Source organism: Jatrophihabitans sp. YIM 134969, assembly GCF_054456675.1.
The window spans coordinates 114,713-172,383 of sequence record NZ_JBTJEQ010000002.1 but is presented as its reverse complement, the minus strand read 5'-3'; the positions used below and the strand labels follow the sequence as shown (position 1 = coordinate 172,383).

Genomic DNA, 57,671 nt, shown 5'->3' with positions numbered 1-57,671 from the left:
CTGGCCCGCGACTACAACGAGGGCACCGCCGTCGGCACCGCCACGGGCGTGGTCAACACCGCGGGCTTCCTCGCCACGGTCGTCATCGCCCTCGGCGTCGGCATCGTGCTGAGCCTGCTCGGCGGCCAGAGCCCCGAGCACTTCCGGGTCGCGATGCTGGTGCTGGTCGCGGTGCAGGCGGTCGGCATCGTCCAGCTGCTGCTGTGGTGGCGGCGCGCCCGGGCGTATCTGCTGGTGCGGCAGGCGCGCGGCGACGTCCTGCCGTTCCCGCTGCACCGCCGACGGTGGTTCGACCACCCGCTCGCGTGAGCTGCGCGTCGGCGGGCGTGAGGACGGCGGTGGGGCACACTGGGGGACGTGAGCGGCCCCGTGCATGACGCCTCCCCGGCGCGGTCCGGGTGGCTGCGGGTCGTCGAGCGGTTCGGGTGGCGGGCCTACGCCGTCCCGGTGCTGCTGCTGGTCACGATCGCCGTCCTCGTGCGTCCGGGCGGGAGTGGCGCCGAGCCGCCGGCCGCCGCCGGCACACCCGCGAGCACACCGGTCGCCTCGTCCGAGGAACTCTCGGCGCCGGTCACGCTGGCCGCGGCGCGCAACCCGCAGGACGCCACGATCTGCGCCGGCAACAGCCGCCCGCAGTGGTTCGTGGTCAGCATCCGCACCCAGCACGCCTGGGCGTGCGACACGAACCGGCTCCGGCTCTCCACGCCGGTCACCACCGGCGTCCCGATCCCGTCGCGGGAGACCCGGGTCGGCACGTGGACGATCCAGTACAAGCAGACCGACCGTGACCTCGTCGGCCCCGGCTACTCCGAGCACGTCGAGTACTGGATGCCCTACGACGGCGACTTCGGCCTGCACGACGCGCAGTGGCAGACCTTCACCTTCGGCACCGCCGGCTGGCGGACCGACGGCTCCCACGGCTGCGTCCACCTGCCGACCGACGCCATGGGCTGGGTCTACCGCTGGGCCCAGGTCGGCACCGTCGTCACCATCGACGCCTGACCCCGCCCCTCCACGTGGGTGGAGCGCCGTCACCCCAGGTCCGATGAGTGGGCACATCTCCCGTCGAGTGAGCATGAATTCCCGCCCACTCACGGGGGAAAGTGCCCACTCGCCGAGGTCCGTTGGCGCGATCAGGCGCGCCCGGCGCGGGCCGAGGCGACGGCGTTGACGACGTTGGCCGCGACGATGAGCCCGATCGCGAGCCACGACGACCAGGCGAGGCCCTGACCGAGCACGACCCAGCCGGCGGCCGCGGCGAAGACCGGGTTGACGCTCATGAACACCCCGAAGAACCGGGCCGGCACGCGGCGCAGGGCGGCGAGGTCGGCGAGGAACGGCAGGGCCGAGCACAGCACCCCGGCGATGGCGGCCGCGCCGACCGCGCCCCACGTCGGATGGCCGTGCACCAGCGCGAGGACGCCGAGCGGCACGTAGACCAGGGCCGAGACCCCCTGCGCCACCGCGGGTCCCGACGGCCCCGGCACCCGGGCGCCGAGCGTGCGGTTCACGAGGATGTAGACGGCCCAGCACGCGCCGGCGAGGAAGGCCAGGCCGATGCCGACGTAGTCGGTGGACGGCTGCGGGCGGGTCAGCACCACGACCCCGGCGGCCGCGGCGAGCGCGCACAGCACGTCGAGGCGGCGCCGGGACCCGAGCAGGCCGACCGTCAGCGGGCCGAGGAACTCCAGCGTGACCGCGAGGCCCAGGCCGATGCGGTCGACGGCCGTGTACAGCGAGACGTTGATGCCGGCGAACACCAGCGCGAGGGCGAGCACCGGCCGCCACTCGTGGGCCGTCCACGCCCGCACCCGCGGCCGGGCGACGGCGAGCATCGCCACGGCCGCGACCCACTGCCGGATGGCGACGACCCCGACCGGTCCGAGCGCCGGGAACCCCAGCGCGGCGACCGCCGCACCCGTCTGGTTCGACGCGCCGCTACCGAGCATGAGCGCGAAGCCGACCCGGTCGACCGGTCCCTCGGCGCGATCACGGTGTCCGGCCGCCGGCGCGACGGTGGGTGCGTCGGTGGTGGTGGTCACGCTCCCCACCCTGCCGCGCGTCCGTCCATACGAGAAATGCACAACCCGACCTACTCATACGATGAGCGCATGAGTGTCGAGCTGCGGCAACTGCGGTGCCTGCTGGCGGTCGTCGACTGCGGGACGTTCACCGACGCCGCCATCGACCTCGGCGTCTCGCAGGCGGCGGTGTCGCGCACGCTGGCCTCACTCGAGGCCGACCTCGGCGTCCGTCTCCTGCGCCGCACCACCCGCTCGCTGACGCCGACCCCCGCCGGCACTCGGGTCATCGCCCGGGCGCGGCGGCTGCTGGCCGAGGCCGACGACCTCGTCCGCGACGCCACCACCGGCCACACCGACCTGCGCCTCGGTCACGCCTGGTCGGCGCTCGGGCGTCACACCACGGCGTTCCAGCGACGCTGGGCCACGGCACACCCGCAGGTGTCGCTGCACCTGGTGCGGACCAACTCCGCCACCGCCGGGCTCGCCGAGGGCGCCTGCGACATCGCGGTCACCCGCACCCGCCCCGACCCGGCCCGCTTCGCCGCCGCGATCGTCGGGTTGGAACGCCGGTTCGTCGCCCTGGCCGCCGACGACCCGTGGGCGCGTCGGCGGTCCCTCACCATGGCCGAGATCGGCACCCGCACGCTGCTGGTCGACCGTCGGGCGGGCACCACCACGGTCGAACTCTGGCCCGCCGGCTCCCGCCCCGTCACCGAGGACGTCCGCGACGTCGACGACTGGTTGGCCGCCATCGGCGCCGGTCGGGTCGTGGGCATCACCGCCGAGGCCACCGCCGCGCAGTACCGCCGACCGGAGATCGTCTACCGCCCGATCCGCGACGTCGCCCCGCTCCCGGTCCACCTGGTCTGGTGGCGCGACGACCCGCACCCGTCCGTCACCGACGCCGTCGCCCTCGCGACCGAGCTCTACCGCCGCTCCTGACCCACGCCGGCGGAGGCGGGTGACAGCTCCCACCTCCGCGGATCGCACCCGGACTGTCAGACCGACGCGCCCACCACCGGCACCGGGCGCCGGTGCCAGGTCGTCGCCGCGGCGACGACCACCAGCACGGGCAGCACCAGCAGGCCGGCGCGCAGATCGGCGAGCTGCGCACCGATCCCGGCCGCGAGCGGGCCGACGACCTGACCGACGCCCGCGACGGTGAGGATCTGACCCAGGGTCTGGTCGGCGCTGCGTGGGCTCGCGGCGACGTGCAGCGACGCCGCGAGCGGGAACATGCCGCCGATGCCGCAACCCGCCACCCCGAGCCCGACCAGTGCCACGGCCGGCGACCCGGCGGCGAGCAGCACCGGGCACCCGGCGAGCGCGACGACCAGGGCGGCGCGCAGCAGGACGGCCGGGGTCACCCGCCGCGCCAGCCGGCTGGCCAGCACCCGACCGAGCAGTTGCGCCGCGTAGAGCACGCTCACCGACGTCGCCGCGGTGTCCCGGTCGAGGCCGATGACGTCGTGCAGGTAGCTCGCCGCCCAGAAGCTCAGGGTCATCTCCAGTGAGACCACCGCGAGGATCGTGACCAGCGTCGGCGGCAACCGGCGTCGACGAGGGAGCGTCGTCACCCATCCCGGAGGCGGCGGAGGCGCCGGCGCGAGCGCCTCCGGGATCGGAGCCCGGCGCACGGCCAGCACGGCGACCACGACGATCGCCGCCGTCACGACCATCGAGAACCGCCAGCCGAGCGCGGACGCCGCGCACGCCCCGATCACCAACGGGGTCACGACCCCGGCGAGACTGACCGACACCTCACCCTCGGTCATCGCCACCGCGCGCCGTTCCCGGTGGTGGTCGGCGAGCACCGCCCACACCCGGATCAACGCCGCGGTCGCCGCGGCGCTCATGACGAGCACCGCGGGCAGCGTGACGGCCAGGACGTGGCCGTACCCGAGCGCGACCCCCGCCGCGGCGGCGACCAGCAGGCCCCCGACGATCACCGGGCGGCGGGGCGCGTGCGACCGACTGGCCTGCACCCCCGCCGCGACGTACCCGACCGCGAACGCCACCTGGTGCAACGATCCGACCAGGTATGACGTGTGTTGCGTCGCGCGCAGGTACGGCAACACCGGCCCGAGGACGGCGTTCAGCACGCCGAACGCGAACAGCGCCGCGAACGCCACCCAGGTCAGCGCGTCGCGCCGGTACCCGCGGACCGCGGCGACGGGACCTGCCACGCCGACCGACTGTAGGGCGAGCGCCCGCCGTCAGCCGCCTACTTCAGCAGCTGACGCGCCATCACCATGCGGTTGATCTGGTTGGTGCCCTCGTAGATCTGGGTGATCTTGGCGTCGCGCATCATGCGCTCGACCGGGAAGTCGCGGGTGTAGCCGTAGCCGCCGAAGACCTGGACGGCGTCGGTGGTCACCTGCATCGCGACGTCCGAGGCGTACGCCTTCGCGCCGGCCGAGAGGTACGTGAGGTTGGCGTCCTGCCGCTCCGAGGCGCCGGCCGCGACGTAGATGAGCGAGCGGGCGCTCTCGACCTTCATGGCCATGTCGGCGAGCAGGAACTGCAGGCCCTGGTTGGCGGCGATCGGCTGGCCGAACTGCTGCCGGTCCTTGGCGTAGGCGATCGAGGCGTCGAGGGCGCCCTGCGCGATCCCGAGCGCCTGGGCGCCGATGGTCAACCGGGTGTGGTCGAGCGTGCGCAGGGCGGTCTTGAAGCCCGTCCCCTCCTCGCCGATCAGCCGGTCGGCGGGGATGCGGCAGTCGTCGAAGTAGATCTCGCAGGTCGGCGAGCCGTGGATGCCGAGCTTGCGCTCCTTCGCGCCGACCGAGAAGCCCGGGTCGTCCTTGTGCACGACGAACGCCGAGATGCCCTTCGGCCCCTTCGAGGCGTCGGTGACGGCCATGACCGTGTAGTACGTCGACACGCCCGCGTTGGAGATCCACATCTTCGACCCGTTGAGCACGTACGAGTCGCCGTCGCGGACCGCGCGGGTCTTCATGGCCGCGGCGTCGGACCCCGCCTCCCGCTCGGACAGCGCGTAGGAGAACATCGCCTCGCCCGAGGCCACCGGCCCCAGCACCCGCTTCTTGAGGTCCTCGTCGCCCGCCAGCATCACCGGCATCGTCCCGAGCTTGTTGACGGCCGGGATCAGCGAGCTCGACGCGCAGACCCGTGCGACCTCCTCGATGACCAGCACGGTCGCGAGGGCGTCGGCGCCGACCCCGCCGTACTCCTCGGGGATGTGCACGGCGTGGAACTCGTTGCGGCGCAGCGCTTCGTAGACGTCGTGCGGGAACTCGCCGGTCTCGTCGATCTCCGCGGCCCGCGGGGCGATCTTGTCCTCGGCGAGCTCACGGACGGCCTGGCGCAGCAGATGCTGCTCCTCGGTGAGGGCGAACATGGTCTCGGCTGACGACGCGGTCATACCCCCACTCTGACATCTGGTCGGACGTCCTACCAACGTCCTCGGACCCAACTCACTCCAGGCCGGTTCACCGGTAGGATCCGCACGGGTCCGTGACTGGCGCCGTGAGGTGGGTTCGACCACCGGGGAGCGGACCTGCCGACCCCGTCGCGCGCCTGGGCGAACTGCCACCGGAACCCGTCCGGAGAAGGAGTCCACCACCGTGCCCAGCTACCTGCACCCCGCCGCGAACGCGACCACGAGCGCGTACCGGGCGATGATCGACGTCATCGCCGCGGTCGAGCCGACCATCGCCGCAGCGACCACCAAGGAACTGTCCGACCAGCGCGACTCGCTCAAGCTGATCGCCAGCGAGAACTACGCCTCACCCGCGACGCTGCTGACGATGGGCACCTGGTTCTCCGACAAGTACGCCGAGGGGACGGTCGGCCACCGCTTCTACGCGGCCTGCCAGAACGTCGACACCGTCGAGCGGGTCGCGTCCGAGCACGCCAAGGCCCTGTTCGGGTCCCCCCACGCCTACGTCCAGCCGCACTCCGGCATCGACGCCAACCTCGTCGCCTTCTGGTCGATCCTCGCCACCCGCCTCGAGGCCCCCGCGCTCGCCGACGCCGGCGTCAAGAACGTCAACGACCTGTCCGAGGCCGACTGGGCCGCGCTGCGCCGCCGCTTCGGCGACCAGCGCATGCTCGGTATGAGCCTCGACGCCGGCGGCCACCTCACCCACGGCTTCCGCCCGAACATCAGCGGCAAGATGTTCGACCAGCGCTCGTACGGCACCGACGCCGAGACCGGACTGGTCGACTACGCGCAGGTCCGCGAGATGGCCCGTGAGTTCAAGCCGCTGATCCTGGTCGCGGGCTATTCCGCCTACCCGCGCCGCATCAACTTCGCCACGATGCGCGAGATCGCCGACGAGGTCGGCGCCACCCTGCTGGTCGACATGGCCCACTTCGCCGGGCTGGTCGCGGGCAAGGTCTTCACCGGCGACGAGAACCCCGTGCCGTTCGCGCACATCACCACGACCACCACGCACAAGTCGCTGCGTGGCCCGCGCGGCGGCATGGTGCTGTGTCAGCCGGAGTTCGCCGACGCCGTCGACCGCGGCTGCCCGATGGTGCTCGGCGGTCCGCTCCCCCACGTCATGGCCGCCAAGGCCGTCGCGTTCGCCGAGGCCCGCCAGCCCGAGTTCGAGACCTACGCCCACGCCGTGGTCGACAACGCCCGCGCGCTGGCCGAGGGCCTCGTCCGCCGCGGCGGCAGCGTGGTCACCGGTGGCACCGACAACCACCTCGTGCTGCTCGACGTCTCCTCGTTCGGCGTCACCGGCCGGCAGGCGGAGTCGGCGCTGGTCGACTCGGGGATCGTCACCAACCGCAACTCGGTCCCCCGCGACCCGAACGGTGCCTGGTACACCTCCGGCGTCCGGCTCGGCACCCCCGCGCTGACCACCCGTGGGTTCACCCCCGACGACATGGACACGGTGGCGCAGTTGATCGTCGACGTCCTCACCGACACCGAGCCGACCTCGACCAGCGACGGCTCGCCGTCGAAGGCGAAGTACGAGCTGTCCGAGGCCGTCCGCGACAAGACCCAGGCGGGCGCCAGCGACATGCTCCGCGCGCACCCGCTCTACCCGGAATTGGACCTCAAGGCGTGACCTCGGGCCCCCGCTCGTCGCGAGCGGCGTCGCGGTGCGGTGGATGCAAGGCGGAGGAGGAGTCGGATACCGCGGTTGTATCCGCGACGAGGACAACGCAGCAGACGCCGTGCCCCGGCGTCGCGCAGCAGAGCATGGGGTCCGGGGTCACGCCTCTGGCGTGATGCTGACGGGTCGCCGCCGCCCCCCCCCACCAGGGCGGCGGCGCCGACCCCGGCGGTGACCAGCCCGCCCGCGACCATGGCCACGACCACCGCGGCGCGGGCGGCGAACGGCTCGACGCCGGCCACGGTGTCGACGAGGACGACGGCCGTGGTGAGCGCGTACCCGGCGATCGCAGCCCAGAGCAACCGTCTCTGGGTGCGCCGTTCCCACCCTGACCGCAGCAGCAGCCAGGCGATCACGGGCAGCACCAGGATCGCGTGCATCGTCGTGGCGTGCACCGGCTTGAAGGCGCCGGCGCCGTCGTAGGCCGCGGTCGCGCCCGCACTGTCCCCCAGCGTCACCCCGCGGACGACCATCGCGATTCCCGCGCCGAGAGCCAGCAGGAACCCCGCGAAGCCGGCGCGGATCGCCAGCCGCATCAAGGCCGGGACGGTCGCCGGCATCCGCACCACGGCTCGGGCCAGCACCAGCGCGCACACGACGATGACCCCTCCACCGGCGGCCAGCACGGTCGAGACCACCGAGTCGACGGTGGTGTCGCGGTTGAAGTGGGACGGCACGCCGCGCCACGCCTGCTCGCTCACCAACAGCACCTCGAGCCCGCACGCGGCCGTGAAGACCCCGACCAGACGACGCCGCGTCCGTTCCGGCGTCCCGAGCTGGGTCGACAACCAGGTCACCGTCGCCACGGTGACGCCGAACGCCAACCCGAACGTGAGGGCCTTGCGCAGCGACACCGGGCCGTCCCAGGGCCCACCGACGATCAGCCAACCGAGCGCGGCGAGGAGGCCCGAGACCACCAGCACGGCGGCGGCGACGTAGCAGGCACGGTCGAACCGCACGTCGTCCGCAGATCGTTCCACACTGAAACGATATCGCGAGAGAACGACTTGTCAACCGGCCGCGAGACCGAGGGCCGCGGCGGCGCCGCCGACCGCCACGGTCAGCACGATGTTGCTGACTGCAACGATCCGCGCCGAATCCCGCCACGCCGTCAGCGTTTCCCACATCCACGTCGAGAACGTCGTGAAGCCGGCACACAGACCCGGACCCAGCAGGTCGAACGGCGCGTCCCCGAGGCGCCCGTGCGCCGCGAGCGCCGTGACCAGCCCGAGAACGAACGCCCCCAGCACGTTGATGACGAACGTGCCGAGCGGGAACCGTCCGCGGCGGCGCGCGGTGATCGCGGTGTCGAGCAGGAAGCGGAGCACGGCACCCACCCCGGTCGCGGCCGCGACCAGCACGATCACGCCGCCACCCGCCGGCCGAACGCGCCGCCGGCCACCGCCGCGGCCAGACCGAGCGCGAGGCTCAGCGTGAGGTAGACGGCGGCTGCCCCCGCCCGGCCGTCGCGGGTGAGGGTGTCCAGCGCGACCGCGAGCGAGGAGAACGTCGTGAACCCGCCGCAGAACCCGGTACCCAGGAACGGGCGGGTGACCCGCAGGGCGAGCGTCGGATGGCGGCGGGCCGACCGCGCGGCGACGACCTCGACCACCACACCGAGCAGGAACGCCCCCACCACGTTGATGACCAGCACCGCCCAGGGGATCGTCCCGCCGGGCCAGAGATCGACGATGCCTTCCCGGGCGAGTCCGCCCAGCACCCCACCGGCGAACACCGCGGCGGCCGCGGGCGCCAGCGGCGGCCGGGGCGGGGCGACACCGGGGTCGCCGCCCGCACGGTCGGTTCCCGGAGGCGGCACGCGGCGATCGTAGGCGGCCCCCGGCTGGCTGATGCGGACCGAAGCGGTCTACCGTGGACCGAGTCGGTCCGTCCCCGACCGTTGCGATCCAGCGAGGTGTCCGTGTCACGCCCCACCGCGACCCAGATCGACGACGCCATCCTCGACGCCGCCGCGGGCCTGTTCGCCTCGCACGGCGTGGCGGGCACGTCGGTCGCGCAGATCGCCGGCGCGGTCGGCTACTCCAAGACCGGCCTGCTGCACCGGTTCGCCAGCAAGCAGGCCCTCGTCGACGCCGTGCTCGTCGACACCCGCGCCCGGCTCGACGCCGTCACCGCGACGCTCGCCGACGAGCCCGCGGGCCCCGCGCGCGACGTCGCCGCCGTGCGGGCGATCGCCGACGTCGCCCTCGAGCGACCGGGGCAGGTGGCCCTGGTGCTGGCCGCGTTCACGTCCGGCCCGGCGGCGGTCACCGCCGAGGTCACCGACCCGTTGCTGGCCGACGTCGAGAGTTCCATCTCCGCCCTGTTCGGCGACGCCGTGGCCCCCGACCCCACGGACGCCGCAGCCGTCGAACGGGCCAGCCGTGTCGCCACCGCCCTCGCCGGCATCGCCGTCACCACGCCGCTGCTGGCGCAGTTCGCCCACGCCCACGGCTCGACCACCGCGCGGCGGCTCATCACGACCGTGGCGCTCGACGCGCTCGGCACGCCCCGCTCCTCCCGCTGAGCCCCAGCGACCTCGCACGAACGATCTGGAGAACCCCATGGCCACCCTGCTCCACCGCCTCGCCCGCGCCTGCTTCGACCGGCGCGGGTTGGTGCTCGTCGTCTGGCTGATCGTGCTGGCCGGGGTCGGCGCCGCCGCCGCCACGTTGTCCGGCCCGACCACCCGTCAGTTCGACATCCCCGGCCAGGAGTCGACCGCCGCGATCGCGCAGCTGCCGCAGCTGTTCCCGGGTTCCGGCGCGGGACTCGCCACCGCGCGGCTCGTCTTCGAGGCGCCGGCCGGCCGCGAGGTCACCGAGTACGCGTCGGCGATCAGGACCGCGGTCGACGAGCTCGGCACCGCTCCCCAGGTGGCCGCGGCCTCCGACCCGCTCGACCCGGCCACGCCCGCGGTCTCCCCCGACCGCCGGGCCGCCTACAGCTCGGTGAGCTACACCGTGCCGGTCCAGGACGTGTCCGACGACGCCCGCGCCGCGCTGAACCGCGTGGCGACCGAGGCCCGTGCGTCCGGCCTCACCGTCGAGCTGGGCGGCGCCGCGTCGGTGGCACCGTTCGAACTCGGCATCACCGGCGAGGTCGTCGGTGTGGTGGTCGCGATCGTCGTCCTGCTCATCACCTACGGCGCGCTCGCCGCCGCCGGCATGAACATGCTCACCGCGCTCATCGGCGTGGGCACGGGCGCGGCGGGCATCACCGCGCTCACCGGCTTCGTCACGCTGCAGAACACCACGCCGATCCTGGCCGTCATGCTCGGCCTGGCCGTCGGCATCGACTACGCCCTGTTCATCGTCAGCCGGGCCCGTTCGGAGCTGCGGGCCGGACGCGACGTCCGCGACGCCGTGTCCGTCGCGGTCGGCACCGCCGGCAGCGCCGTGGTCACCGCCGGTGTCACCGTGGTCATCGCCCTGGCCGGGCTGTCGATCGTCGGCATCCCGTTCCTGACCCAGATGGGCCTCGCCGCGGCCGCGACCGTGGTCATCGCGGTGGTCGTCGCCCTCACGCTCCTGCCGGCTCTGCTCGGCTTCGCCGGGCGCCGCATCCTGCCGCGCCGCGAACGCCGTGTCGGCCCGGAGGGCCCGACGAGGAAGGCTGAGCGCGACAGCGGTTTCCTCGTCCGGTGGGGCCGCGGCGTCACCGGCCGCCCGGTGCTCGCGCTCGTGCTCGGCGTCCTCGCGCTCGGCGCGATCGCCTCACCCGTGCTCGCGATGCGCACCAGCCTCGGCGACGACTCGACGGCCTCGCCCACCTCGACCCAGCGACAGGCGTACGACATCCTCACCGAGCACTTCGGAGCCGGCGTCAACGGTCCGCTGCTCCTGCTGGTCACCGCCGACGCCGGCGGCGCGGCCGCCCGCGGCGCGAGCGTCGCGCAACAGGTCACCGGCCTGCGTGACGTCGCTCTGGTGCTCCCGCCCAGTCCCAACGCCGACAACACCGCGGCACTGGTCACCGTCATCCCCCGCAGCGGCCCGAGTGACAGCGCGACCACCACGTTGGTGACGACCATTCGCGACATCGTTGCACCCGACAACAACGGTACGACGTCAGTGGCGGTGACGGGCCAGACCGCTGTCGGTGTCGACGTCTCCGCCAAGCTCGCCTCGGCCCTGCCGGTCTACCTCGTCGTCGTCGTCGGTCTCGCGCTGGTGCTGCTGCTCGTCGTGTTCCGGTCGGTGCTGGTGCCGCTCACCGCGGCGCTGGGCTACCTGCTCACGATCGGCGCCGCGCTCGGCGCGACCACCGCGGTCTTCCAGTGGGGCTGGCTCAAGACCCTGGTCAACTCCGACACCACCGCGCCGCTGCTGAGCCTCGCGCCCATCATCGTGGTCGGCATCCTGTTCGGACTGGCCATGGACTACCAGGTGTTCCTGGTGTCGCGGATGCACGAGGCGGCCGAGCACGGAGCGCTCCCGCGCGATGCCGTGGTCGACGGGTTCCGCCGCGCGGCGCCGGTCGTCGTCGCCGCGGCCGTCATCATGTTCGCGGTGTTCGCCGGCTTCGTGCCGCAGGGCGACGCCACCATCAAGCCGATCGGTTTCGCGCTGGCCGTCGGGGTCCTCGTCGACGCGCTCGTGGTGCGGATGGTGCTGGTCCCCGCCGCCCTCGCCCTGCTCGGCCGGGCCGCGTGGTGGCTGCCGTCCTGGCTGCGGTGGCTCCCGCACCTCGACGTCGAGGGTCGCGCCCTGGAGACCCGCGTCAATGCGGGCGAGTGGTCACCTTCCCCTTCGAGTGGTCAGGAATTGGTGACCACTCACCCGGAGAACTGACCACTCGCCCAGCTGCGGAGCCCCTCACGCACGACGCCCCGCCACCCGTGACGGGTGGCGGGGCGTCGGTGCGCTGGTGGTGGGGTCAGCTGGACTTGCCGACCTCGGCGGAGTCACCCGAGGGCAGCTCGGAGTGGCCGCCGAACTCCTTGCGCATGGCCGAGAGCAGCTTGTTGGCGTAGAGGTCGTTGCCGCGCGAGGCGAACCGCTCGAACAGGGCCGTGGTGAGCACCGGCGCGGGGACACCCTCGTCGATCGCGGCCTCGACCGTCCAGCGACCCTCACCGGAGTCCGAGACCCGGCCGCCGAACTCGTCGAGGGTCGGCGACTTCGCGAGCGCCGAGGCCGTGAGGTCGAGCAGCCAGGACGAGATGACGCTGCCCCGCCGCCACACCTCGGCGACCGACGCGATGTCGATGTCGTACTGGTAGTACTCCGGGTGCAGCAGCGGCGCGATCTCGGCCGAGTGCTCGGCGTCCTGCGAGCCGATGTTGGCGCCCTTGAGGATGTTCAGACCCTCCGCGTAGGCGGCCATGATCCCGTACTCGATGCCGTTGTGGACCATCTTGACGAAGTGGCCGGCACCGGCCTTGCCACAGTGCAGGTAGCCGTTCTCGGCCTGCGCGAGCTCGCCGTTGCGACCGTCGGTACGCAGGGCGGTCTCGAAGCCCGGGGCGATGGTCTGCAGCAGCGGGTCGATGTGTTCGACGGCCGCGTCGGAGCCGCCGATCATCATGCAGTAACCGCGCTTGAGGCCGAACACGCCGCCGCTGGTGCCGATGTCGACGTAGTGGATGCCCTTGGGCTCCAGGGCCGCCGCGCGGTGGATGTCGTCGTGGTAGTTGCTGTTGCCGCCGTCGATGATGATGTCGCCGGCCTCGAACAGGTCCCCGAGCTTGTCGACGACCGAGCCGGTCACGCTCGCCGGGATCATCACCCAGCCGACGCGCGGGGTCTCGAGCTTGTCGCGGAACTCCTCGAAGGTGCGGGCGCCGGTCGCGCCCTCCTTCTCGAGCGCGACGATGTTGTCCTCGTTCGTGTCGTAGACGACGCAGGTGTGGCCGCCGGCCATCAGACGTCGGACGATGTTGGCACCCATGCGGCCGAGGCCGACCATTCCGAGCTGCATGACGCCCATCTTGCCCGGTGCACTCCAGCGTCTCGCGGGCGGCACCGGACGTTCCCCGAGCGGTCACGGTGTGGATCCCGCACCGACCGCCGACCGGATCTCCGGAAGGGCTTCCGTGACCCCAGTCACGGCCCTTACGCTCCGTTTTCCTGACTCGTGCCATTTCCTCACCGTGGAGGTCCCCGTGTCCCATCACCTGTCCCGACGCCGCCGGGTCGGCGTCGCCGCCACCCTCACCGCCCTCGCCGTCACGGCCGGCTCGGTGGCGGCCGTCGTCGCCACCTCGACCGCCGGAGGCACCGCCGCGGCCGCCGGACGGGCCGGCGGCGTGCAGGCCAACCTGTGGGAGTGGAACTGGAACTCGGTCGCGGCCGAGTGCACGAACGTGCTCGGTCCCGCCGGGTACGCCGGCGTGCAGGTCGCGCCGCCCGCCGACTCCCTGAAGCGGACCGCCACCTCGCCCGACGCCCCGATCCTGCACCCGTGGTGGGAGGTCTACCAGCCGGGCAGCTACAACCTGGTCAGCCGCATGGGCACCGAGAACGAGTTCCACTCGATGGTCACGACGTGCCGCCGCGCGGGCGTCAAGGTGTACGTCGACGCGGTCGTGAACCACATGACCGGCCAGGGGCAGCGCACCTACGGCGGCGTGCGGTACAGCCACCTCGAGTACCCGGGCCTCTACACGAGCGGGAACTTCCACCAACGGGGCGTGGACTGTCCGACCGCCACCGGCGGCATCGACGACTTCAACAACTACCGCCAGGTCACCCAGTGCGAGCTGCTCGGCCTCGCCGACCTCGCCACCGATGACCTCGGGACCCGCGACATCATCGCGGGCTACCTCAACAAGCTCATCGCCTACGGGGTCTCGGGTTTCCGGGTCGACGCCGCCAAGCACGTCGGCATCGAGGACATGAAGGCGCTGCAGAAACTGTTGCACACGACAGCGGATGGCACGCGGCCGTACGTCGCCCTCGAGGTGTTCCCCGACGGCCCGGGCAAGGTCAGCCAGTGGGCGTTCACCGAGGCCGGATCGGTGCTCGGTTTCGACTACGCCTTCCAGATCGAGAAGGCCTTCCGCAGCTACAACGGCACCGGCTACACCGGCAGCATCTCCAGCCTCTCGGTGTTCGGGGAGGCCGCCGGGCTCGTTCCCAGCAACAAGTCGCTCGTCTTCATCCAGAACCACGACACCGAGCGTGACGCCCCCGACAGCGCCCGCACGCTCACCTACCGCGACGGTCGCACCAACATCATCGCGAACCAGTTCATGCTCGCGTACCCCTACGGCACCCCGCAGGTCTACTCGGCCTTCTCGTTCCCGGTCGACCAGACCTACGCCTCACCGCCCGCCCGCGCCGACGGTCGCATCACCGACACCGACTGCGCGAACGGCTGGGTCTGCGTCGACCGCGACCCGGGCGTGCGCGGGATGGTGAAGTTCCGCAACACGGTGGCGAACGCGCCGCTGCGCAACTGGTGGGACGACGGCAACAACATGATCGCGTTCAGCCGTGGCACCGCCGGCTTCTTCGCCGTCAACAACGGCACCGCCACGAAGAACCCGTCGATCCAGACCAGCCTCGACCCCGGCACCTACTGCAACATCGTCGACGGCACCAGGTCCGGCACCACCTGCACCGGCACCCAGGTCGTGGTCGACCGTCACGGCGTCGCCAGGCTCAGCGTGCCCGGCAAGACCGCGGTCGCCTTCACCACCGCCGACCGGGTCGAGTAGTCCGCGAACGTCAGTCCCGTCCGGCCTCGTCGTGGGCGCGGTGCTGGGCCGGGGTGTGCTCCAGCGGCGGTCCGGCGACGTTCGTCGTCGCGGCCGCCGCAGCGGCCCGGTTCGGGACGGGCGTGGCCAGCACGGCGTCGAGCAGGAGCTTCGCGGTGCCGTCGGTGTAGGCGCGCAGGTTCGGCTCGATCGAGAAGACCGTCACGCTGCCGGACCCCACCAGGTCCACCGCTTCGATCGCGCTGCCGGCCAGGGTGTCCGGCTCGTCGATGTACCCCGAGGTGAACGGCGCGGCGGGGAAGGACGCCACGACGGCCGCGCCGTTCGCCGACATCTGGCCGTCGTAGTCCTCCCACAGCGCGTAGTCGTGCGGGTACGGCGAGTTGATCGACAGCAGCGCACCGGGCGAACTCGCCTCCGCCTCGGTGACGGTCGCCGAGGACAGGCCGAGGCGACCGGCCAGCGCCGTGCCGCCCTGCCAGCCGACGTAGCGACCACCCGCCGCCACCCACGCCTTCAGGGCAGAACGGCCGGCGGCGCCGAGCGCGTCGAACGACGGCTGCACGTCGACGTCGGGGACGACCATCACGTCGACGTCGGCCAGCGACGCCGCCGTGATGTCACCGGGTGCGAAGGCGGTGTACGGCACCTTCCAGTCGCGGTCCATCCGCCACCGCAGCCAGCCGGTGGTCTGGTACTGGTAGGTCGGCTCGGGCCGCTGGTCGACGATCGCGATCCGCGGCAGCTTCGCCGGCAGCGCGGGGCGGCCCACCGCCGGCAGCAGGGGAACGGGCTTCGCGGCTGGCACGGTCGCGGTCCCGGTCCAGCCGCCGTCGAGGCCGGAGAGCAACGGGTTGCTCCACGCCGACAGGTCGTAGAAGTACGGGAACGGGACGAACGTGTCGGCGTTCAGCATGGCCTGCACCCAGTGCTTCTGCGCCTGGGCCATCGAGATCCAGTAGGTGCCGCGCGGCAGCGTGGTGCGCTGCGCGGTGCTCGAGCCGTACGCCCGGTAGTCCGCGACGACGAACGGCTGGGTCAGGCGTCGGACCTCGACGTGCGCCTGCTGCAACCGGCGGACCACGGTGCGGGTGTCACGGTCGTCGCCGCGCAGGAAGTACCCGCACACCGGCGCGTCCGGCACCGGCCGGAGCACGGTGTTGCCCGGGTTGAACGTCGCGTTCGGCTCCAGTCGGCACTTCCGACCCTCGGCCAGCGCGGTCGAGAAGATGCCCCGCCACCGCGTGAGGATCTGCTGCCGGTGCGTGGCACCCGTGTACAGGGAGACCCACGCGCTCGTGTACTGGTGCAGCACCCGCTTCGGGTAGGGCGTCTTCGAGCCCTGCTCGTACGTCATGCCGGCCGCTCCGAACTGCGTGGTCGGAACGGTGTCGCCGTAGCCCTGGTAGAAGAGGTCGTAGCCGGACTCGTAGGTCTCGTACCCGAACCCCTTCGCGTCGAACGCGGCGGCGTTGGCCCGGCCGTACAGGTTCGCGATCTCGTCGTACGCGACGTCCGGGGTCTCGTGGTAGATCGGGTCGGAGTTGGGCGGGAAGAAGTAGTTGCTGCCGCCCATCTCGTGCTCGTCGACGTACAGCTGCGGCGGGTACTGCCAGAGCAAGTCGAGCTTGCCGGCGGTCTCGGGCTGGGTGCGGGCGAACCAGTCGCGGTTCATGTCGAACGCGTAGTCGTTGGTCCGGGTGTTCGCGGCGCGGCCGTCCGGGTTCTGCGTCGGGATCAACCCGACCAGGGAGTTGCCGAGGATCGCCTTCGCCACGCAGTCGCTGCGGCTGGCGAGGTCGTAGAGCACCCGCAGCACGGCGTCGCTGCCCGATGGTTCGTTGCCGTGCACGTTGGCCGTGATCCAGAGGACGTCCGGTGTGCGGGCGATGAGGTCGGCGGCCGTCGCGTCGGGGGTGGCCGGGTCACGGATCGCGGCGAGGTCGGCGCTGATCTGCGTCCGCCGCGCGAGCGTCGCCGACGACCCGACCAGTGCATACCGCAACGGTCGGTCCTGCCACGACCGGGCGAAGGTCCCGGTGACGACCCGGTCGCTCGCCCGGTCCACCGCCGTCATGAACGTGCCGATGTCGAGGTCGGTCACCGGCCGAGAGCCGAGCTCGTACCCCAGCACCCGCGCCGGCGACGGCACGGTCGACGACCGCTGCGCCGGGGTGGTGACCGGGCTGCAGGCGGCCGCGGGCGCCGGCGCCGCCGCGGCCCCCGCCGCCACCAACGCGGGGACGAGGGTGAGGCACGCGGTGACGCCAGCGGCCAGGGCGAGGGGGAATCGCATGATCGACATCCAACACCTCACCCGCTACACACGGAAGACACATCGGACGCTGATCTTCGCCGGGTTCAGCGCCCCGGCGGCGCTCCCTACCCCTTCGCGGCGCGGTAGCGCGCGATGAGCGCGTTGGTCGAGCTGTCGTGGTCGAGCTCGCCACCGTCAGGGGCGAGCTGCGGGATGACCTTCTGCGCGAGGACCTTGCCGAGCTCGACGCCCCACTGGTCGAAGCTGTCGATCGACCAGATCGTGCCCTGGGTGAAGACGCTGTGTTCGTAGAGCGCGACCAGCTGGCCGAGCGTGTACGGCGTCAGCCGGTCGAGCAGGAACGTCGAGGTCGGGTGGTTGCCCTCGAACACCTTGAACGGCACGAGGTCCTCGGGAACCCCCTCGGCACGGACCTGGTCGGCCGTCTTGCCGAACGCCAGCGCCCCGGTCTGGGCGAACACGTTCGCGGTGAGCAGGTCGTGGTGGTTGCCGAGCGGGTTCAGCGTGTGCAGGAACCCGATGAAGTCGGCCGGGATCGTCAGCGTGCCCTGGTGGATCAGCTGGTAGAAGCTGTGCTGACCGTTGGTGCCGGGCTCACCCCAGAACACCGGACCGGTCGCGTAGTCCACGCGGTGGCCGTCGGAGGAGACCGACTTGCCGTTGCTCTCCATCGTCAGCTGCTGCAGGTAGGCCGGGAACCGCGAGAGGTACTGGTCGTACGGGAGCACGGCCTGGGTCTGCGCCCCGAAGAAGTCGGCGTACCAGAGGGTCAGCAACCCCATGATGACCGGGATGTTCGACTCCAGTGGCGCGGTGCGGAAGTGCTCGTCGATCGAGTGGAACCCGGCCAGCAGGTCCCGGAAGCCGTCCGGGCCGATGGCGAGCATGGTCGACAGGCCGATCGCGGAGTCCATCGAGTACCGGCCGCCGACCCAGTCCCAGAAGCCGAACATGTTGTCGGTGTCGATGCCGAACTCGCTGACCTTCTCGGCGTTGGTCGACAGCGCCACGAAGTGCTTGGCGACGGCCGACTCGTCGCCGAGGGTGGCGAGCGACCACTCCCGGGCGGTCGCGGCGTTGGTCATCGTCTCCAGCGTGGTGAAGGTCTTCGACGCGACGATGAACAGGGTGGTCTCGGGGTCCAGGTCGCGGGTCTTCTCGGCGAAGTCGGTGCCGTCGACGTTGGAGACGAACCGGAACGTGATGTCCCGGGTCGAGTAGTGACGCAGCGCCTCGTAGGCCATGACCGGGCCGAGGTCGGAACCGCCGATGCCGATGTTGACGACGGCCTCGATCCGCTTGCCGGTGTGGCCGGTCCACTCCCCCGACCGCACCCGGTCGGAGAACGCGGCCATCCGGTCCAGCACCGCGTGGACGTCGGGTACCACGTTGTGGCCGTCGGTCTCGATGACCTCGTCGCGCGGGGCCCGCAGCGCGACGTGCAGGACGGCGCGGTCCTCGGTGGTGTTGATGTGCTCGCCGGCGAACATCGCCTCGATGTGCTCGCGCAGGCCGGACTGCTCGGCGAGCTGGATCAGCAGCGAGATGGTCTCGTCGGTGACCCGCTGCTTGGAGTAGTCGAAGTAGATGCCCTCGTGCTCGAGCGCGAGGCGCGTGCCACGGTCGGGGTCGTCCGCGAACAGCTCCCGCAGGTGGACGTCCTTGATCGCGTCGTAGTGGTCGGAGAGCGCACCGAAGGCCGGTCGCTGGCGCAGCGGAGAGGTCATGCTCCTCAGCCTTCCACCGACCGGCCTCCGGATCACGGTCGCCCCCGGTACCGGGGGTGGCCGGGGGCCTACTTGCGCCCGGCCCGCCAGTTCATGCCCCAGCCGTACTCACGGTCCAGGACGTCCTGGGCGCCCTGCACGAAGTTGACCTCGCGCCGCACGGTCACGACGCCGCCCTCGAACTCCAGCAGGGCCACCGCGCACATCCGCGACTTCCCGCCCTCCTCGTCGAGGGCCACCACGACGTCCGGGCCCTGCGCCGGCGACAGCGTGACCACGCCACCCGCCTCGGCGAACCCGTTCGCGCCCGAGTAGACCGACGCGAACACCAGCACCCGGCGCAACTCGGTGGCGTGCGCCAGGTTGACGTCGAGGTTCTCGCCGCCGCTGACCGCGCCGGAGCGGTCGTCGCCGTCGAGCCGGATGTACGGCGCCTCGTCCCACGAGCCGAACTGGTTGCCGAGCGCCTGGATCACGCCCTTGCGGCCGTCGGCCAGCTCCCACAGACACCCGAGGTCGAGGTCCAGGGTGGTCGCGGCGGCGGCCGCCTCCTTGAGCTTGGTGAGGAAGCCGCGCTTGCCGGACGGCTCCGGGACCGCCGCCGCGGGGCGGGCGTTCCAGTTGAGGTTCACGTGCAGGCGCCCGCCCTGCTTGGCGAGCGAGACGGTCGGGGCGGCCTTGGTCAACGTCACCTTGGTCAGCCCGACCGGCGCCGGCCGCGTCGCTGCGGCCGGCGCCTCGGACTTGCGGTAGTCGATCGGCATCGTGGGGCTCAGACCGCCACGCCGTAGTCGCGGGCGATGCCCGCGAGGCCCGACGAGTACCCCTGCCCGACGGCCCGGAACTTCCACTCCTGGCCGTTGCGGTAGAGCTCGCCGAACACCATCGCGGTCTCCGTCGAGGCGTCCTCGGTGAGGTCGTAGCGGGCGAGCTCGCTGCCGCCGTCCTGGTTCACCACGCGGATGAACGCGTTGCGCACCTGACCGAAGCCCTGCTTGCGCGCCTCGGCCTCGTACACGCTGACCGGGAAGACGATCTTGTCGACCTCGGCCGGCACGGTGGCGAGGTCGACCGTGATGGCCTCGTCGTCGCCGTCGCCCTCACCGGTGCGGTTGTCGCCGGCGTGCGCCACCGAGCCGTCCGGGGAGGTCATGTTGTTGAAGAAGATGAAGTGCTTGTCGGACAGCACCTTGCCGGCCTGGTCGAGCATGAGGGCCGAGGCGTCGAGGTCGAAGTCGTCGCCGGTGGTGCTGCGCGCGTCCCACCCGAGGCCGACGAGCACGGACGTGAGGCCCGGGGCCTCCTTGCTGAGCGAGACGTTGCCGCCCTTGGCGAGGCTGACACCCATGATGTGGTTCTCCTGTTCTCGGTGAATGCTGGAAGGGGATCAGAGATCGAACTCGGCCGGCGGGATGCCGACCGCGTTGCACGCCTCGGCCACGGCCCGCCGCTCGTTGGCGTCGAAGTTGCCGTCGGCCCCGCCGATGATGATCCCGATCTGGATCACCCCGCGGGCCTGGTCGGGCTTGCCCTTGAGCTTGGCGATCGTGCCGATCGCCTCGACCTTGCCGAACTCGAAGTCCTTGTTGAGCTTGTCGGAGTAGAAGTCGAACTTCTGCCGCAGGTCCGCCGCCGGGTGGACCTTCAGCACGTCGTTGTTCTCGATGAGCGACGCCGTGCGCTCACGCTCGGCCGGGTCGATCGACCCGTCCGCGGCGGCGACCAACGCGCACATCGCCATGCTGCCGGCGGCGAACTCCTTGCTGCGGAACTGGTCGGACTTCGCCTTGAGCTGGGTGCTCATGGTCTGCGTGCGTGACTTCAACTGGTCCCAGAGGGCCATCAGGACAACTCCTTGCGAGTGGTGTCGGGTGCAACGGTCTCACCCGCGGTGACCGGTGCGGCCCCGGCGAGACCAGCGTGCGGTCCGTGGGTGTCGGGCAGCTGTGCGTCGTCGGTGGATCCGCCGTGCCCGGCGCCGCCGTCCTTGGGCGGCCGCTTGAGGCTCAGGATGATGGAGCCCGCGAGCACCACCACGATCACCGCGAGGCTGATCCGCGAGTCGATCTCGGGGATGTTCTGGTTGATCACCTTGTGCGAGGCCTGCATCACGAGCTTGACGCCGATGAAGGCGAGGATGATCGCGAGGCCCTTGGACAGGTAGTGGAACTTCTCGAGCAGTCCGGCGAGCAGGAAGTACAGCGCCCGCAGACCCAGGATGGCGAACGCGTTCGAGGTGTAGACGATGAACGCGTCGTCGCTGACCGCGAGCACCGCGGGCACGCTGTCGACCGCGAAGACCAGGTCGGCGGCCTCGATGGCCACGACCACCGCGAGCAGCGGGGTCGCGATGCGCTTGCCCGCCTCCTTCACGAAGAAGTGGGTGCCGGCGTACTCGTCGCGCATCGGCACGAACTTGCGGAGCAGGCGCACGCCGAAGCTCTTGCCGGGGTCGTAGTCGTCGTCGTCGCCCTTGAGCAACTTGTAGGCGCTGTAGAGCAGGATCGCCGCGAAGACGAACAGGACGGCCGTGAACTTGCTGACGATCGCGACGCCCGCGGCGAGGAAGATCGCCCGGAAGACCAGCGCACCGATCACGCCGTAGAACAGCACCCGGTGCTGGTACTCACGGGGGACCTTGAAGTAGGCGAAGATCAACGCGAACACGAACAGGTTGTCGACCGAGAGGCTCTTCTCGAGCAACCAGGCCGTCGTGTACTGCGTTCCTGCTTCGCTCCCGAGGGTGGCGAACAGGATGACGCCGAAGGCCAGGGCCACGCCGACCCACAGCGCGCTCCACCACGCGGCTTCCTTGAACTTGATGACGTGGGCGCCACGGTGGGCCAGCAGGTCGATCGCCAGCAGGATCACCACGGTGCCGCCGAAGGCGAACCAGGCCCAGAGCGGGACAGACACGGTCACTCTCCTTGATCAGCACGCGGCGACCGGGGCGGTCGCCGACGTACCTCCAGGATGTCCTGCCGGAACCGCGCAGTGTCAGCCCACGGCAGGCCAAGTCAGAGGCTCTTCGTTGCCGGGTTTGGGCAATCGGGTGGGCGCAACCTGTGCACCGTCCGTGGTCTCAGCGTAGCGGCGTGGTGGGCCAGTCGAGCAACCGAGCGCCGAGCACCGCGGCCTGCAGGCCGAACCGCTCGGCGGGGTCGGCGGGGTCGTGCCCGGTGAGCTCGTGCACCCGTGCGAGCCGGTACGTCACCGCCCGGACCGACAGGTGGAGCTCGCGGGCGGTGAGGGCGGCGTTGCCGCCCGCGTCGAAGTACGCCGCCAGGGTGTCGAGCAGCGGCTCCGCGCCGCCGCGGGCCTCGAGCAGCGGGGTCAGCAGCGTCGCGACCAGGTCGACGATCGCCGGCCGGTCGCGCAGCAGCAGCTGGTGTACCAGCAGGTCACGGGCCTCCACGACCGGGACCGTGAGGCCGATCCGCTCCGCGATGTCGCGTCCGGCCCGCGCCTCGCGGTACGAGGTCGCGACCCCCTCCGCGCCGATCCCGGAGCGCCCGAGGGTGACCTGCCAGGTCCCGAGCCGCATGCGGCGCGACAGCCGGACCCGGTCGTCCTCCTCCCCCGGCCTCGGCCCGAGCGTGGTGACGATCCGGTCGACGACGTGGTCGACGCCGGCGCGGTCCGGTGCGGCGAACACCACGACCAGGCGCCCTTCCTTCGTCGCGACCAGCACCTCGGCGTCACCGCGCCGACCCTGCACCGCCCGCTGGACGGCACCGATCACCGGGAGGTCGTCGCGCAGTTCGACGTCCGCGGTGACGAGCGCGACCGCGTGGGGGCCGGTGAGGTCGAGGCCGAACCCGCCGGCGCGGGCGAGCAACCCGGTGACGTCGGCCGTGCCGGAGAGCAGGTCGTCGACGAACTCGCGCCGGGTCGACTCCTGCGCGCGCACCAACGCGCGTCGGGCCAGTTGGTACCCCTCGGCGAGGGCAGCCACAGCGTCGTCGGCGGCGTGGAGCATGACCTCGCCGGCGACCACGACGGCGTCGGGGTCGTCCGCGGCCCGGGTGACGGCCGGCAGGTGCCGCCACAACCGCCAGCAGGCCGAGAGGTAGAGGTCGAGCAGCGCTCGCAGCGCGACGCCCTGCCGGGCCGCCTGCGCCCCGAGGGACTGGTAGGTCTTCATCTGCCGGGCGTCGAGCGCGGCACCCGACGCCACCGCCGCGACCACCTCCGGCAGGAAGTCACCGAGCAGGGCGACCGGGACCTGCCCCGAGTCCTGGGCCGCACCGGCAGCGACGGCCGTCAGGACGTCGTCCCCGACCGTCTGCCCCCGCCGCGTCACCATCAGCTCGTGATGTCCTTGCGGCCGAAGTGCCAGAACGCGATGCCGAACATCACCGCGGCGTACGCGACCGAGGTCGCCGCTCCCCGCGACATCCCCGACCACACGATCGGGGTCTGCAGGGCGTCGAGCCACGCGAACTGGAAGTGGGTCGGCAGGTAGTCACGCAGGCTGCCGAGCGCGGTGATCGAATCGAGGATGTTCGACAGCACCACCAGCATGACCGCGCCACCGACCGCGCCGAGCGGGGCATCGGTGAGCACCGAGAGCAGGAACGCGAGCGCCGCGACCACCAGCGCCGAGACGGAGGCGTAGCCCGCGACGACGGCGAGTTTCCACACGGCCGTACCGAACGTGAAGGTGTCGCCGGTGGGCGAGCGCACCGAGCCCCAGCCGTAGAACAACCCGCCGATGACGTAGCTCCAGATCGGCAGGACCAGGTTGGCCCCGAACGACAGCAACAGGGCGACGCTGAGCTTCGTTCGCAGGAACCGTGGCCGAGGCACGGGCGCGGCGAGCAGGTACCGCAACGTCGACCACGACGCCTCGCCCGCCACGGTGTCACCGCAGAACAACGCCACGATCACGACGAGCAGGAACCCCACCGAGGCGAACTCGGCGAACAACGCGAAGTTGCCGGCACTGGCCGTGGCGAGATCCACCAGCGCCGGCGCGCCGCTGCTGTCGCCGGAGGAGAACTGGAACGCGATGGCCAGCACGATCGGCAGGATCGCCAGCAGCCCGAACGCGAACTGGGTGCGCCGCCGCCCGATCTGGCGGCGGATCTCGACCCCGACGGTCAGCGTCCGCCCCGGGCGGTAGCCGTGCGCCGCTCCGGCCGCGCCCGTCTCGCCCGTGGGGGCGGCGGCGAGCGCGTCGAGCAGATCGTGCATGCCGCGCCGGGTCGCGGCCGAGACCGAGTGACCGGGCTCGGGTGCACCGTGCAACGGTTCGCTCATCGCCCGTCCCCTCCGTCGTCGATCAGTTCCAGGAAGACGTCCTCGAGCGCGCGCCGGGCGGGCACGGCGGTGGCGGCGATGCCGGCGGCCTGCAGCACCTCGGCGGCGCGGGTGGCGTCGTCGACGGCCAACTGCGTGCCGCCCTGCCCCGCGACGTCGGCGACCGTGCCGGCCGCGACCACCCGGCCCCGGTGCATGACCACGACGTGGGTGCAGGTCTGCTCGACCTCGGCCAGCAGGTGCGAGCTCAGCAGCACGGTGCGGCCGGTCTCGGCGTAGCGGCGCAGGACCTCCCGCATCTCGGCGATCTGCGGCGGGTCGAGGCCGTTGGTCGGCTCGTCGAGCACCAGGACCTCGGGGAGACCGAGCATCGCCTGGGCGATCGCCAACCGTTGCCGCATGCCCTGGCTGTAGGTCTTGACCTTGCGGTCGATCGACGACCCGAGCCCCGCGATCTGCGCCGCGACGTCGAAGCGGGCGTCGTCGTCCGGGCGGCCGGTCGCCGCCCAGTAGAGGCGCAGGTTGTCCTCGCCGGAGAGGTGGGGCATGAAACCCGAGCCCTCGACGAAGGATCCGAGCCGCGAGAGCACGGCGGCACCCGGCAGAACTGGTTCGCCGAACACCCGCACCGAACCCGAGGTCGGGCGCATCAGCCCCATGAGCACGCGCAACGCGGTGGTCTTGCCCGCGCCGTTGGGTCCGAGCAGCCCGACGACCTGCCCGCGCTCGACGACGAAGCTCACGCCGTCGACGGCGCGGTAGCCGTCCTTGTAAGTCTTGACCAGGTCCTGCACCGCGACCGGCACGTCCGACAGTCGCTCGTCCAACCCCGCGACGTGCGCCCGGCGCCGCCGCCACCACGCAGCGGCGCCGAAGGCCGCGACGACGAGGACGACGAGGAGCGCCACGATCCACGGCGTCCAGGACACCGACGACGCGATGGCGGTGGCCGTGACGGTCGGCACCCGGACGTCACCCGCGACCGCGACGAGGTAGGTGCGGGCGTCGGTGGGCATGCCGTAGGCCTGGTCGGTGGTCGAGACCGTCACCGCAACCCGGTGACCGGCCGGCACCTGGTACGCGATGGTCGGCAGCTGCACCTGCACGGTGGTCGGCTGCCCGGGGGTGAGGCGGTCGAGTCGCACCGGCGCGACCAGGTTGGCGGGCAGGGTCTCGCCGCCGCCGAACAGTCCGCCGCCGGAGGGGTCGACGTCGCGCAGGGCGAGGAACAGGGTGGCGTCGGTGGTGGTCGCCGGGGTGATGCGCAGTGACATCGTCGGAGCGCCGGCGATCAACGTTGCATCGGGCAACGGTTCGCTGAGGAACACCGCCGTCTGCCCGGGGATCGCCGGCAGTGCGCCGGCGCCGCCGGCGACGCTGAGCAGGCCGCCCACACCGGGCAGGCTCGACACCGCGGCGGGCACGCCGCCCGCCGGGGCCGCGATCGGCTGCGGCGTGGTCGGGAGGGTCACGTCGAGCTGGTCGCTCCGGTGGCCGTCGATGCCGGGGTAACCGCCGTCGACCCGGTAGGTCTGCCCGACCCAGTCGGTGGTCTGCGTCGCGGCCGAGACCCGTGGCCCGCCCCGCGCCAACTGGAACGAGCGGGTCGACGTGCCCTCGCCGCGCAGGTGTTCGTCGAACCACTGCTCCCGCGTGGAGGTCACGACGTCGTTGCCGGTGCCGGGTGAGTCATGGCCGCCCTGCCGCCACACCACGCGGACGTCGGTTCCCGCGCCGGCGATGGCCCTGGCGTTGGCGTCGACCTGGCTGAGCGGGAACAGCGAGTCGTCCTCGCCCTGGGTCAGCAGCGTCGGCGCGGTGATGGACCCGGCGACGGTCTCGGGGCTCGACGCCCGCAGCAGCGCCGCGGTGGAGTCCGAGACCTCCCCGGTCGAGGCCAGGTCCTGGTAAGCGGCGCAGACGTCCGCGGCGAACCGTCCGCACGAGACCGCGCGGCTCAGCGCCGCGGCCCCGCCGGCGGCGGAGTCGGCGCCAGGCGCACCGCCCGCGGCGAACCCGCCCTGGAACAGGTAACCCGCCCACTGCTTCTTGAACACGCCGTTCGGGGCGAGTGCCTGCTGCAGGTCGTTCCAGGTGATGTCGGCGGCGACGGCGTCGACACGGCGGTCGGTCCCGGCGAGCAGCAGCGCCAGCGCGCCGCCGTAGGAACCGCCGGCCACGCCGACCCGCGGGTCACCCGGGGCGTCCTTCCGCACCTCGGGACGCGACGCCAGGAAGTCGACGAGGCGGCGGGCGTCCGCCACCTCGTAGTCGGGGGCGTCGAGGTGGATGGCCCCGCCGGAGGCGCCGAACCCGCGGGCGCTGTAGGTCAGGACCACGTAGCCGTGCCGGGCGAGGTCCTCGGCGGCGGAGGTCTCGGAGTTCTTGCTGCCGCCGAACCCGTGCGCGAGCAGGACGGCCGGGGCCGGGGTGCTGGAGGGCAGGAACAGGGTGGTGTCGAGTTCGACGGCGCGGCCGTCCTCAGGCGTGGCCTCGATGAACTGGGTGCGCGTCGCGACGTCCGCGGGGCGGGTGGCCACGAGCGCGACGGCGACGGCCGCGACCGCCACGACGAGGACGGCGACGATGACGAGCAACCGCCGGGAGGGCCGCCAGCCGCGGGCGCGGGTGAGGACCGAGCTCACGCGCGTACGCCGGGCGGGATCACTCCGCGAGCGTACGGAGCTTCTCCCCCTTGGCCCGCGCCGCCTCAGTCAGCCCTCGGGCGAACCGGTCGAGCTCGGCCGTCAGCCGCGGGTCGCCCGCGGCGAGGATCCGGACGGCCAGCAGGCCCGCGTTCCGGGCCCCGCCGATCGACACCGTCGCGACCGGGATGCCCGCCGGCATCTGCACGATCGACAGCAGCGAGTCCATGCCGTCGAGGTACTTGAGCGGCACCGGCACGCCGATGACCGGCAGCGTCGTCATGGCGGCGACCATGCCGGGGAGGTGGGCCGCGCCGCCGGCTCCGGCGATGACGACCTTCAGCCCGCGGCCGGCGGCGGCCCGGGCGTAGGCCGCCATCTCGTCGGGCATCCGGTGGGCGGAGACGACGTCGGCCTCGAACGGCACGCCGAACTCCGTCAGCGCCTCGGCCGCGGCCGACATCGTCGGCCAGTCCGAGTCGCTGCCCATGATCAGCCCGACCACCGGGGCGGCGCGCTCAGCCATGTGGGCCTCCGACAATGCCGTTTCCTCGGGCAAGGTAGTCGGCCGCGGCGCGGGCGCGGGCGCGGACGTCGTCGAGGTCGGTCCCGATCGCGTTGACGTGCCCGACCTTGCGGCCCGGGCGCCAGCCCTTGCCGTACAGGTGGACCTTGACGTCCGGCCACTGCGCGAACAGGTGGTGCAGCCGTTCGTCGACCGTGGCGGGTTGCACGTCGACGTCCCCGGGTGCGCCGATGACGTTGGCCATCACGGTCCAGGGGGCGATCGGCGCCGTGGCCCCGAGCGGGTAGTCCAGGACGGCCCGCAGGTGCTGTTCGAACTGCGAGGTCCGGGCCCCGTCCATCGTCCAGTGGCCACTGTTGTGCGGGCGCATCGCCAGTTCGTTGACCAGCAGGCGGCCGCCGCTCACGAACAACTCGACGGCGAGCAGGCCGACGACACCCAGTTCGCCCGCGATGCGCAGGGCGAGGTGTTCGGCCTCGGCGGCGAGGTCGGGGTCGAGGTCCGGGGCGGGTGCGATGACCTCGACGCAGATGCCGTCGCGCTGCACGGTCTCGACCACCGGGTAGGCCGCGCCCTGCCCGAACGGCGAGCGGGCGACCAGCGCTGCGACCTCGCGGTCGAGGCGGACCAGTTCCTCGCCCATCAGCGGGACGCCGCTGTCGACGACCTCCCGGGCCTGGTCGAGGTCGTCGACGACCCAGACGCCCCGGCCGTCGTACCCACCGCGGGTGGCCTTGAGGACGAACGGCCAGCCGACCTCGGCGGCGAACGCCTCGACCTCGAGGAGGGTGACGCCCGGGTCGGACACGGTGAACTCGGTCCACGTCGGCACCGGTGCGCCCAGGTCGGTGAGGCGGCGGCGCATGAGTGCCTTGTCCTGTGCGTACTGCAACGCTTCCCGGCCGGGGTAGACCTTGTGGCCCGCCGCGACCATCGCCTCGATGTGCTCGCCGGGCACGTGCTCGTGGTCGAACGTGACCACGTCACACCCCGCGGCGAACCCCATGAGGGCGTCGAGATCGGTGTGGGTGCCGAGGACCACGTCGGGGGTGACGAGCGCGGCCGATTCGTCCGGTCCGACCGAGAGCACCCGCAGGGACTGGCCGAGGGCGATGGCGGCCTGGTGGGTCATGCGGGCCAGTTGCCCGCCGCCGATCATCCCGACCACGGGCAGAGCGGTGCGTGGGTCCACGCCCAGCAGGCTACTGAGCGTCGAGAGGCTTCCGGGCACGGTGGCCGGTAGCGTGCTCGGACGTGAACTCGCTGGTCGACCACGTGCGCAACTCGTGGCGCATCCTCCTCAAGGAGGTCGCCGCGTTCGGGGCCGTCGGCGCGGTCGGCCTCGTGATCCAGCTCGGGCTGTTCAACCTGCTCCACGACATCGGGGCGCTGAAGGCCAACGCGATCGCGATGGTCGCGGCCACCGCCTTCGCCTACGTCGGCAACCGCTACCTGTCGTTCTCCCACCGCGCCCGCACGGGTCTGGGTCGTGAGGCGAGCTGGTTCTTCGCCATCAACGCCGTCACGTTCGTCATCGCCGAGCTCATCCTCGGCGTGGCCTACCTCTTCGGCGAGCAGCAGGACAAGCTGGTCACCAACGTGCTGAACCTGGTCGGCATCGGGGTGGGCACGATCATCCGGTTCTGGGCCTACAAGCGGTTCGTGTTCCTGCACCCCGACCGGGTCAACGTCGTCACCGGGGAGATCGACGCCGAGGACGCTCCGGTCGTCGACAACCCCGCCGCCTGACCGACTTCCCGGGAAGCTCTGCACCGGTCCGGCCTCACGGCGGCCGAGATGTCGGTCACAGCTCGGCCGCCCCGCAGAGGCCTCAGCGGTGCGCGACGGCCAGCACGCACACGTCGTCGGTGACGACGTCCGAGGCCGCACGGCGGTCGGCCAGGGCGGTGGCGAGCCGGTCGGCGGTGACGCGGAAGCGGCGCATCTCGGCGGCGGCCGTGGCGAGGTCGTCGAGGCTGTCGTCGAGGTCGACGTCGCGGCGCTCGACCAGACCGTCGGTGTAGAGCAGCACCGTCTCGCCGGGAGCGACCACGTGGGTGGTCGTGGCGTACCCGTGGGCGTCCGTTGCACCCAGCATCGGTCCGACCGGGCCGTCGAGGAACCGGGCCGTGCCGTCGGTGGCGACGGCCAGGGCAGGCATGTGGCCGGCGTCGGCGACGACCGCGACGCGCCGCACCGGGTCGTACTCGACGCACAACATGGAGGCCAGCAGGTCGGGGCCGTGGTGCCGCAGCAGCGCGTTGGTGCGGGCGAGCACCTCGGCCGGGCCGCACCCGCCGACGGCGTAGGCCCGGGCCGAGTACCGGATCTTGCCCATCGTGCGCGCTGCGGACGTGCCGTGACCGGCGACGTCGCCGATGACGAGGTGGAGGTTCCCGCTGGGGAGGACGAACGCGTCGTACCAGTCGCCGCCGACGTCCGGGGCCTGGCCGAGCGGGCGGTACACCGCGGCGATGTCGATGCCCTCGAGATCGGGCAGGGAGTGCGGGAGCAGGGTCGCCTGCAGGACGTCGGCCGTGGCCCGGTGCTCCGCGGCCAACGTTGCACGCTGCAACGCCACGCTCGCGAACGACGCGATGGCGGTCAGCGTCGCGCGCTCGTCGGGCCCCAGCTCGTGGGGCTCGTCCCACACCACGGTGACCACCCCGGTGGTCACGCCGTCGACCAGCAGCGGCACCGCGGCCACGGCCTCGACCGACTCGGCGTACGGCGCGCTGGCGAGGGCCGGGACCGCGTTCTCGACGGCGGTCCGGGTCGGCAGGAACAGGGGGTTTCCCCTGCGCGCCACGAGACAACTGGGCAGGCCGTCGTCGAGCAGGTCGTGGCGGGTGGCTCCCGGTGAGCCGAACCCGTGCGTCATCGACAGGGTCGTGAGGTGCCGTCGGTCGCGTTCGACCACCGACACGCGGACCGCGACGGCACCGAGGCCGGTGCACGTGACGGTGGACAGGACGCGGGCGACGTCGTCAGGGGTCCGGGCCGCGGCGAGCGCGGGGCCGAGGCGGACCAGCAGTTCGGTGGCCGACGCCGATCGCCGTGCGGCGGTCGCCCGGTCGTCGTCCGCGCGGGTCTCGACCCGCGGGTCACCCGTGGCCGTCCGCGGCGCGCCGAGGACGGCCCAGACCCGGCCGCCCCCCTCGATCGCGACCCGACCCCAGCGGTCGGCGAGGCGGTCGACCACGGCGAGGCCGCGGCCGCTGGTGGCGGACGCCGAGGGCAGCCGCGGGTGGGCGGTGCCGTCGCCCGCGGTGCCGTCGAACTCGACCACGAGGCTGACGCGGTCGCCCAGGTCGACGACCTCGACGTCGACGCGGGTGGCGTGGTCGTGGCGGACGGCGTTGGTGACCAGTTCGGACACGACCAGCCGGGCGTCGTCGATGGCTTCGGGCTCGACGCCCCAGCCGGCGAGGCAGCGCCCGACCAGGTCGCGGGCACCCGAGACCGACAGTTCCGGCGCGGCGTACCGGCGGCGCGCGCCATCCGTGGTCGACGGGGTGGGCGAGGAGGGTGCGGCGGCCGCGGGGCGGACGGTCGCGGCGAACCGGTGGACCGCCCGGGCGGCGGGTCGGTCGGCGGGGGGCAGGGCTTCGACGGGCATCGGGCGGTGACCTCGGTTCCCCGGTGCTCGGTGCGCGGTGGCGGTGGGTGCCCCCGCCGGGCTGCTGGCGGGAGGTGTCCGGTCGGGGACGTGACCGGTGCGGAGCGCTCGGGGGGCACGTTCCACACCGGCCACGACCGGCGCCGCGGGCCTGCGTGGTTCAAGACCGCGATGAACTAACACTAACTTCACTCGCTCGGCTGTCAAGGGTCTCGACCCCACCAGCACGGGCCTGTAAGCCTTTCGAGCCACCGGACGCAGGGGTGGATCGCGGCGCTGCCGACCGTTCGGCTCCAGGAAGCTCGGCCGTTGAGCCTCTCCGACCGGCGGTGGACCCCATGGACCGGCAGCCGGACTTGCGCCTGCCGAACGAGTGTTCGATACTTCCGGGATGACGTCGGCGCTCGCGGTGGACTCCCCCGCCGACGTCTCGGCTGCCCTCGCCGAGGCCGTGCGCCGGGCCGGGCGGATCGCCCCCGGCGCCGCCCCGGACCTGTCCGCCGCCGCCGTCCGGGCCCGTCCGGCACTGCCGGTCGACCCGGCCTTCGCGCCGCTGCTGCCCGGGGGGTTGCGGCGCGGGACCTCGGTCGGCGTCGCCGGCGGGGTCGCCTCGACCTCCCTCACCCTCTCGCTCGTCGGAGCCGCCGTCGCGGCCGGGTCCTGGTGCGCGCTCGTCGGCCTGCCTCCGCTCACCGCCGAGGCGGTCGAGGGGTTCGGTCTCGAGCTGTCACGGGTGGCCGTCGTCCCCGCCGCGTCCCTCACCCGCGGCTCGGCGACGGCCGGGTGGACCACCGCGGTGGGGGCGTTGGTCGACGCCGTCGACCTCGTCGTGGTGCGGCCTCCGGGCCGGCTGCCCGACGGCGACGTCCGCCGGCTGACCGCCCGCGCCCGTTCCCGTGGTGCGGTCCTGGTGGTCCTCACCCCCGGCGGGATCGGGTGGCCGGGGCTCGACGTCCGGTTGTCGGCCGACCACGTGGCGTGGGCCGGGCACGACGCGCCGGCCGGCGCGGGTTCGCGCGGGCACGGCCGGTTGCGGGCGCGCCGGGTCGACCTGCGCAGCCACGGCCGGGGCGCGCCGTCCCCGCCGTTGCCGTTGTGGCTGCCCGGACCGTCCGGTGGGGTCGAGCCGGTGGCACCGCCGGTCGCGGTGCCCACCCCGTTGCGCAAGGTCGGCTAGTGGACGTCCCACGGGTGGCGGCGGTGTGGTGCCCCGACTGGCCGGTCACCGCGGCGGTGGCCGAGGCCGGGATCGACCCGGAGGCGCCCGCCGCCGTGGTCGTCGCGAACCGGGTGGTGGCCTGCTCGCACGCCGCCCGCCGGGCGGGGATCCGGCGCGGGTTGCGGCGGCGCGAGGCGCAGGGCCGCTGCCCCGAGCTCGCCGTCCTCGCCCGCGCGGAGTTGGCCGAGGTCCGCGCGTTCGAGCCGATCGCGCAGGCCATGGAGTCGATCGCCCCCGGCGTCGAGGTGGTGCGGCCGGGGCTCGCGACCGTCACCCTCACCGGCCCGACCCGCTACTTCGGCGGCGAGAACGCCGTGCTGCACGCGTTGACCACCGCGATCGGGGCGTCGGCCGGGGAACTCGCGAGCGACGTCGTCATCGGTGCGGCCGACGGCGCGTTCGCCGCGGTGCAGGCCGCCCGGCAGGGCGTGCTCATCGAGGCCGGCGGCTCCCCCGCGTTCCTCGCCGATCTCCCGGTCGCCACCATCGACCCCTCCGGCGACTCCCCACTCGTGGATCTGTTGGTGCGGTTGGGGATCCGCACCCTCGGTGCGTTCGCCGCCCTGCCGGCGGCCGACGTCCTCGCCCGCTTCGGCCCCGACGGCGCGTGGGCGCACCAGCAGGCGGGCGGGCGTGACGACCGTCCGGTCGCGGGCCGTCGCCCCCCGACCGGGTTCACGGTGTCGGTCGACCTCGACCCGCCGGTCGACCGGGTCGACACCGTCGCGTTCTCCGTGCGCGGTCTCGGTGAGCAGTTCGTGGCCGACCTCGGCGCGCACGGCCTCGCCTGCACCTGCCTCGAGGTCACCGCGATCACCGAGAACGGCGAGGAATCCGTGCGCCGCTGGCGCCACACCGGCGTGCTCGGCAGCGTCGAGGTGCTCGACCGCGTGCGCTGGCAGTTGGAGGGCTGGCTCTCGGGTGGGGTGAACGCCGGGGCGGTGTCGTCGTACGGCGGTCACCGCCGCCCCACCGGCGGGATCGTGCGGGTCGCGCTCGCGCCGGTCGAGACCGTGCCGACCGGAACGCACCAGCAGTCGCTCTGGGGCGGCAGCGGCGCCGACGACGAACGCGCCCACCGCGGCCTCGCCCGCGTGCAGACCCTCCTCGGCCACGGCTCGGTCCTGGTGCCGGTCGTGGCCGGTGGCCGGGATCCCGCCGCCCGCTCCGAGTTGGTGCCGTGGGGTGACGAACCCACCCCGTCACGCTCCCCCGCCGCCCCCTGGCCCGGTTCACTCCCCGCGCCCCACCCGACGGTCCTGCTCGATCCCCCGCGCCCCGTCGCGGTGACGGACTCCGCCGGCCGCACCATCACCGTCACCGACCGCGGCGCCGTGGCCGGCATCCCCGCCGTGCTCCGATCCGCCGCCGATTCCTGGCCCATCACGTCGTGGGCCGGACCCTGGCCGGTCGACGAACGCTGGTGGGACCCGTCGTCCGCCCTCTCGGTCTCCGGCCTGCGGGCGAGGTTCCAGCTCGTGGACGTCCACGGCCGCGCCTACCTCGCCACCCACACCCGCTCCGGCCCGGACGTCACCTGGACCCTCGACGCCGTCTACGACTGATCGTTGCAGCTGGCAACGCTTGACACCCCGCGCCTGGGGGCCACACGGCCCGTACACGTCGGGTCGGCAGGCTCGACACCACCGCGCGCCGGACGCGGCCCTGAGGAGGCGGCTGCTGTGGTGGGCGCGTCGGTCGTCGTTCTCGCTGTGGGGGCAGCAACCGCGTACGCCATCGCGGCGAACCTCAAACACGTCAGCGCGGGCCAGGTGCCCGACGCGGGGAACCTGTCCGGCCAAGCGGTCGCCCGCTTCGTGCGCGCCACGATCACGCACCGGCTCTGGCTGCTGAGCATCGTCGTCGACCTGGTCGGCGCCTCCCTCCAGATCCTCGCTCTGCGCCGCGGCGCGCTGTCGGTGGTGCAACCCCTGCTCGTCAGTGGGCTCGTGATCGCCCTGGTGCTCCGCGCTGGGTCGGGCGGTCGGGTGCGACGGGCCGAGATCGTCTGGGGTGCCGTCCTCGCGGCCACGCTCGGCGCGTTCCTCGTCGTCGCCGGGGTCGGACCGACCGGACGAGGTGTCGGTACCTCGGCGGTCGACGTACGACCCGCCGTGGCCGTGGCGGCCTGCGGTCTCCTGCTCGTCGGGTCCTGCGTGGTGGTCGCCCGCCGGCGGCGGGGGCGCGGAGGCTCGGCCGTCGTGCTCGGAGTCGCGGTCGGGCTGGTGAACGCGTCGACAGCGGCGATGCTCAAGTCGTTGACCACGATCGCGCGGCACGGTGTCCTCGCCGTGGGCGCCAGCTGGCAGCTGTACGTCCTGGTGGGCCTCGTGGCTGCGGCGATGTTCCTGAACCAGCTGGCCTTCCAGTCCGGGCCGTTGTCCGCCAGTCTGCCGGTCATCGCGTCGGTCGACCCCCTGGCGAGCGTCGCCATCGGGGTGGTCGTCTTCGACGAGGCGATGCGGAACGGAGCGCTGGCGTCGGCCGCGCTCGTCGCACTGTCGGGCGTGCTCGTCGCAGCCGTCACCGCCTTGACCCGGAGTTCGACCCGCGTCGCGGAGACGCCGCGGCCGGGGCACGTGCCGCATCCTGTCGGGATCAGCCGGTCGTCGTGAGTGGGGGCGCGCAGACCGGGTTGGTCATCACCGTCACCGACACCGCGCCGAACGGGCGCTCGGCGGCGATGTCCCAGTCGTCCACGACGGAGGGTTCCGTTCCCTCGGCGTTCCGCGTGTGCGCGGGGTCGACCCGCACGGCGTCGCCGACGACGACGACCCGGCAGGTACGGGCGAGCTTCTCGCGCACCAACGACGGCGTCTGCTGGTCGATCGCCAGAGGGTCCGTGCCGACCCCGCCCGGCAGCGCCACGTCTCGAAGCGCACCGCGCCGTGCGTACAGGTCGAACCCCAGCCGGGCTGACGACGGCGCGAACACGACGGACGTTCCTGTCGGCACCTCGTGGAGTGCGAAGGCCGCTGCACCGCGGTAGTCCTCGTACTTCCACGGGTGCATCCCCTGCACCGTCGAGGTCACGACCGCGGCCACCAGGACGGCTGCGCCGAGCACCCGCACCGGCACCCCGGCCAGCCTCGGCGCCCCTCGGGCCACCACGACACCGACGACGACCGCGACCATGGGCAGGGTCAGCAGCGCGTACCGCGCCACGAGCACCGGACGCACGAGATCGACGGCCGTCAACACCACCAGCGGCCCGCAGCACCACCAGCCCAGCGCAAGCCGCGTGCCGCTGAGGCGCAGCGGGCGTACCCGCAGGGCCGCCACGGCAACGGCGAGCAGCGGGACCACGACCGCGACTCCCCCACCCACGCGGAGTGCGACGCTCGTGACCTGCAACGCGCTGGCCGGCGGTATCCACCCGATCTCACTGCCCTGCCGCGCCGCGATCGCGACCAGCGGCGCCACGGCGCACGCCGCCAGCACGAGCACGGAGACGGCCCGGCCCCGCGACCGCCGGCCACCCGCCATCAGGAAAGCCGGCCACACCAGCACGGTGAACAGCTGCAGCCAGGCGGCGGTCGCCAGCAGCAGCACGACGACCGCTGCAGAGCGCAACGATCTGTCCGGGCTGGGTCGGGTCCACACGGCCCACGCGGAGACGACCGCCAACGCGGCGAGGGTGTAAGGACGGGCGTCGGCCGCGTAGAACGCGAACAGCGGCAGGACGGCCAGCAGGCCGCCCGCCCACACGCCGGCCACCACCCCGGCGTGCCGCCGCGCGATCGACGCGACCACCACGCATGTGACCACGGCGGCCACCGCGCTCGGAAGCCGCCACCACGTCTCCGTGGGGCGGACACCGATCGACACCAGGAACCACGCCCAGCCGTGCACGAACACGTAGTACAGACCGAGCACAGCATCGGTGTGGTGCGTCGTCGCGATGATCGCGTGCACCGGCCGGGTCGACACCGCGACCGTCACCGACTCGTCCCACGACAACGGCTGCCGCCGGGCCATCGCGGCGCACGCGCTCAGCGCGGCGATGACCGGGACGATGGCGCCGCGCAACCTGCTGGGATTCACCGTGAGCGGGTCGCGGCGTCGTCCCGTTCGGTCCGGTCGAGTCCGGTGAAGGTGAGCAACAGGACCACCGCGAGGATGACGGCCAGGAAGATGAGGCTGGTGGCGAGGGTGCCGAGGCCGAGGCCACCGTCGGCCGGGTCGAGTCCGAAGTAGTCACCGAGGTTCGCACCCAGCGGCCGCGTCAGGATGTAGGCCAACCAGAAGCACAGCACCGGTCCGGCGCCCAGACCCCAGGCGGCCACGACGGCGACGATCAGTCCGGCGGGCAACAGCACCGCTGCACCCGGCGTCCAGCCGGTGAGGTCGAGGGTCCAGTCGCCGGCCGCGGTGCCAAGGGCGAACGTCACGAGCACCGCCAGCCAGTACCAGGCCTCACGGCTGCGCGTCGTGATGCTGTGGATCGACAGCGTTCCCTCGCGTCGGTACCAGACCGCGAACACCAGGACGAGAACGACCGCGAACACCGACGTGCTCAGCCACAGTGGCACGCCGCGGGCATCGGTGAGGTTGTCGGTGAGCAGGGTTCCGACCACGCTGACCAGCACGACGACGGTCCAGTAGATCGCGGGTACGTACCGGTGCACCGAGAACTGCGCGACCAGCGCCGCCACCAGCGCGACCCCGAACAACACCGTGGTCCCGGTCAGGCCGACCCCGAGGGTCTCGTTGACGTAGTCGGCGAGGCTCTCCCCGACCGTGGTGCACAAGATCTTCACGATCCAGAAGAAGACCGTGACCTCGGGGACCTTGTTCAGCAGCTGCCCGGCCGGGGATGTCGTCCGAGCCGAACGCACGGTGCGGGGTGTCGTCATGCGCGGCAGCCTCGCGAACCGACGTGTATCACCCGTGAAGACCACAGGTCAGGGCACCGGGAGCCGCGACGGTGCTCCCTGCACCCTCACCACGATCGTCGCGGTGATGACCTGCGCACACAGCAGACCGATCAGCACGACGAGCTGGAACTCGGCGGCCGCGACGGGGGACGCACCACCGAGCAACGCACCCACGAAGGCGCCCGGGAGCGTCACGAGCCCGACCGTCCGGGTCTGGTCGAGCCCCGGCACCAACGCCTCCGCGGCCGCGGCCCTCGCGACGTCGCGGACGGCCTCCCGTGGTGTGGCGCCGATCGCGAGCCACGCCTCCACCTCGTCACGCCGCCGGAGCAGACCTTCCCGGAGGTGCCTGCCGGCGAGGGTGGCGGCGGTCATCGTGCCGCCGATGACGATGCCCGACACCGCGACGAGCGTGCGGACGTCCCGGTCGAGCGTGGGCAGTCCCACGATGACCCCGACGGTGACGGTCGATCCTGCGACGCAGCCGAGCACCACCGCGGTCCACGCGCGTTCCGAGCCCTGCAGTCGACGCGCTGCCGTCACCACCGCGGTCGACAGCATCACCGCGACGACCACGACGGTGAGAGCCGGTTGGGCGAACACCCCACGCAGGGCCGTGGCGACGACGGCGAGTTGCACGACCGCCCGCGCACTCGCGGTGAGTTGCGCCCGCGAGACGCCGAGGCGTGCCCGGTGGCCGACAACGGTGGCCACGACCAGGAGGATCGCGACACCCAACGCCATCCGACTCCACGCTTCCACACCGGCACCCTCGCATCTGCCGCCCGGCCCGAGGGGAGGACGCCGCGCTGAGCTACACGTGCGCTACATCGGAGCCCTCCTAGCGTCACGTCGTGTCCACCCTCGGAGGTCGTCGTCGGACGAGGCCTCCCCGGGGGCGGTCGCGGGTGGTCGTGGCGCTGCACGCTCATCCGGACGACGAGTCGTTGCTCACCGGCGGCACCCTCGCGACCCTGTCGGCGAACGGGCACCGGGTGGTGCTCATCGTCGCGACCGACGGCGGGAACGGCCTGACGGGCGCCAGCACGGGCGACCTCGGTGCCCGCCGTACGACCGAGCTCGCACAGGCCGCCTCGGTCCTCGGCGTGCACCGGATCGTCCGGCTCGGCTACACCGACAGCGGCAGTACGGGCGCTGAACCCGACGGTTTCTGCCAGATCGACGTCGGCGTCGTCGCCGATCGGGTGTGCGAGGTGCTGCGGGAGGAGGACGCTGACCTGCTGCTCGGGTACGACCGGGAGGGCGGATACGGGCATCCCGATCACCGCCATGTCCACACCGTTGCCGAGGTCGCCGCGCAGCGATCCGGTACACGGTTGCTTCATGCAACGGTCGATCGGACATGGCTGGACCGCGGGATGCGCCTCGCGGGTCGGTTCCACCTGCTTCCGGACGGCGTGGATCCCCGTTCCGCGCTCGACTGGTACTGCGATCCCGGTCAGATCACCCACCGTGTGCGGGCCCGACGTGCGGCACCCCTGAAGCGGCGTGCCCTGCGGTGCCACGCGTCGCAGATGCAGGGTGCGGACACCGCGGTTCGTACGGTGCAACTGCTGTCGCGTCTGCCCCTCCCGTTGTTCCACCTCGTCGCCGGCACGGAGTGGTTCGCGGAACCCGGCGCCCTGCCGGGCCGGCGACCGCTCGCGGACCTGTTCGCCGTCGCACCGGGGCCGACCCCGTGAAGATCGTGCACCTGACCGACACGTACGCCCCGATCGTCGGGGGTATCGAGCGTCAGATCGCGCGGCTCGCCACGCTGCAGGCGGCCGCGGGTCACGACGTCACCGTGGTCAGCGGCCTCAGAGCGTCCGGTCCGGTGCACCGGATCGAGAACGGTGTCGTCGTGCGCCGCTCGTCACATCCCGTCAGCCGACTGCGCGCCCTGCCGCTGCGCGTCGACGACATGGACGCCGACGTCTTCCACGCGCACCTGTCGGTGCTGTCGCCGGGCACGGTCCGGTCTGCGATGTTGGTGCGATCGGTGCGACTACCGCTCGCGGTGACCGTCCACTCCATGTGGCCGAACTCCCCCGCGCTGGCGCGAACTGCCGTGCGGCTCACTGGTCTCGACACCGCCGGTGTGGCCTGGTCGGCCGTGAGCCGGGCCGCGGCGACCCGGGTGCGAGCGACACTCGCCTTCGGGAGAGTCGTCGACGTGGTGCCGAACGCCGTCGACACCACGTGGTGGGCCAACCCGTCGCCGTCGCCCGTCCGCACCAACGGCCGGGTCACGGCTGCGGTGGTCGGACGTCTGGCGCATCGCAAGCGGGTGCTGCCGTTCCTCCGAGCGCTCGCGTCGGACTGGCCCAGGAACCTGGACGTCGCGGTGATCGGCGCGGGTCCGCAGCGCCGAGCCATCGCCCACCTCGCCCACCGATGCGGACTGGAGGACCGGATCCAACTGCTGGGCGCCTGCGCGCAGGGCGCCATCCGGAGCACCCTGCACCAGGTCGACCTGTTCGTGGCGCCGTCACCCTTCGAGTCGTTCGGGATCGCCGCCCTGGAAGCCCGTGCGGCAGGACTCCCGGTCCTCGCTCGGGGGGGAACCGGTGTCTCGGACTTCATCGCAGACGGCGTCGACGGCTGGTTCGCCGACGACGACGCTGCACTCGGAGAGATGTTGCGCTCCCTGGCCGGCAGACCAGCGGAGGTCCGCGCAGCGAAGACGAGCGCACGACACCGCCCGCCACCACTGGATGAAACTGTGGCGACCGTTGCCGTCGACCGCCTCTACGACCGCGCGATGTCGCAGACCCGTGGCGTGGTCACCGCGGCCCCGATCGACCTTCCTGGCTTCGGGATCCACGTACCGGTGACTGACCAAGTCGCCTGAGAACGTCGGGAGGCCGTGGACCCTCCGGCGCCGTCTGGATCACCCATGGCTGATGACCGCCACTACACGCAGTGCGGCGACGTTCACGCGAGCGGGGCCGAGCGGTGCTTGCAAAGTCCGCAGGGCAGACAGAACGCCGAATACGTGCGCTCGTCTGACGAACAATGACTGTCGTCTGCTGGCACATAACTACAGAGCACGACAGGGCGTTACCACGCAGATCGTGCGCCGGCCCACAGTCCTTCAACTTTCGACTTGCCGTTTCAGTTGACCGACCAGCGCGGAGCGCGCCGTGACTTGCTGTGCGTCAGCTGTGAGCAGCTTAATGCCACGTATGCCGTGCGCTTAGTTGACCAATCGCGGATCACCGGTGTCCAAGCGTTGCGCCGCCCACTGCGTACGGTTCAGCCGTCGAGTAGCACCGGCTGTAGCACATTTCCGCTCGCGCACCGCATTCGGTTTGCGAAAAGGCGGACCGCCCGTGCGGTGCGGTTTACCTAGTGCCAGGTGTCGGCTGTGCGATGCTGCCGTCTGCGCAGGTCACTTTGCTCTGCGTTGCACAGGGAGGCGGGGCCATGGGGCAGAGTGCAACCAGGACGCAGCATGCGCTGCGGCTGCTGGTGCTGCTGCGCGTTTGCTCTGAGCAGCTCGGAGGCGTCGACCCGGCGGGCATGTCCGGTGTCATTCGCGCCGAGAAGCGGCTGCAGGCACTAGATTTCTGGCTGCGCAACCCCGACTACCTCGCCGACGAGATACTCAATCTGGTCCTCGTCGGCACGCTGGGCGAGGCCTGGGTATCCACGGCGCGCGATCTGCTAACCGAGTCGGAGCCGCAGCTGCACCACTACCCGATGCCCAAGTGGTTTTACGGCGCCTACGAGGCCGTCGATGACGCGATGTCACTGCTCGAGACGTACGGACTGGCAAGAATCCAGCGCAAGGGAACGCCGCCGAGGAGCCTGCAAAACTCATTTTTTCTCACGGATGACGGTGCGGTCGCGGCCGACACTCTGGCCACCGCTCAGGGACTGTCCTGGTACGTGACGCAGGCGCAGCTCGTGTGCCAGGTGGCCGGTGGCGACTCCGGCAACAAGCTGAAGGAACGGCAGTACGCGCAGGAGGAGTACGCGGCGGCGCGCTGGGGCCAGCCGATCTCGTCGATCGAGGAGCAGGTTCGCAGGCGATTGGACGAGGACTTCGGCGAGCTCGCCGTCGGTGTGGACGCTGCGGAGAGGAGTGGTTCGGCATGAGCACGCTCGGACAGGAGGTCGCGGCCAAGCTCGAAATGGATGTCGCCGACGTGGACAAGATCCTCGCTGCTCATCACGTGTCGACCGCACCGAAGCCCTCGGCCGCCGCCCGGCTGCGTCTGGGTTCGTTGCGGTTCAGCGCCATCAAGCACCTGACCGGTGTGCACGCCGACGGCACCGAGGACGCCGACGCTGGATACACCGAGGACGTGACCGTGGAGTTCATGTGGGACTTCGCCTCTGGCCTTCATGGGGTCGGCAGCGAGAAGAACTTGCGGGGCAAGTCGAGCATCACCCGCATCCTGCTGTGGGCGCTGCGAGGACGCTGCGACCTGCGCGAGGACGTGCGAAAGTGGATCCGGCAGGTCGAGGTCGACTTCGCCATCGACTCCGTCAGCTACCGGCTGTCCTTCGAGGTGGCCGACGGTGTGCCCACCGGGACTCTGGCCCGGCGACACGGTGAGAACTGGACCCATCAGGGCAGCTTCAAAGACGACGCGGAGTTCGAGGACACGATGGGCGCGGTCATGATGGGCGCGCTGTCGCTTTCGGCCATCGCCGCCACGCAGGAGGGCAAGCGAACGACGCACTCGTGGCCGACGTACGCCGGTGCTCTGGTGGTGCGCGGCGACTCGCTCGATCTGCTGCTCGGCGACACGAAGTTCGGCGGCCTGCCGAGCCGGCTTCTGCAAATGTTCGTCGGCTCTGAATGGGCCGCCGCCCGCGCGGAGGCAGCCAGTGCACATTCGGTCGCCAAGACGGAGCTAATCAAGCTGGAAGCGCAGGTTGCCGCCGCAGTCAAGGCCGGCTCGACTTCGTTCGCCGTCGCCGAGCAGGCAGTCGAGCAGGCCAAGGCCACGCTCCGGGCGCTGCCCGCGCCCACGCAGGCCATCGCCGATGTCGAGGCGGCACTGACGTCGGTCGCCGATCTGGACGGGCAGATCCAGACCGCGACTACGCTCACTACCGAAGCCAAGCTTCATCACGACCGGATCGGCCAAGACCTCAAGCTCGCGCAGATCGCCACCAACGCCGCTTACGAGGACGTGCTCGCACGCCGGTTCTTCCAGCAGCTGCGTCCCACGGTTTGCCCACGGTGCTCGGCGCCCGTGACTAGCGAACGTCGCGCGCAGGAGGCGAGCGGGCACTCCTGCTCAGTGTGCGTTACCGAGCTAGACCTGGATGCGTTTGCGCACGGTGAGCTGACCGGCGCGGCAACGATGGTCGCGACTGCGCCTGCAAACGGCCAGTTCGGCTCGGTCGAAGGTCCGGTGACCGGTGCGCTCGGCGTGCACACGCACGCAGCCAACACCGATGACGGGGAGGACGAAGACGTTGTCGACGACATTGCTGCGCTCTCGAGCGCCCTGGCGGACGCGGCCGACCGGTTGGCGGAGCGACGCGCTGAGCTGAAGGCGCTCACCGACCGCCGTGAGGCGACAGCGACAGTCATCTCCGCCGCCTCAGGACAGTCGCAGCTCGCTCAGACACGCCGCGACGCCGAGATCGCGCTCGCACGGGCTGAGGTGTTGCGCAGGCGCTGCGCCCGGAAACCGCGCCGACCGCTCCCGACGCGGCCGACATGGAGCAGCGAAGCATTGCCGTCGAGGTGCTTGACGCAGCGGAGAAGATCACGACCGGGTGGGTCACTACCCCCCAGCGTGACCGGTTGGAGACGCTCTCAACGCGCATCACCGACCTGGCGCGTTCGTTCGGCATGTCGAACCTAACCGCGGTCAGCCTGGACGGTGGCGCCCGGATGAAGGTCACCACCGGCGGACAGGACACGTCATTCTCCAAGTGCGAGCGCGGCGAGATGCTCCGGCTCAAGGTGGCGACCGCGATCGCGCTCATCGAGCAGGCGCACGCTTCCGGCGTTGGGCGGCATCCGGGGCTGCTGTTCGTGGACTCGCCAGGTTCGGAGGAGATGGATGACGATGACTTCGACACCATGATTGGCTCTCTCAACGAAGCCGCGACCGCCTCCGACATTCAGGTCGTTGTCGCGACACGGCACGTCAACTCGCTCGTGGAGCTACTCGATACGCCACGGCTCCGTATTGCTCGGGGCACGGCCTTCGTGTGGTGAAGCGCAGACGATGGCAATGCCGCCTCTGTGCGGCACCATCGCGGTGATGGTGAGGGGAGCAGGAGGGACCGGCGATGACACCTGAGCAGTTGCTCGATCTCGTTGATGGCCTGCCCTGGGGTCGTGCGCTCGAGCGGTCGGATATGCCCGAGGACGCTGTTCTCACCGATGCGCTTGCGGTGCTGGCCGGCCATCCGCGGCTGCCGGCCATCGCCAGCATGCTGTGCGCGCACGCCAGCACCGACCACGTGGAGCCTGCGGTGCTAACCGCGCTGTGCCAGACGGTTCTAGCGACTGACTCCCCGTCCGTGTTCGCCGACGCACTCGACGCCTTAGTTGCCAGCGCGGCGACACTGACCTTCAACGGCTCGCTACTCGCGTCGCAGCTGCTGGCCCAGGGCGGTCCTCCCGCCGCCGACGCGGATGCTTGGCAAATTCAGCGTGCGGCGGATGCGCTTGCTGTCGCGACCCGACTGCGCCTGGGCGGGTTCAGCGTCCGGTACGACTTGCTATCGGTTTTGTCTGGAATCGCCGGCCCGGCCCCCACGCCTTGGTCACGGTCGGCGGCCCGCTCGGTACTGGCGTGCATAGAGGCGTGGCCCGAGAGTGTCGACCTGCTTGTGTGCCTAGAGCGTCTCGCTGGTATCGCAGCTCCGCTGCCCTCGCACACCGGTCCCAGCAAGCCGGCGGATGAGCAGGAGTCCGACTTCGCCTCGGCCATAGCGCGGGTAGAGATCCTTCGGGCGCTTCGCTCGCAGGCCCGCGACCAAGCCGTCGAACATCTGGATCGAGCTCGGCGTCTTCTCGCGCCAGCGCTCGCCCACGACGACCGCTCCGATTCTGAGGTGCTGGACGCGATTGCCGCCCTGATCACAGATCTGCTGTTGACGGCGTCGATCACCGACACCGTCCTCATTGACAGGATCCACGTGGCGGTCGCCGAGCACGCGTGGCTGGACCCGGGCGTGAACCACTGGGTCGGCTCCCGGGTCGCCGCCGGCCATGTCGCGTGGGCCAAGCTCGCCACTGCACTGGAGTACGCGCGGGAGCGCCTGGCGGAGCCGAGCTGGCTGCATGCGGCCGCAGTCCTGGAGAACATCGTCGACCTGTACCGGACCACCCGGTCCATGCGCGCGTTCCGCCGCAGCGAGGACAGCGCAGCCGTCTTGGACGTTGTCGCGCCGATGATTGAGTCCGGCTTCGCAGCGCGGGCAGCGCTGCTCCATCATTTGGCCGCCTACACCGCCGAGCTGGACAAGCTCGCCGACACCGGCGTTGCGAGCGAGCAGCAGCTGGCTGACTTGCCTATCGCTCGCAACCTGCTCGATGTTGTCGCTGAACGAACACGCGCCGGTGATGCCGACCCAAAACGCTCAGCCGGCGTCGACGCGGATTCACCGTTGTCGGACTCGCCGGCTGACAAAGCTGTGGCCGGCGTCGTACGCGAGGCGATGGCCCGGGCATCCTTGGCGCGTCAGACGACCGGGTCGCTGGTCGTGGACGCCGTGCTCGAGATCATCCACGACGGGCTTGCAGGCTCCGCTGATTATCGAGACATGCCGGATGTGGCCCCGGCAGTGGATCTCGTTAGCAGCCTGCTCGTCAGCTTCCTCTACGCACGCGAGCGGGCGACGTCCTCGATGCGTTCATACTTGTTCAACCAAGACGCCAGCGAGGAAGACCTTGCCCGCGATGTGCAGGACTACTTGGTCGGCTGTGGCCAGCTCGGTTCCGTCCGCACCGAGGTTCGCCGTGTGGGCGGCGGACGGGTCGACATTGAGTTCGCATTCGCCGGCTTCAACCTCTACGTAGAGCTCAAGGCCGACAGTACGGCTGTTCCGCTGGCAGACAAGTTTGCCTATCAACGCCAGAGCGCGGCCTACCAGAGCACCGATCCACGCGTTGGCTTCCTGCTCGTGCTGAAGATCCTCAAGCCCAAGTCGGTGCCTGGGCACCTGAGCGAGAACGTCGAGGTCGTCGAGGTGACCGATGACGCTGGTGGCATTCGGCACGTCGTCGCGCTGGCGCTGTCGGGTGGGCGGACCAGCCCATCGTCGATGTGACGAGCCCCTGGCGATCATCGGCTCAGGTTTGGTTGGCGATGATGGGTCGTACGTTGATGAGCCGCTCGGCGCCGGTCACCCAGACCCTGCTTCGACCGCGACACGTCGCATACCGAGCAGAAGTTCTGTACAGCCGATGACAACCGACTCCGCCGCCCAGATCGAGGCGTACGGGCTCGTTCACGTTGACGCGGTCGGCGTCCGTCGGATCGGCTCGGCCGGCGGACGCTACTCGAACGGTTCCTGGCGGAACGTGCCGCCCTTACGCCAGATGACGTCGACGCTCAGCTCGTGCGTCCTGGCGACCTCCCGCGCGAGTGGGGACGGCTCACCCGGGAGCAGGATCGCGACCCGGTCGACGAGGTCAGCGTCACGGTTGGCGATCGTCCGGTACAGCATGGCCTGCCCCACGGCGCCGAGCACGACGACGTCGTCCACGTAGGCCTTGGCTTCGATGATGAGCCGGCGCTCACGGTCGAAGATGTCGGCACGACGATCGTCGAGTCGGTACTCGCGCTCAACGCGGTGAGGAAGCGTCGCGATGTACTCGGCGCAGAGCTCAGCCTCGACGATCTGCTCGAGCTCGACTCGTGCCGCCACGTCCAACGTGGGGTCGGCGAGGATCGCCGCCTCACCCATCCGCGACCAGTAGGCGCGGTGGCAGGCGAGCCGCTTGCCCTTCAGCACCTCGTGCATGGCCCAGTAGACGTCGCAGTGTCGGTAGCGACCGCCCAGCTCGACGAAGCAGTCGTAAATCTTGCGACTGCGTTTGCCGTCGCTCGGTCTGGGCCACCCGAGGCCGAGGACGGCGTCGGCCACCTCCGGCAACGGCGCGTACCCCGCGTCGCTCGGCAGGCCCGGTCGTCGGAACCGGTCGACGTCGTACTGGATGGCTCCGGTCCACTCGAGATCGAGCACGGCTCGCAGAAGGCCGTCCGCCGACTCCTCACTCGACCGCCCGTGCTGCGTCTCCAAGTGAAGCTTGACCTCGTCCCAGGTGACGGTCCGGTCGAGGTACTGCTCGATGTAGCGGGTAGCGATCGCGTCGAGGTGATCCCGGTTCTGGCTGCGGACCCTCGCCTCCGTGCCCGGGTACGGAACCGCCACCTCGACGCCGCCTTCCCTCCGCTCGACCGCTGCACGCTCGGCGTACACGCTTTCGTCAACGTATCGCGGATGGCGCGCCCGCTGCAGCTGACCCGACACAACGGGCGCCGACCGGGGTCGCAGCTCGCCTGAACCACGAGTCGTGGAGGATGCTGCGCTCGTGGTCACGAACAGGATCAGGGCCAGCCGAGCGCCATTCGCCGTCCCGGACGTCGACGAACGCAAGGCGAGCGTCGTACGCGCCGTCGAGGCTCTGCTGCAAGCTGATCTGCGCGCCGACGATCTACGCGCATTGCTGAACGCAGCCCTCTGGAGATACACCGAGTTCCACGCCAAGTACAAGTTCGCGATCCGGTACCGCACGCCGGCCGTCTTGGATTCGGCGCCGGTCACGATCCAGCACGAGCACGTGGTGCAGCGTGCGTGGTTGATCGACCGGATTACCGCCGAGCCGGACAAGATGCGCGGCTACCTGAAGCTCGCGGTCGCGTGTGTGGTGACAAAGGACGAGCACCAGCAGCTGGACTCGCCAGCCTTTGGATGGCAACGGTACGTGGATGCCGGACTGACGGTGGTGGACACGGTGACGATGCAACCCCTCGATCTCGAGGTCGCTGTCGCTGCGCAACGAGCTCTACTTAACGCCTTAGATGAACCACTGCCATCGGGGATGGCGGACCCGGACGACGACGAGACGCTGGCCCGGATCGAAGCTCTGGGCGCCCATCGCGGCGACCGCGACGTTCACATGGCCGTGTACGGCGCCCTGACCGATGCCGGGTACGTCGTGCCCGCTCACGGCGGCTCGGGTTACGTCTCGTTCCACGATCCCGCCACCGGCACGAACTTCCTGAACCTGACTCCGACCCTCGCCTGGCTGATGCGCGCGGATCTGCTCGGCGTGCTCGCTGCGGAACCGGACGTCGACACCGGCGGCCGGCACCCCAAGATCCGACTCGCGCAGCCGGACGCGGTCGCCACGCTTGAGCGACTCGCTCGGCAGTTCAAACGGTGAGAGCGTGCCGTGTCGCCGACGATCCTCAATCCGTGACACGGCTGCGTGAGGCAGCACCAGAACCAGGCTCGCCTCGGTCTCGACGAGCCAGGTTCTGGTGGCGAGAGTCCTAGTCACCTGCGACAGCCGCTAGAGACGAGCACCGCTCAAGACCGTCACCGGTGCGCTCCGAATCGAACAATCTGTGCGCGCCCCGAACTAAAGACCAGTCGCCCAGAAAGAGGCTTCTTTGTATGGCGCGCGAGACCGGATTGTCACCCATGACCTGGCGCACGGTCCCTACGTGTGCTGACGCGCAGACCGTCTTGGAGCCGACTCGAATCAGCCGCTGGTAAGCGGACTGCGAGGAGAAGTTAAGCTCACCGTCCTGTCGAGCTGCTGGAGGTCCCCATGCGCGCCGTTCACCTGCTGGTCTCCCTCGTATTGCTCACCGGTGTCGCCGGCTGCAGCTCGAGCCTATCTTCATCCTCGCCCACCGAGTCCGGCTCCGACGCACAGAAGACCATGCCGTCCGTGACGGGCCAGAAGTTGGACGTAGCGGAGGACGCCATCGAGAGCGCCGGAGGGGACCCGGACAAGATCAAGATCATCGGGGGTGGGGCGCTGGGCGTAGCGGTGAAGTCGAACTGGACAGTCTGCAACCAGGTGCCGGCGGCAGGTGAGGCGTTGACAAGCGAGCCGGAGCTCACCATCGAACGAGAGTGCACCACCGCCAGCACGTCCGCATCGGTGTCGTCGTCCTCGCCCGCCTCTTCGCCCACGCCGACAGCCGCTGGGGCCCTCACCGTCGCCAACAGTCCGGACCTGGCCGCGCTCCTGCAAGTCGGAGACGGATGCGATGCGTCGGTGGGGGCGTTCGCCTCGAAGTACGCCGGAAAGCAGATCGAGTTCGACGGAAGCATCTCCTCCTTGATGAACCACGGTGATGCAAAGACCCGCTACGACGTTCTGATCGCGCCAGGCGACGAAGGTGTCAACTCTTCCCGCGGACCAAACCTGAAGTTCGAGGACGTGAACCCGACGCTCGACCTGAACTTCGAGGGCCCAGTGCCGGACTCCATCGTCGAGGGCACAAAGTTGCACCTGGTGGCGGAGGTGGGCGACTACAACAGCACTCAATGCCTGCTCTTCTTGACTCCTGTCTCAACCCGGGCGCGGTAGCGGTACTGCCAGCGTTAGCAGCATCAGGCCGTCAACTCGATCGAAGATCGAACCCGATCACGCGCAGATCGAACGGTCTGGGCGCTGGCGGGCGCTTCGGCTGCGCGCCCAGATCGAGGCTTTTGAGTGCACTGGCGCGGACGCTGGGCGCCTCGCGGCACCACAGATCAGGTGTCACCTACTCGTGCAGCAACCCCACCCTGGAGCGGCTATCGTGGCCGCGGATGGGCTTGGCGGGCTAGGGCTGGACGACCGGCATCGACCGGGAGGCTGACGCACTGCGCGGATGACCGGGTTTGACGCCGTTGCGGCCGTCTTGTCCCGCCCCGGGTTTAGTGGAGGCTCGGTAGTGCCGGTTCGGCTGTTGCCGGACCGGTAATTGAAGCGTAGTGCTGGGTCTCGAACTCGACCGGTGGAATGAGCCCGATCTCGCCGTGCAGGCGTCGGTGGTTGAACCAGTCGATGTACTCGGCGACGGCGATCTCGAGGTCGTCAGTGGACCGCCACGGGCCCTTGTTGCGGATCAGTTCGGCCTTGAACAGCGAGTTGAACGCCTCGGCCATCGCGTTGTCGCAGGAGTCGCCGGTAGACCCGACCGAGGCGACGACGCCGGCCTCGGCGAGGCGTTCGGTGTAGCGGATGGCGAGGTACTGGACGCCCTTGTCGCTGTGGTGCACCAGGCCGTCGGTGTCGTGGCCGTGGCGGGTGGCGTCCCACAATCCCATCTCCAGTCGAGGGCGAGATCGGTGCGCAGGCTGCGCGACAGCTGCCAGCCCACCACCCGGCGGGAGAACACGTCCAGCACGAACGCGGCACAGACCCAGCCGGCGAACGTGCGGACGTAGGTGATGTCAGCGACCCAGAGCTGCCGCGGCCCGGCGGCGACGAACTGCCGGTCAACCAGATCCGGTCGGGTGTCTGGACCTGCTCCGGGCACCGTCGTGCGGGGGCCCTTCGCGCGGCTGATCCCGCGCAGGCCCCTTCTCTTCATGAGCCTTTCGACCGTGCACCGCGCGACCCGATGCCCGTCGCGATGCAGCTGCGCGTGCATCTTGCGGGCGCCGTAAACCCCGAAGTTGTCAGCGTGCACCTGCTCAATCACCTCGGTCAGGGCGGCGTCGGCGACCGCGCGCATCGACGGCGGCCGGGTCTTCGCGGCGTAGTAGCTGCTCGGGGCGATCTGCATCCCTGAGGCCCGCAGGGTCCTGCAGATCGGCTCGACCCCGAACCGCTCGCGGTGCTCGTCGATGTAGGCCACGATCACTTCAGTCGGCGGTCGAGCTCCGCCGCTGCGAAGACGCCGACGCCGTCTTGAGGATCTTGTTCGCTCGGCGCAGCTCCCGGTTCTCACGCTCCAACGACGCGATCCGCGCCGCCACATCGGTGCTAGTGCCCGGCCGGTGGCCGCCGTCGATCTCGGCCTGGTTCATTCAGTTGCGCAGCGTCTCGGGGTTGATCCCCAACTGCTTGCCTATCCGCGCCAATGCCCCCGGCCGCGTCGCCGGGTCACGCCGCGCCTCAACCGCCATCCTCGTCACCCGCTTCCGAATCTCGTCCGGGTACTTCCTCGGTGCGCCCATGACTCTCATCCTCCCGTGGATTGAGAGCCTCCATCAGACCCGGGGCGGGACAGACGTCCACATCACCTATCCGCCATATCCCGGCCGCTATGACGAGACCTGGCTTCTGGCAGCCGCGTCACGCCACAACGGCCGTCCGGGGTGAGGTCTCAGGTCGTGGTGTAACTCGGCTCTGACGGCGTGGGTGTCCACGTGCGAGGAGCCATCGTGTGATGGTCAGCGAGTTCACGCCAATGGACTCGACCGAAGGTCACATCACGCGATGGCTCTGGACCAGTCTGCCCTGCTCGAGGTGCTCGAGGTGCTCAAGGGCGCCGATGTCGAAGACCGGATTCGGTCGGCGGCGACCACGATCTACCAGGCGTTGATCGAGGCCGAGCTCAGCTCGGTGATCGGCGCCGGCCCGCATGAACGCAGCGATGCCCGCACCGCCCAGCGCAACGGGCACCGCCCGAAGACGATCACCACCATCGCCGGTGATCTGGACCTGCAGATCCCGAAGCTGAGGGCGGGGTCGTTCTTCCCGTCGCTGCTGGAGCGGCGGCGGCGGGTGGACCGGTCGCTGTTCGCGGTGATCATGGAGGCCTACCTGCACGGCACGTCCACCCGCAAGGTCGACGACCTGGTCCGGGCGCTCGGGGCGGACACGGGGATCTCCAAGTCGGAAGTGTCGCGGATCTGCCAAGAACTCGACACCGACGTCGCCGCGCTCCGTGACCGCACCCTGACCGAGGTCGCGTTCCCCTACGTGTTCCTCGACGCCACCTACTGCAAGGCCCGCGTCGGCGGCGACCCCAAGACCGGCGCGGGCTCCCGGGTCGTCTCCCAGGCCATCGTGGTGGCCACCGGCGTGTCCGCGGGCGGCCGACGAGAGGTGCTGGGCTTCGACGTCGGCGACAGTGAGGACGGCGCGTTCTGGACGGCGTTCCTGCGCTCGTTGAAGACCCGCGGGCTGCACGGCGTCGCGCTGGTCATCTCCGACGCCCACGCCGGACTCAAGGCCGCCATCGGCTCGGTGCTGCTTGGCACCGCCTGGCAGCGGTGCCGGGTGCATTTCCTGCGGCAACCTGCTCGCCCAGGTCCCCAAGGGCCACGGCGAGATGCTCGGCGCCGCGGTCCGCACCATCTTCGCCCAACCCGACGCCGCCCACGTCCGCGAGCAGCTCGGCGTCATCGCCGGCATGCTCGGCAAACAACACCCCAAGGTCGAGACGATGCTGCGCGACGCCGCACCCGACGTCACCGCCTTCGCCGACTTCCCCGTCGCGCACTGGAAGAAGATCTGGTCGACCAACCCCCTCGAGCGGGTCAACAAGGAGATCAAAAGCCGCACCGACGTCGTCGGCGTGTTCCCTAACCCCGCCGCCCTGCTGCGCCTGGCCGGCGCCGTCCTGGTCGAGACCCACGACGAATGGCAGGTCGCCGAACGCCGCTACCTGTCCGAAGGCTCCATGGCCCTGCTCACCCCCGCCGCCACCAACACGAAGGAGGTGGCAACACCGGCACTGCTCACGGCATGATCGACCAGCAACATCGCTGACCATCACCACCAGTTACACCACGCGATGGGACGTCACCCCGTCTGGACTACATTGTCTGTGAATAGTCCCCGTAGCAGCGTCGTGCAAGCTTTGAGAACAGCGCCGACGCGCAGACGTTCGCCGACGGGTTGGTCTCGTTGCACCTCTGGCAGGCAACGCCCAGCAATTGCCCCCCGTAGCGGATCGCATGGGCACGGCTCCGACATGGTCTCCTCGACCGGCTGAAGCTAGATGTAGCCGACACCGACGAGCAGGCCCCCGACCACGAAACACACGGCATGGAGTCCAAGCCGTTCCGCTCGCAGCGGAGCCATCAACGGCCCGGGCTGACCGCCGACCAGAAGCTCCCGCCGGACGCTACGATCTCGTCCAACCGAGGGAGGCGGGCCCGCGTGCGGACCGGGAGCAGCGCGGCGGAACTCGTGCGCAGCGCGACCGTTCTGGTATCGCGGCGTGCCACGACCGGAGCGGTCGAACGCCTCGGGTCCGGCTTCTTCGTCGCGCAGGGTCGGCTGCTCACGTGCGCCCACGTCGTCCGGCGGCACTCCGATCTGCAGGTTGAGTGGCAGGGAGGCACGTACCCCGCAACGGTGCTCGGCCTTGCGCCAGCCGCGCTGCCCACCACCGGCGCCGTCGGGTTCCCCGACGCGGCGGTCCTTGCCGTCACAGGTCTCGGGTCCCACCCCACAGTCGCCCTGACCGACACCGAGCCGCCCGTGGGTGCGCGGTTATACATTTACGGCTTCAGCAGTGTCCGTGCCGGCCATCCCGAGCCAGACAGCGCGGTTGTTACGTCCGCGGGCCCGGTCTCGGACGACGAACAGTTCGTCAAGCTCGTCGGCGGCCGGATCGCCGACGGCCAGAGTGGCGGGCCGGTGCTCGATCTCGAAACCGGACTGGTGGGCGCCATGGTCAAGCAAACCCTGGCGACGACCGAGCAGCGCGAAGGTGGAATCGCCATCCCCGTCGCCGCCGCCGTCGGCGTGCTGGCGACCGAGGACCTGCTCGCGGCGAACCGTGCCGAGCACGACGACACTGTCGAGGCCCTCGAGCGGGAACAGGTGACGCTCGAACCCCTGCCCAGGCTGGTGGTGAAGGACATCCAGTCCCCGGGCGCGGCCGCGCCACTGGGTCAGGCCCTACGGGAGGCCGGCATGCTCGCACCGAGACCCGCCGACCAGGACGACCCGCGGTGGGTGGGGCGCGCCCTGTTCCGGCTCACCCTCGTCCAGCTGAGCGGCGTCCTGCGCCAGGCCGACCTCGAGGACCAGCTCACCCGCAAGATCCTCTGGCGGGTGGGCTGTTGCGTCCCCGTCGACGACGAACCGTTGTCGTGGTGGATCCCGTCGGAGGCAGCCCAGGCGGTCAGGGCCGAGTGGCAGCAGACGGCGCCGAAGATCGTGGCCCTGGCCAGCCGGCACCCCAGCACCGGGACCCATCTCGCGCGCCGCGCTCTGTGCACCCGGGTCGACCCCGTGGCACTGCCGCCGATCACGGCCGAGACGGACCCGGGCGGCCTGCCCGGCGGGATGGCCGAGGCCATCAGCCGGATCCTCGGCCGCGCCCTCGGTTACGACGACGAGGACTGGGACGCCTTCCGGCCCGAGTCCGTGGCCCGGGCCCGCGAACAGAACCTTGTCATCGTCCTCGACCACGCCTTCCTCGGTGACGTCGAACTGCTCAGCGCGCTCCGTGAGGCGTTCGCGCCGCTGCTGTTCATGAGCAGCTACCGCGATCCGCCGGTCGCGGACCTGCCCGAGTTCGTCATGCACGTCCTGCCCGCCGTCGACCGACGGGTCGAGGGTGCCGCGGTGCAGGTGCTCACTCGGTTCGGACTCTGAGAAGGAATTGCCGATGGCGTATATAAAGTTGTTCGATCCACACGGTCCGTCGGCGCCCGCGGCCGGCCCGCTCCGCCTCGGTGACCGCGGGGGCCCGGGACCGTCGCACGCGCCGGTCTATGAGTACGACGAGTCGATCGTCCTGGCCGTGAACGTTGCGCTCGCCGCCGGCCGGCCGCTGCTCGTCCGCGGGGACCCGGGAACGGGGAAGAGCTCGCTAGCCCGCAGCGTCGCCGCGCACCTGGAATGGCGGCTGTACGCCGTGACGGTGTCGTCGCGCAGCACGGCTCGCGACTTGCTGTGGACGTTCGACACGGTGGCCCGCCTCGCGGACGCCCAGGCCGGGCCGGGCCAGCTCCGGCCGCGGTCGGAGTACGTGACACCCGGCGTGCTGTGGTGGGCGTTCGACCGCGATTCGGCGACCCGCCGCGGCGCCACGGGCCCGCTCACTCTGGCGCGCGACCCGGCTGGACCGCATTTGTCGCCGCACGCGGTCGTGCTCGTCGACGAGATCGATAAGGCCGACCCGGACGTCCCGAACGATCTGTTGCTCCCGCTCGGCAGCTTCCAGTTCCAGCTCGAGGACGGGACGACGATCCAGGCCGAGCGACCCCCGTTGGTCGTAATCACGACGAACGAGGAACGCGATCTGCCGCAGGCCTTCCTGCGCCGGTGCGTCGTGCTCGCCCTGCGCGAACCGAGCGACGACCGGCTGCGGGCTATCGTTCGGCTGCACTTCCCGGAGGCCGACCCCGTCCTCGTCTCGACCCTGCTGACGTCGTACCGCGCCGTCCGGCAGGAGCGGATCGCGACCAACGAGATCCCGCCGAGCGTGGCCGAACTGCTCGACGCGGTCGCGGCCTGTTCGACGCTCGCAACCTCGCCGAACACCGCTGAGTGGGCGCAGCTGGCAGAGCTCCTGCTCACTAAGCCCGCGCCGCAGCCGGCGACGACGTAACGCCTCCGCCGTGCCGCACCACCGCGTCGAACCCGACGAGCGCCCACCGCCGACCGCCCGCGCGCCCCGGATCTGGGCGGCCGACGCCGCGCGGGCGCTGGATGCGTTGCAGCCCGACGCGGAGACCACGGCCGAGATCCTGCGGGTGTTGGGGCTGCAGTCCACCCTCGCCGCGTCCGGCCCGATCCCGCCCGCCCCGGCCCGGGCGGCGGCCGTACCGGGGCCGAGCGCACCGCGCCGTCCGAGCTCCGCCGCAGCGGTCCGGGTCGAGCCCTCCACGCCGGCTGGCGAGCCGGCGCCGGTCCGCACACCCGCGACGGTCGACGAACTGCCGACCCGCTCGCCCGCGACGTCGCCGGTGCGGCTCCCCGAGCTCGCCGAGGTGCTCCGTCCGCCCGTGGCGCCGTCCACGTTGCCCGCGTCCGACCTGCTCGCGCCGAGCCGTCAGCGGGCGGTCGTGGGCGCCGTGGTAAGCGCGCGGGCACCGAGCGGTGAACTCGACGTCGCCGCGATCGTCGACGCCCTGGTGGTCGGCCGGCCGCTCGTGTCGCTGCCGCAGCTGACCCGGACCACGACGCGGCGGGGGCTGCAGCTGCTCGTCGACCTGGGGCCGTCGATGACGCCGTTCGATCGTGACCAGAGACGGATCCGGCGAACCGTCGAACAGATCGCCGGCCCCGACGGCCTGCAGGTGCTGCGCTTCCGGGGCAGCCCGCTCGCCGAGCCTGGCGCCGGTCGCGGCCCGATCTGGGGGTGGCGGCCCTACCGGCCACCGACGACCCCGCGCCCGATCGTGGTCCTCAGCGATCTCGGTCTGCTCACGCCGGACGGGTTCAATCCCGACTGGCAACGCTTCGTGCGCCTGTGTCACGAGGCGCGATGCCCGGTCGTCGCCCTAGTGCCCGTCCCACCGCACCGCGTGCCGGCAGCGGTCCGGCGCGTGCTGGCCGTCGTGCACTGGGACCGTGCGACGACGGTGCGTGACTGCGCGATCGCCGCCCGCCGCGCGGCCCGCACGGAACGATCGCGATCGTGACCTCGCTCGACGACATTGAGGCGTTGCGCGCACGCAACCCCGAAGCCGCCGATCTGGCTGCGCTCTGCGCGGTGGCGGTCGTCGTCGAACCCCACCTGCTGCGACTGCTCCGGTTGCTGCTCCCGAAAGCCGACGTCGCGGCCGAGACCGATCTCTGGTCGAGCCCGCTCGCGGGATCCGCGTCGGTGAACGGGTTCTCCCTGCGCGCCGATGCCGTCCATGAGCTGAGCCGCCAGCTACGACTGCCCCGGTTCGACGGCCTGCGCGAGCGGGCCCTTGACCTGGTCGACTCAGCGCACGCCAACTCCGGCTGGTCGGTGCGGTTGTCCGAGCAGCTCGCCCGGGTCGGTCTGGGCGACGCCCCTGACGACCGCGCCCGGGAGCTGGTGCTCGCGTCGGTCAACCAGTTGACGTCGCACGCGACGACTCAGCGCGAGCGCACCGGCATCGCGCGGTGGCTACTGTCCGTGCTCGCGCGGCTGCCCCCGGACGCCGTCACCGGTGACGCCGCCCAGGCGGCGGCATGCGCGGCCACCCTGCAGCTCGGCGGGCGGGTGCCGGAGACGGACCCGGTGGTCGAGGACCGCTGGCTGCCCTACCTGCTCGCGGCCACGACCGAGACGGTGCCCGTCGCCGTCCAGTTCGGGTCCGGGCGCCTCGACGTAAACCGTGGGGCCGACACCGTGCTGGCACTGCCACGCACCGACCCGCTCGTCCTCGACGTCGACTGGACCGACGACACAGGTCCGCGGTCGACCCGGTTGCGGTTCGCCGAGGGCGAGCGGTCCGGGTTGGCGGTCGCGGCCGGCGGGGTCGACGTGCGCACGCTCGCCGGGGTCGGGGTGAGGCTATCCGACCCGACCGCACCGTCCGGTCGCGACGGCGGTTTCGACTTCGGCGCGCAGTGGGCCCGACACCCCGTGTGTCTCGGCCGGGACGAGGATCTGCGGCGGCTCCGCAGTGCCGCCGTCGACGCGCGACACCAACTGATCCTCGGCGGGCCGGGTACCGGCAAGACCACCCTCGCCTGCGCGTTCGCGCGCAGCCAGGTCGAGTCGGGTGCGCGCGTAATCTCACACTTCTTCGGCGTCGTGGCGTCCTGGGACGACCCGGAGCTGGTGCGGGCGTCGCTCGTGGCCCAGACGATCGGGTTCGACCTCCACGACCGGGTGCTGGTCCTGCTCGACGACCTGCCGGTGGACTCGGTTCCGGCCGCCCGCGCGCTGATCGACGGGGTGACGAGCGGCTTGGCGCCGGACCTGCGGGTGGTCGCGACCGGCCGAATCGGCACCCGCGACCGTGGCGGTCGTGACCTGCTGACGATGCAGACCGACGACGGCGCGGCGCGGGTGTGCTCGGCCATGATCGAGGTGGCGGTCAACGCCCTGCCGGTCGGCACCCGGATCGTCGACCGGTCGACGCTGTCGATCTTCGCCTCGGAAAATCCCGGTCGCTTGCAGAGGTTGCTCGACTGGATCCGCACCCAGCCGGGGCCGGACATCGACGTCGAGGATGCGCCACCGACACTGATACCGGGCTTCGACGAGCGGGTCGATGGGCTCGGCGGTGGCTCGAGGCCGCGCGAATGGCTCACCGACGTCGCCGTCGCCGGGCCGGGGTTCACCGTCGCCGACCTCGCCCAGATCGCGCTCTTGGAATCTATCGTCGCTCTCCCCGAGGTCCTTGCCGCGGCGGCCAGCTCGGGGCTCGTGCACTTGGACGGCGCGGCGCAGGGCGCCGACGGCTGCTGGCTGCCCACACCGTTGCGCGGAGCTCCGGGGTTGGCGGACGCGTTGGCCGGCCCGCTCGCCTCCGGGACCGCCGACTCCCTCGCCCGGGCGCACCAGCGTCACGCCGCCGCGGCGGCGTTCTCTCTGCGGAACGACGGTGGGCCGAGCCGCTACCAGCTCGGCTCTGGGGTCGCCCACGCCCTGGCCGCCGAGCGGGCCGGGCAGCAGGTCGGGGAGCAGCGGTCGTTCTGGCGGAGCGCGACGTTCCTGCACGGCCGGGCGGGCCAGGACGGTGTCGCGGCCGCGGTCGCCGATCTGGCTGCGATCGCGCACTGGCCCGGTTTCGCGCCGGTCGCCGACGCTGCCCGGTCGGTCGTCACCGCGCTCGGCGAGGTGCCATCGGAGCAGTTCGCCGACGCCGTGATCAATGAGTTGCGCCGCCGCGAGGGCGAGGGCTGGGCCGGCCGGCTCCGCCCGGCGTGGCCGCCCCCGCTCGCGGTGCGGTCCGCTACG

At 71.4% G+C, this 57,671-nt stretch carries 46 protein-coding genes, 2 pseudogenes, 1 riboswitch and 1 other annotated feature (2 of these 50 running past the window's edge); of the genes and pseudogenes, 24 read left to right on the top strand and 24 right to left on the bottom strand.

Annotated features, from left to right (window positions below; genetic code table 11):
• Together ACXR2U_RS02040 and ACXR2U_RS02035 are read left to right on the top strand one after the other, a co-directional pair.
• On the top strand, nt 1-309 hold the final stretch of the coding sequence (locus ACXR2U_RS02040; protein ID WP_458823252.1) for an MFS transporter. It extends 1,008 nt beyond the left edge of the window; only the last 309 of its 1,317 coding nucleotides appear in the window; the start codon falls outside the window, past its left edge; it ends in the stop codon at nt 307-309.
• A gap of 48 nt (nt 310-357) precedes the next feature.
• A complete protein-coding gene (locus ACXR2U_RS02035) occupies nt 358-1,002 on the top strand; it encodes a L,D-transpeptidase (protein WP_458823251.1) in 645 nt (214 codons plus the stop codon).
• A 131-nt stretch (nt 1,003-1,133) separates the two neighbouring features.
• Here the strand turns inward: ACXR2U_RS02035 and ACXR2U_RS02030 are convergent, their stop codons facing one another.
• Nucleotides 1,134-2,042: an EamA family transporter gene (locus ACXR2U_RS02030; RefSeq protein WP_458823250.1), complete on the bottom strand. Its 909-nt coding sequence runs from the start codon at nt 2,040-2,042 to the stop codon at nt 1,134-1,136.
• 69 nt (nt 2,043-2,111) lie between these two features.
• On the opposite strand from ACXR2U_RS02030, the gene ACXR2U_RS02025 reads away from it, so the two are divergent.
• Entirely contained in the window at nt 2,112-2,966 is an 855-nt protein-coding gene (locus ACXR2U_RS02025) for a LysR family transcriptional regulator (RefSeq protein WP_458823249.1), read from the top strand.
• 56 nt (nt 2,967-3,022) lie between these two features.
• Here ACXR2U_RS02025 and ACXR2U_RS02020 read toward each other — a convergent pair whose 3' ends face one another.
• Together ACXR2U_RS02020 and ACXR2U_RS02015 are read right to left on the bottom strand one after the other, a co-directional pair.
• Nucleotides 3,023-4,210: an MFS transporter gene (locus ACXR2U_RS02020; RefSeq protein ID WP_458823248.1), complete on the bottom strand. Its 1,188-nt coding sequence runs from the start codon at nt 4,208-4,210 to the stop codon at nt 3,023-3,025.
• A gap of 38 nt (nt 4,211-4,248) precedes the next feature.
• The gene (locus ACXR2U_RS02015; protein WP_458823247.1) at nt 4,249-5,409 is read right to left on the bottom strand and encodes an acyl-CoA dehydrogenase family protein; all 1,161 of its coding nucleotides are present in this window, start codon (nt 5,407-5,409) and stop codon (nt 4,249-4,251) included.
• Between the two features lie 82 nt (nt 5,410-5,491).
• A riboswitch (ZMP/ZTP riboswitch) is annotated at nt 5,492-5,577 on the top strand.
• 88 nt (nt 5,578-5,665) lie between these two features.
• Between ACXR2U_RS02015 and ACXR2U_RS02010 the strand changes: the two genes are divergently transcribed.
• Nucleotides 5,666-7,069, top strand: coding sequence for a glycine hydroxymethyltransferase (locus ACXR2U_RS02010; RefSeq protein ID WP_458823329.1), 1,404 nt, complete (start codon nt 5,666-5,668; stop codon nt 7,067-7,069).
• On the opposite strand, the gene ACXR2U_RS02005 is transcribed toward ACXR2U_RS02010, so the two are convergent.
• From ACXR2U_RS02005 to ACXR2U_RS01995, 3 genes are read right to left on the bottom strand one after another with little or no spacing between them, the layout of a single operon-like run.
• Nucleotides 7,042-8,097 carry a hypothetical protein gene (locus ACXR2U_RS02005; RefSeq protein ID WP_458823246.1) on the bottom strand — a complete coding sequence of 352 codons (1,056 nt, stop codon included), beginning with the start codon at nt 8,095-8,097 and terminating at the stop codon, nt 7,042-7,044. The two genes, ACXR2U_RS02010 and ACXR2U_RS02005, sit on opposite strands and share 28 nt — an antisense overlap.
• Nucleotides 8,098-8,127: 30 nt before the next feature.
• The gene (locus ACXR2U_RS02000) at nt 8,128-8,484 is read right to left on the bottom strand and encodes a fluoride efflux transporter FluC (RefSeq protein WP_458823245.1); all 357 of its coding nucleotides are present in this window, start codon (nt 8,482-8,484) and stop codon (nt 8,128-8,130) included.
• Nucleotides 8,481-8,936, bottom strand: a complete 456-nt coding sequence (locus ACXR2U_RS01995) for a fluoride efflux transporter FluC (protein WP_458823244.1) — start codon at nt 8,934-8,936, stop codon at nt 8,481-8,483. The genes ACXR2U_RS02000 and ACXR2U_RS01995 overlap by 4 nt, the downstream gene beginning before the upstream one ends.
• 102 nt (nt 8,937-9,038) lie before the next feature.
• On the opposite strand from ACXR2U_RS01995, the gene ACXR2U_RS01990 reads away from it, so the two are divergent.
• Nucleotides 9,039-9,644, top strand: a complete 606-nt coding sequence (locus ACXR2U_RS01990) for a TetR/AcrR family transcriptional regulator (RefSeq protein WP_458823243.1) — start codon at nt 9,039-9,041, stop codon at nt 9,642-9,644.
• Between the two features lie 37 nt (nt 9,645-9,681).
• A complete protein-coding gene (locus ACXR2U_RS01985; protein WP_458823242.1) occupies nt 9,682-11,910 on the top strand; it encodes an MMPL family transporter in 2,229 nt (742 codons plus the stop codon).
• 85 nt (nt 11,911-11,995) lie between these two features.
• Here ACXR2U_RS01985 and gnd read toward each other — a convergent pair whose 3' ends face one another.
• Nucleotides 11,996-13,039 (bottom strand): phosphogluconate dehydrogenase (NAD(+)-dependent, decarboxylating), encoded by a 1,044-nt coding sequence (gnd, locus tag ACXR2U_RS01980; RefSeq protein WP_458823241.1) that lies wholly within the window; start codon nt 13,037-13,039, stop codon nt 11,996-11,998.
• Nucleotides 13,040-13,223: 184 nt separating this feature from the next.
• On the opposite strand from gnd, the gene ACXR2U_RS01975 reads away from it, so the two are divergent.
• Entirely contained in the window at nt 13,224-14,780 is a 1,557-nt protein-coding gene (locus ACXR2U_RS01975; protein WP_458823240.1) for an alpha-amylase, read from the top strand.
• Nucleotides 14,781-14,790: 10 nt separating this feature from the next.
• Here the strand turns inward: ACXR2U_RS01975 and ACXR2U_RS01970 are convergent, their stop codons facing one another.
• From ACXR2U_RS01970 to ACXR2U_RS01920, 11 genes are all read right to left on the bottom strand, one after another.
• Entirely contained in the window at nt 14,791-17,076 is a 2,286-nt protein-coding gene (locus tag ACXR2U_RS01970) for a M14 family zinc carboxypeptidase (RefSeq protein ID WP_458823239.1), read from the bottom strand.
• 86 nt (nt 17,077-17,162) lie between these two features.
• Nucleotides 17,163-18,785 (bottom strand): glucose-6-phosphate isomerase, encoded by a 1,623-nt coding sequence (gene pgi / locus ACXR2U_RS01965; RefSeq protein ID WP_458823238.1) that lies wholly within the window; start codon nt 18,783-18,785, stop codon nt 17,163-17,165.
• A gap of 68 nt (nt 18,786-18,853) precedes the next feature.
• Nucleotides 18,854-19,549: a Tellurium resistance gene (locus tag ACXR2U_RS01960; RefSeq protein ID WP_458823237.1), complete on the bottom strand. Its 696-nt coding sequence runs from the start codon at nt 19,547-19,549 to the stop codon at nt 18,854-18,856.
• 8 nt (nt 19,550-19,557) lie between these two features.
• Nucleotides 19,558-20,133 carry a TerD family protein gene (locus ACXR2U_RS01955; RefSeq protein ID WP_458823236.1) on the bottom strand — a complete coding sequence of 192 codons (576 nt, stop codon included), beginning with the start codon at nt 20,131-20,133 and terminating at the stop codon, nt 19,558-19,560.
• A gap of 39 nt (nt 20,134-20,172) precedes the next feature.
• Complete coding sequence (locus ACXR2U_RS01950) at nt 20,173-20,628, bottom strand: tellurite resistance TerB family protein (protein ID WP_458823235.1); 456 nt, start codon at nt 20,626-20,628, stop codon at nt 20,173-20,175.
• Nucleotides 20,628-21,701 (bottom strand): TerC family protein, encoded by a 1,074-nt coding sequence (locus tag ACXR2U_RS01945; RefSeq protein WP_458823234.1) that lies wholly within the window; start codon nt 21,699-21,701, stop codon nt 20,628-20,630. Before ACXR2U_RS01945 ends, ACXR2U_RS01950 begins: the two co-directional genes overlap by 1 nt.
• Nucleotides 21,702-21,867: 166 nt before the next feature.
• Nucleotides 21,868-23,091, bottom strand: a complete 1,224-nt coding sequence (locus tag ACXR2U_RS01940) for a PucR family transcriptional regulator (RefSeq protein WP_458823233.1) — start codon at nt 23,089-23,091, stop codon at nt 21,868-21,870.
• Nucleotides 23,091-24,047, bottom strand: a complete 957-nt coding sequence (locus tag ACXR2U_RS01935) for an ABC transporter permease (protein ID WP_458823232.1) — start codon at nt 24,045-24,047, stop codon at nt 23,091-23,093. The genes ACXR2U_RS01940 and ACXR2U_RS01935 overlap by 1 nt, the downstream gene beginning before the upstream one ends.
• Nucleotides 24,044-26,692 (bottom strand): alpha/beta fold hydrolase, encoded by a 2,649-nt coding sequence (locus tag ACXR2U_RS01930; RefSeq protein ID WP_458823231.1) that lies wholly within the window; start codon nt 26,690-26,692, stop codon nt 24,044-24,046. Before ACXR2U_RS01930 ends, ACXR2U_RS01935 begins: the two co-directional genes overlap by 4 nt.
• Before the next feature lie 19 nt (nt 26,693-26,711).
• Complete coding sequence (gene purE / locus ACXR2U_RS01925; RefSeq protein ID WP_458823230.1) at nt 26,712-27,218, bottom strand: 5-(carboxyamino)imidazole ribonucleotide mutase; 507 nt, start codon at nt 27,216-27,218, stop codon at nt 26,712-26,714.
• On the bottom strand, nt 27,211-28,410 hold the full coding sequence (locus ACXR2U_RS01920) for a 5-(carboxyamino)imidazole ribonucleotide synthase (protein ID WP_458823229.1): 1,200 nt from the start codon (nt 28,408-28,410) through the stop codon (nt 27,211-27,213). The genes purE and ACXR2U_RS01920 overlap by 8 nt, the downstream gene beginning before the upstream one ends.
• Before the next feature lie 62 nt (nt 28,411-28,472).
• On the opposite strand from ACXR2U_RS01920, the gene ACXR2U_RS01915 reads away from it, so the two are divergent.
• A complete protein-coding gene (locus ACXR2U_RS01915; RefSeq protein ID WP_458823228.1) occupies nt 28,473-28,967 on the top strand; it encodes a GtrA family protein in 495 nt (164 codons plus the stop codon).
• Nucleotides 28,968-29,049: 82 nt separating this feature from the next.
• On the opposite strand, the gene ACXR2U_RS01910 is transcribed toward ACXR2U_RS01915, so the two are convergent.
• The gene (locus ACXR2U_RS01910) at nt 29,050-30,837 is read right to left on the bottom strand and encodes a SpoIIE family protein phosphatase (RefSeq protein ID WP_458823227.1); all 1,788 of its coding nucleotides are present in this window, start codon (nt 30,835-30,837) and stop codon (nt 29,050-29,052) included.
• A gap of 391 nt (nt 30,838-31,228) precedes the next feature.
• Between ACXR2U_RS01910 and ACXR2U_RS01905 the strand changes: the two genes are divergently transcribed.
• From ACXR2U_RS01905 to ACXR2U_RS01895, 3 genes are all read left to right on the top strand, one after another.
• Nucleotides 31,229-32,014, top strand: coding sequence for a hypothetical protein (locus ACXR2U_RS01905; protein WP_458823226.1), 786 nt, complete (start codon nt 31,229-31,231; stop codon nt 32,012-32,014).
• Nucleotides 32,014-33,621 carry a DNA polymerase Y family protein gene (locus ACXR2U_RS01900; RefSeq protein WP_458823225.1) on the top strand — a complete coding sequence of 536 codons (1,608 nt, stop codon included), beginning with the start codon at nt 32,014-32,016 and terminating at the stop codon, nt 33,619-33,621. The genes ACXR2U_RS01905 and ACXR2U_RS01900 overlap by 1 nt, the downstream gene beginning before the upstream one ends.
• A 147-nt stretch (nt 33,622-33,768) precedes the next feature.
• On the top strand, nt 33,769-34,671 hold the full coding sequence (locus ACXR2U_RS01895) for a DMT family transporter (protein WP_458823224.1): 903 nt from the start codon (nt 33,769-33,771) through the stop codon (nt 34,669-34,671).
• Here the strand turns inward: ACXR2U_RS01895 and ACXR2U_RS01890 are convergent.
• Genes ACXR2U_RS01890 through ACXR2U_RS01880 form a run of 3 tightly spaced genes read right to left on the bottom strand, consistent with a single transcriptional unit; the run spans nt 34,655 to nt 37,695 of the window.
• Nucleotides 34,655-36,100: a hypothetical protein gene (locus ACXR2U_RS01890; protein ID WP_458823223.1), complete on the bottom strand. Its 1,446-nt coding sequence runs from the start codon at nt 36,098-36,100 to the stop codon at nt 34,655-34,657. The genes ACXR2U_RS01895 and ACXR2U_RS01890 overlap by 17 nt on opposite strands.
• Complete coding sequence (locus ACXR2U_RS01885) at nt 36,097-36,912, bottom strand: COG4705 family protein (protein WP_458823222.1); 816 nt, start codon at nt 36,910-36,912, stop codon at nt 36,097-36,099. The genes ACXR2U_RS01890 and ACXR2U_RS01885 overlap by 4 nt, the downstream gene beginning before the upstream one ends.
• A gap of 48 nt (nt 36,913-36,960) precedes the next feature.
• A complete protein-coding gene (locus ACXR2U_RS01880) occupies nt 36,961-37,695 on the bottom strand; it encodes an ABC transporter permease (RefSeq protein WP_458823221.1) in 735 nt (244 codons plus the stop codon).
• Nucleotides 37,696-37,787: 92 nt separating this feature from the next.
• Between ACXR2U_RS01880 and ACXR2U_RS01875 the strand changes: the two genes are divergently transcribed.
• From ACXR2U_RS01875 to ACXR2U_RS01850, 6 genes are all read left to right on the top strand, one after another.
• Nucleotides 37,788-38,636: a PIG-L deacetylase family protein gene (locus ACXR2U_RS01875; RefSeq protein WP_458823220.1), complete on the top strand. Its 849-nt coding sequence runs from the start codon at nt 37,788-37,790 to the stop codon at nt 38,634-38,636.
• Nucleotides 38,633-39,787 carry a glycosyltransferase family 4 protein gene (locus tag ACXR2U_RS01870; protein ID WP_458823219.1) on the top strand — a complete coding sequence of 385 codons (1,155 nt, stop codon included), beginning with the start codon at nt 38,633-38,635 and terminating at the stop codon, nt 39,785-39,787. Before ACXR2U_RS01875 ends, ACXR2U_RS01870 begins: the two co-directional genes overlap by 4 nt.
• 575 nt (nt 39,788-40,362) lie before the next feature.
• Complete coding sequence (locus tag ACXR2U_RS01865) at nt 40,363-41,037, top strand: hypothetical protein (protein WP_458823218.1); 675 nt, start codon at nt 40,363-40,365, stop codon at nt 41,035-41,037.
• On the top strand, nt 41,034-42,767 hold the full coding sequence (locus ACXR2U_RS01860) for a hypothetical protein (protein WP_458823217.1): 1,734 nt from the start codon (nt 41,034-41,036) through the stop codon (nt 42,765-42,767). The genes ACXR2U_RS01865 and ACXR2U_RS01860 overlap by 4 nt, the downstream gene beginning before the upstream one ends.
• Nucleotides 42,707-43,126 (top strand): hypothetical protein, encoded by a 420-nt coding sequence (locus tag ACXR2U_RS01855; protein WP_458823216.1) that lies wholly within the window; start codon nt 42,707-42,709, stop codon nt 43,124-43,126. Before ACXR2U_RS01860 ends, ACXR2U_RS01855 begins: the two co-directional genes overlap by 61 nt.
• A gap of 74 nt (nt 43,127-43,200) precedes the next feature.
• On the top strand, nt 43,201-45,189 hold the full coding sequence (locus ACXR2U_RS01850) for a hypothetical protein (RefSeq protein WP_458823215.1): 1,989 nt from the start codon (nt 43,201-43,203) through the stop codon (nt 45,187-45,189).
• 228 nt (nt 45,190-45,417) lie between these two features.
• Here ACXR2U_RS01850 and ACXR2U_RS01845 read toward each other — a convergent pair whose 3' ends face one another.
• Nucleotides 45,418-46,521, bottom strand: a complete 1,104-nt coding sequence (locus ACXR2U_RS01845) for a hypothetical protein (protein WP_458823214.1) — start codon at nt 46,519-46,521, stop codon at nt 45,418-45,420.
• Between ACXR2U_RS01845 and ACXR2U_RS01840 the strand changes: the two genes are divergently transcribed.
• On the top strand, nt 46,457-47,311 hold the full coding sequence (locus ACXR2U_RS01840; RefSeq protein ID WP_458823213.1) for a hypothetical protein: 855 nt from the start codon (nt 46,457-46,459) through the stop codon (nt 47,309-47,311). The genes ACXR2U_RS01845 and ACXR2U_RS01840 overlap by 65 nt on opposite strands.
• 513 nt (nt 47,312-47,824) lie before the next feature.
• Nucleotides 47,825-48,472: a DUF4839 domain-containing protein gene (locus tag ACXR2U_RS01835; protein ID WP_458823212.1), complete on the top strand. Its 648-nt coding sequence runs from the start codon at nt 47,825-47,827 to the stop codon at nt 48,470-48,472.
• Between the two features lie 332 nt (nt 48,473-48,804).
• On the opposite strand, the pseudogene ACXR2U_RS01830 reads toward ACXR2U_RS01835, so the two are convergent.
• A pseudogene (locus ACXR2U_RS01830) lies at nt 48,805-50,052 on the bottom strand (IS3 family transposase).
• Nucleotides 49,644-49,774, bottom strand: a sequence feature (AL1L pseudoknot). It overlaps the preceding pseudogene by 131 nt.
• A 262-nt stretch (nt 50,053-50,314) precedes the next feature.
• Here ACXR2U_RS01830 and ACXR2U_RS01825 point away from each other — a divergent pair.
• From ACXR2U_RS01825 to ACXR2U_RS01805, 5 genes and pseudogenes are all read left to right on the top strand, one after another.
• A pseudogene (locus ACXR2U_RS01825) lies at nt 50,315-51,572 on the top strand (IS256 family transposase).
• 413 nt (nt 51,573-51,985) lie between these two features.
• Nucleotides 51,986-53,434 carry a S1 family peptidase gene (locus ACXR2U_RS01820; RefSeq protein WP_458823211.1) on the top strand — a complete coding sequence of 483 codons (1,449 nt, stop codon included), beginning with the start codon at nt 51,986-51,988 and terminating at the stop codon, nt 53,432-53,434.
• Nucleotides 53,435-53,447: 13 nt separating this feature from the next.
• Complete coding sequence (locus tag ACXR2U_RS01815; RefSeq protein WP_458823210.1) at nt 53,448-54,392, top strand: AAA family ATPase; 945 nt, start codon at nt 53,448-53,450, stop codon at nt 54,390-54,392.
• A 10-nt stretch (nt 54,393-54,402) separates the two neighbouring features.
• Nucleotides 54,403-55,428, top strand: a complete 1,026-nt coding sequence (locus tag ACXR2U_RS01810; protein WP_458823209.1) for a hypothetical protein — start codon at nt 54,403-54,405, stop codon at nt 55,426-55,428.
• Nucleotides 55,425-57,671, top strand: the beginning of a protein-coding gene (locus ACXR2U_RS01805; RefSeq protein ID WP_458823208.1) for a hypothetical protein. Its footprint extends 3,372 nt past the window's final position; the window shows 2,247 of its 5,619 coding nt (coding positions 1-2,247); its start codon is at nt 55,425-55,427; its stop codon lies off the right edge, out of view. Before ACXR2U_RS01810 ends, ACXR2U_RS01805 begins: the two co-directional genes overlap by 4 nt.

Excerpts from the sequence above, each read along its gene's own strand:
- ACXR2U_RS01935 (WP_458823232.1), bottom strand. The coding sequence starts at position 24,047 with ATGAGCGAACCGTTGCACGGTGCACCCGAGCCCGGTCACTCGGTCTCG.
- ACXR2U_RS01850 (WP_458823215.1), top strand. The coding sequence starts at position 43,201 with ATGACACCTGAGCAGTTGCTCGATCTCGTTGATGGCCTGCCCTGGGGT.
- gnd (WP_458823241.1), bottom strand. The coding sequence starts at position 13,039 with ATGCAGCTCGGAATGGTCGGCCTCGGCCGCATGGGTGCCAACATCGTC.
- ACXR2U_RS01960 (WP_458823237.1), bottom strand. The coding sequence starts at position 19,549 with ATGCCGATCGACTACCGCAAGTCCGAGGCGCCGGCCGCAGCGACGCGG.
- pgi (WP_458823238.1), bottom strand. The coding sequence starts at position 18,785 with ATGACCTCTCCGCTGCGCCAGCGACCGGCCTTCGGTGCGCTCTCCGAC.
- ACXR2U_RS02010 (WP_458823329.1), top strand. The coding sequence starts at position 5,666 with ATGATCGACGTCATCGCCGCGGTCGAGCCGACCATCGCCGCAGCGACC.
- ACXR2U_RS01940 (WP_458823233.1), bottom strand. The coding sequence starts at position 23,091 with ATGGTGACGCGGCGGGGGCAGACGGTCGGGGACGACGTCCTGACGGCC.
- ACXR2U_RS01910 (WP_458823227.1), bottom strand. The coding sequence starts at position 30,837 with ATGCCCGTCGAAGCCCTGCCCCCCGCCGACCGACCCGCCGCCCGGGCG.
- ACXR2U_RS01815 (WP_458823210.1), top strand. The coding sequence starts at position 53,448 with ATGGCGTATATAAAGTTGTTCGATCCACACGGTCCGTCGGCGCCCGCG.
- ACXR2U_RS01950 (WP_458823235.1), bottom strand. The coding sequence starts at position 20,628 with ATGGCCCTCTGGGACCAGTTGAAGTCACGCACGCAGACCATGAGCACC.
- purE (WP_458823230.1), bottom strand. The coding sequence starts at position 27,218 with ATGGCTGAGCGCGCCGCCCCGGTGGTCGGGCTGATCATGGGCAGCGAC.
- ACXR2U_RS01955 (WP_458823236.1), bottom strand. The coding sequence starts at position 20,133 with ATGGGTGTCAGCCTCGCCAAGGGCGGCAACGTCTCGCTCAGCAAGGAG.
- ACXR2U_RS01970 (WP_458823239.1), bottom strand. The coding sequence starts at position 17,076 with ATGCGATTCCCCCTCGCCCTGGCCGCTGGCGTCACCGCGTGCCTCACC.
- ACXR2U_RS02015 (WP_458823247.1), bottom strand. The coding sequence starts at position 5,409 with ATGACCGCGTCGTCAGCCGAGACCATGTTCGCCCTCACCGAGGAGCAG.
- ACXR2U_RS01905 (WP_458823226.1), top strand. The coding sequence starts at position 31,229 with ATGACGTCGGCGCTCGCGGTGGACTCCCCCGCCGACGTCTCGGCTGCC.
- ACXR2U_RS01865 (WP_458823218.1), top strand. The coding sequence starts at position 40,363 with ATGGGGCAGAGTGCAACCAGGACGCAGCATGCGCTGCGGCTGCTGGTG.
- ACXR2U_RS01860 (WP_458823217.1), top strand. The coding sequence starts at position 41,034 with ATGAGCACGCTCGGACAGGAGGTCGCGGCCAAGCTCGAAATGGATGTC.
- ACXR2U_RS01985 (WP_458823242.1), top strand. The coding sequence starts at position 9,682 with ATGGCCACCCTGCTCCACCGCCTCGCCCGCGCCTGCTTCGACCGGCGC.
- ACXR2U_RS01885 (WP_458823222.1), bottom strand. The coding sequence starts at position 36,912 with ATGACGACACCCCGCACCGTGCGTTCGGCTCGGACGACATCCCCGGCC.
- ACXR2U_RS02025 (WP_458823249.1), top strand. The coding sequence starts at position 2,112 with ATGAGTGTCGAGCTGCGGCAACTGCGGTGCCTGCTGGCGGTCGTCGAC.